Genomic DNA, 41,099 nt, shown 5'->3' on the forward strand with positions numbered 1-41,099 from the left:
TGCCGTGTTCGATCCCGTACGCCGCGGCAATGCCCACGGGCGTCGCGATTGCCGTTGCAAGGAACGATGCGGCGAGTGTCGTTCGAGCAGCCGCCAGCCAATCCGGGTTGCCGAAGAATGCCTCGTACCAGCGCAACGATAGCGCGGGTGGCGGAAAGGTCATGAAGCGCGTATCGGAGAACGACAGGGGTACGACGATGATCACCGGAATCATCAGGAATGCGAGGATCAGCACGACCAACGTAATCAGGAGTCCGCGCGTGAATGGATTCGGCTTCACTTTGCCCCCAGGGTCTTGTCGAGCGGAATGAGGCGGCTCGTCGCATAAAAGATCGCGAACACGCAAAGCAACAGCACGACGCTCACCGAGCTTGCCGCGCCCCAACTGTTATAAATTTCGACGTTTCGGCTCACGACCATCGACACCATGATCGACTTGCCGCCCCCCATCAGTTCGGGCGTGATGTAAAAACCGAGGCAGAGCACGAAGACGAGCGTCGCACCCGCAAGCACCCCGCCCATGGACAACGGCAGGAATACGCGCAGGAATGCATGGATGGGCGAAGCACCGAGGCTTGCGGCGGCGTGCGACAAGTTCGTCGGAATTTTCTGCATCGCCGAATAGAGCGGCAGCACCATGAACGGCAACAGGATATGAACCATCGCGACGATCGTGCCGAACTGGTTATAGGCCAGCTGGACCGGATGATCGATCAGGCCCGATGCAACCAACGCCTTGCTGACGAGGCCGGTGCGCTGCAGCAGCACGAGCCACGCATAGGTACGCACCAGCACGCTCGTCCAGAACGGCAGGATGACCATCCCGAGGATCAGTGCAGCCAGCTTGGGGCGCACCGACGCCGCAAGATACGCGACGGGATAGCCGAGCAGCAACGTCACACCTGTGACGATTGCGCTTAGTTTGAAGGTGAGCAGGAATGTATCGAGGTACGTGCCGCTGAAAATGCGCCGGTAGTTCGCGAACGTCAAGCCGCCGTCCTGGTGAATCGACTGCCACGACAGCCATGCGAGCGGCACGACGAGCAAAATCACGACAACTGCCAGTGCGGGCATCATCAAGCACAGCATCGCACGGTCCTCGCGACGTTGATAGCGCCGCGCCAAATCTGTTGTATCGGACGGCCGCGTCACTTCATACTCCGGGACGATCCCTCTGGCAGTCGTCATCATACCCCCACCGTATCGAGAAACTGATACCACGCCGCGACGAGCCGGACGCCCGGCGCGCGCAATGAATGGAACGGGACCGGCCGCAGTCCGTCTTGCGCGAGCAACGCAAGATCCGGCGTTTCGCCGACGGCGAGCGCGGCCGCATGTTGGCCGACGAGACTTGCCATCGCAATGCCCGCGCCGTTGTAGCCGAGGCAGAACACAGTGGTGTCGTCGCCGCGGCCGACGTGCGGTAGCGCATTGAACGTCATGCCGACGTAGCCTGACCAGCGAAACTCGACAGGCACGTCGACGAGATCGGGAAATAGCGCAATCATCGCGCGGCGCAGCGCTTCGAAGCCGCTATCCTGCCCTTCCTTGCCAAAGGCGTCGCGGCCGCCGAACAGCATGCGGCCGTCGGCTCGGCGAAACCATTTCATCATCCGGCGCGTTTCGGTATAGCTGCGCCGCCTTTTCATCAGTGTCGCGTCGAGGTCTGCCGGCAAGCGCTGCGTCGCGATCATCGCGCTGCGAAACGGAACGAGTTCGCGCTGATACGGCGCCGTAGCGCGCGTAATGCCTGAATAGGCGTTCGTCGCAACGATCAACTGCTTGGCGCGCACCGTGGCTGCCGGCGTGCGCAGCACGACGCCCGGAACACCCCACGTACGCTCGATCGCGACGACGGGCGTCGATTCGTGAATTGGAATGCCGCGCGCGATCAAGCCACGCGCCATGCCGAGCACGTATTCGAGCGGCAGGATCGTGCCGGCATCTTCGCTCAGCACCCCGCCGACGAAATTCTTCGACCCCGTCTCCTCCTCGGTCTCGCCGCGCGTGAGCACTTTCATCGTTCGATCGCCGAGCGCAGTGCGCACCCAGTCCGCCTCCGCGGCGCATGAGGCGAGTGCCCGCTCGGTATGGGCACAGCGTAGGCTACCGGTGCGTTCGAATTCGGCGCGTGCGATGGCAAACTCGTCGATAAAAGATTCCACCGCGCGTACGCCATCGTGGGCCAGCCGATGCATCCGCTTCGCGACGTCCAGGCCATGGCGCGCGGCGATATCCGGAAACGACACCCTGAACTTCGACGATACGACACCGCCGTTCCGGCCGCTCGCCCCCCAGCCGACCGGGTTGGCATCGAGCACGATGCACGACACACCGCGTTTGCTCAATGCGCACGCGGCCGCCAGCCCGGAATAACCCGCGCCGATGACGGCGACCTCGGCCTGGACATCGCACGCGAGTGCCCCACCGCCGACTGGCGAATCGAGCGAACCGGCGCGTGCGGCGAGGTGGCGCCAAAGCGACTCGGGCTGCGGCGACGTTGACACGAGCGGCGCCAGCATGGTCAGGCCGCGGCGAGTTCGGCCTCGACCGCATCCGCAAGCGCGGCGAGCGTCGAGTAGCAGAACGTCGGTGCAGTCACCTTTCCGGGCGCCGGCGTCGCGCCGAAGCCCTCCTGACCGCGGCGACGCTCGATCCAGCAGGTGGCATACCCCAGTTCCGTCGCGATGCCGATATCGTGATACTGGCTTTGAGCCGTGTGCAGGATTTCGCGGAACTTGAAGCCGAAGGCCGCCTGGCGTCCGCGGTTGTACGCGAAGAATTGCGGATCGGGCTTGGCGGTGCCGGTTTCGTCGCAGCAGACCGTATCGTCGAACGGATCTCCAAGCGTATGCGCATAGGCCGACAGTGCGACGCGATCGGCATTCGTCATCGCTACCAGCCGAAAGTGCTTGCGCAGTCGCCGGAGCGCCTCGACCGAATCGGGGAACGCCGGCCAGTCGAGCACGTCTCGCTGGAACGCGGCGGCCGATTGCTCGTCGTCGGGCAACCCCAGTTCCTTGGCGAGCGACAGATAAACGTTCGCCATCGCGCAGCTCGAGCGCCCCGGGAATGCAGCACGACCGCGCATGTACGGCTCGAAGATCTGGTCGTCGGTAAGATCTTTCGCGGCGGGGCCGCCGAGGCGGCGCACCGACGTAAGCACGCCGCGCTCGAAGTCAATAAGTGTGCCGACCACATCGAATGTCAGCACCTTGAAATCGGTAAGCTTCATGGATTCATCCCTCGATTGCGTTACGGTTGGGTGTGAAAAAGTCGAACTCGAGTTTGTTTACGCTGGTACGACGATCGTGTCGCGGGGCGACAGTGCGACAGAAATCGAGGCGCCCGGTACAGGCACGCGCTGCCGGGCCTCGTGATTGCCCGGCTGACGCAGGCTGACTGTCGTGCCATCGGCGAGCTGCGCGAACACGCGCAAGCTCTCGCCCTGGTACAGCACCTCGGTCACGCGGGCAGTGAGCCGATTGGCATCGGACGGAGCGTTACCGGCATCGATCATGAGCTTCTCCGTCTGCACGGCGAGCAGCAAGCTCGCGGCATTCGGTAACGGGTAGGCCGTGCGGAGCACCGCATCGCCGAGCGAGACGGCGTCGGCGCCCACGCGCACCACCGGCAACAGCGTTGCCTCGCCGATAAAACTCGCGACGAATGCGTTGCAGGGCCGATCGTAGAGCTGCTCCGGCGCATCGATTTGCACGAGCCGGCCGTCTTTCAAAACGGCAACCCGGTCGCTCATCGTCAGCGCCTCGCGCTGATCGTGCGTGACATAGATGATGGTCGCGCCAAGCCGGCGGTGCAGCCTACGCAATTCGATTTGCATCGTTTCGCGCAACTGCTTGTCGAGCGCGGAAAGCGGCTCGTCCATGAGAATGAGCTGCGGCTCGAACACCATCGCCCGCGCGAGCGCGACGCGCTGTCGCTGACCGCCCGAGAGCTCGCTGATCCTGCGGTGCTCGTAGCCGCGCAGTTCGACCATCGCGAGCGCGTCGGCCACCTTTGCGGCCCAGCCGGACTTCGGTTCACGCCGGGCCCGCAGCGGGAATGCCACGTTCTCGCCAACACTCATATGAGGAAAGAGCGCGTAACTCTGGAACACCATCCCGATGTTGCGTTTGTGCGGCGGCGCAAATGTAATGTCACGCTCGCCGACCCAGACGCTGCCCGAGCTGGGCTGCACGAATCCGCCGAGAATCCCGAGCAACGTCGTCTTGCCGGACCCGGACGGGCCCAGCAGCGACACGAATTCGCCTTCTGCCACATCGAGCGACACGTCGTCGAGCGCCACCACCGGACCATAGCGCTTTGCCGCGGATCGAATCGATACGCCTGCCTTCGCTCGTGCATCCATCGTTGTCTCCTGCTCGTATCGCTGTGTGATGTCAAAAATATAGGCGTCGGCTTTTTTGGCGGCAATTCACAAATTGTTGGATTGGGCATAACATCAGGTCATGCCTAGCCTACGCAGGAAACTGCCCAGCGCGAACGCGCTATTCGTCTTCGAGGCCGCCGCACGCTGCGGGAATTTCACGCGCGCGGCGCAGGAGCTGTATGTGAGCCAGCCTGCCGTCAGCCGGATGCTGTCGCGCATGGAAGAACACATCGGCGTGCGCCTGTTCGAGCGCGTGCACGGCGGCATCGAGTTGACCGAGAACGGCCGGATTCTCTATCGGAAGATTTCGGAGGGGCTGAACGGAATCGAAGGCGCGATTCGCGAAATCGAAGCGCGTTCAACCGGCGTAGAGCCCGTTACGCTGTCGGTCTCGACCGCCTTCACGACACACTGGCTGATGCCCAGGATGAGCCGGCTCAATCAGGCTTTTCCGTCGGTCGATCTGCGGTTCCAGTTGATCTCCGGCCGCATCGGCGGGCCGCTCGGCGACGTCGATCTTGGCATGCGCTTCGTACAAGAAGGGGAAATGCGCGAGAACAGCATCCCCGTCATGCCAGAGATATTGCTGCCCGTTTGCAATCCGGCCTACCAGGAGAAAACCCACGCCGACGATTGGCATGTGCACGGCGACACGGTGATCGTGATGGATGACGAAGAACGCGGCTGGCATACGCGCTTCTCGGCGTTCAAGAACGCAACGCGTCATGCAGCCACCGTTTTGAGTTTCAACGATTACGCTATCGTGCTCCAGGCCGCATTGCTCGGCCAGGGACTCGCGCTCGGCTGGGTCAATGTGGTCATGCACTGGCTTGCGCAACGCGCGCTCGTGCCCGGCGAAGACGAGTTGGTTACGACGGATCGGATGTGCTGCCTCGCGTGGGCATCCAGCAGACCGTTGCGGCCGATCGTCGCCGAAGTTCGCGACTGGCTTATCGCGGAAATGCGTGCGGACCTTGCTGCCGTCGATAAGGTGCATCCGGCACTTGGACTCGCTCGAACGGTAGAAAGGGGGCTCGAATCCTGGTATTGACTGGCGCGACGCTCGCTACCTCTACGTTCGCTTCGTCGCGGCTTTCGCGCACGCCGCGAGGGCTACCCCGTCGCGCATCAACCCAAGGAGGCCCCCCGCCATGACCACGCCCTTCAGGCTGAGCGACCACGTCCGCTGGAATTCCAAGGCCGGCTACGTGACCGGCACGATCGTCGCGATCCACACCGCCGACTTCGACTACAACGGCCATCGCCATCGCGCGGCGCCCGACGATCCGCAGTACGAGATCAAGAGCGGCCGGACCGACCGTGTCGCCGCGCATCGCGGCCGCGTGTTCGAACGCATCACCGGCAAGAAACGCGCATGACGCTCCCGCTACGCGGATTACGCGCTGTCGCCCGAATTTCGCGCGGGCCTCGACCGACTGATCGCCCAGGGGCACGAGCAGCGCTGCGCGATCGTGTGTTCGGAAGCCGTGTGGTGGCGCGTCATCGACGCATCGTGTCCGACTACCTGATCGCGCGCGGCGAAACGGTACTGCACATCATGGGGCGCAACCGCGTGGAACCCGCGCGGCGCACGGCCGCCGCCGTGATCCGGGACGACGGCACGATCGTCTACCCGAATGTCGACGACGACCATGACGATACCGTGCCGGTGCGCGGCGCCCCGTCGGACGCGTGACGTCACGCACACGCCTGCGCACCGGCTTCCGGCGGCCGCGATCCTGCATTACCATCGTGCGACCACCACGCCTGCGCTCGTCCCGGCAAGCGGCCCCCGCCACCTTTTTCGTTGCGCACCGATGCTTGCCCTCATCATCCTCGCCGGCCTCTGGGCCGGCCTGCAGAACGCCCTCGCGGGCGGCGGTTCGTTCATCACGCTGCCCGCGCTGATCGTGTCGGGCATGTCGCCGCTCGCGGCCAACATCACGTCGACGGTCGCACTGTTCCCCGGCCAGGTCGCGACGGGCTGGGCGAGCCGGAAAATGGTGAGCGGCGTGGGCAGGCTGCCGTTTCGCGCGCTGTTCGCGATCAGCGTGGCCGGCGGCGCGCTCGGCGGCCTGCTGCTGCTGAAAACGCCGTCGTCGATCTTCTCGCACCTGGTGCCGTGGCTCGTGCTGTTCGCGACGGTCGTGTTCGCGTGGGGCAGTTTCTTTCGCAAACCGGGCGCCGGCGCGCAACATCTCGGCCCCGTCGCGGCCGGGCTCTCGCAGTTCCTGATCGCGATCTACGGCGGCTACTTCGGCGGCGGCATCGGATTCCTGATGATGGCCGCGCTGACGATGGCCGGCCTGCCGCCGCGTCATGCGATGTCGACGAAGAATGCGCTGGCGGGCGTGATGAACGCATCGGCCGTCGTGCTGTTCGTGACGTCGCCCCAACTGCACTGGCGCGCGGCGATCGCGCTCGGCGCCGGCGCGATCGTCGGCGGCCTGCTCGGCGCGTGGGCGCTGCATCGCGTGAACGAACGCGTGCTGCGCATCGCGATCGTCTGCATCGGCGCGCTGCTGACCGTCGGGTTGTTCGTCAAGCCCATCTGACGCACGCACACCGTGGCGGCCGCATCGCGGCAATTGACGTGTCAACCGCAAGACGTCTTTGGCAATCCGATGCCAAACCGGGTTGTGCTACCGACGCTTGTCGCCGTGCCGAGGTCGCCGGCGTTCAACCCGAATTCGCGCTTCCCGTTCTGGTTCGCGGTCCTGACGACGCTCGCGATCGTCGCGGCGTATTGCTCGCGAAGGAGGCAGCCGTCGTTCAGGCCGGCCGCCAGCGCGAAGGGTCGTTGACTGGCGGAAGGTCTACGGCGCACGCATTGCGTTCAGCCGAAGGGCCGCACGCCGATCAGCGGGCCGTGCAGGAACCGTGCGAACACGGCCCACGCGACGAGTCCGACCGCAACGGCCGCGACGTCGCCGGCCAGCGCGCCGGCCGGATAGCGGACACCGTCGCGGCGATCCCGCGCACGCGACACGACAAAATCGACGATCGACCACACGAAGAACGCGCCGAACAGCAGGACCGCATGCACGGTACCGTTCACGAGCAGGTGCGCCACCGCCCAGACCATCACGCCGGCCAGCATCGGATGCCCGACGAGCGTCTTGATCCGGTTGCGCGGCACGTACGAGGCGGCGATCAGCACGAACGCGACCGCGGTCAGCATGCCCGTCAGATGGCGCACGCCGACCGGCGACACCCACAGCAGCGTCGCACCCGCGCGGGCGATCCCGTAGCCCCAGATGATCAGCACGAAGCCGACGATCGACGCGATCGCGTAACCGCCCTTCCAGCCCCTCTCGCCGATCCGCTCGATCGTCGCGGACCGCCAGCCGTCGGCGACGATCCGGATCGAGTGCACACCGAGAAAGATCGCTAAACCGAGAATCAGGACGAGCATCGGCTGTCTCCGTCTGGAATGATGATGGGGGGAAGCGTTCCGCGCGGCGTACGGTGCGCCGTTCGCGGGGGCCGGCCGGCGACGAGGCCGGCGCGGGTCGCGCAAGGCACGGACGCAACCCGCGCCGATCATAAACGCCGGGGCCGCCGTTGTGAAGCATGCAGGACGTGCGGCGCGTCAAGCTCGATGCATTCGTGCGCCGGATCGTGCGGGCAAATTGGTCGCGCAGCGTGCTGGTCGGTCGCGACGGGCACGCCTGACAGCCAGGAAAGCGAAAATCGCGAGGCTGTCGCTTCTCGTGATCGGGACAGCGATCGGGACTACGCCTGCTTGCGCTTCGTCACGGGTTTCGGTGCCGGCGCGGGCGACGATTTCGATGCCGGTTTCGCTTTCTGCGCCGACGCGGGTTTCGATGCTGCGTTCGCCGCCAGCTTCGTTTTCTGCGCGGACGCGGGTTTCGTCGCAGGCTTCGCTGCCGGTTTCGCTGAACGTTTCGGCGCGGCCTTCGATGCCGCTTTCGATGCGGCCGTCGGCCCCGCCCCGGATGCCTTCTTCGACGCCGCCCCCGCCTTGCGCTTCGGCGCCCCGGCCAGCAGCGCCGCGCGATACGCGCCGCGGCACCAGTCGAACAGCGCGCCCGCATCCTCGAGCACGTCGGCCGGCGTTTCGTAATAGCCCTCGAGCGAGACGGTGCGCGTGGGCCGCGCGTACGAGAACGGCCCCATGCCCGCCGCGACGAACGCCGGCCGGTTCACGTCGTCCACACGCAGGAACAGCGACCCGCGCGACATGAAGCCGAACATCACGCCGTCGAGCCGCAAGGCCGCGCCGCTGAAAAAGCGCACAACGGCGACCGTGCCGAGCGGCGCAAGCTGATACGCGATTTCCTCGCCGTGCGCCTTCTCCGCCTGCCAGCTCATGCGGACACCTCGCAGCGCCGCGTCCATGCATCGAGTTCGGCCGCGTCGACACCGACGGCCGCCGCGCTCTCGCGAATCTGCCGCCACGTCGCGCGGTCGACCGGAATGCCGGTGGTGCCGCGCGCGGCGCGGCTCGCTTCTTCAGGTTCGCCAGGCATCCGCACCGGCATATCGCCAGCTTGCGGCGACGCCTTCGCCCACGCGACGAACGCATCAGCTTCGCGCTCGGCATCGGCCGCGTCGAACGCTTTCGGATCGATCAGCACCGACAGCATCCCGTTGACGATCGCGCTCGTCTTCTGCAGCGTATCGCCGTACGTCGTATGCCCGCCCACGAGCGCGCCGCCGAAGATCTCGCACATCGCGGCGAGCGCATATCCCTTGTGCAGCCCGAATGGCAGCAGCGCGCCGAACGGCTGCTCGTGCATCACGGCCGGATCGTCGGTCGGCTCGCCGCGATGGTCGATCAGCGCCCCGGCCGGCACGCGCTTGCGCTGGTTGTACGCGACCCGCGTCTTGCCGTACGCGATCGCGCTCGTCGCGAAATCGAGCAGCAGCGGCGGCTTGCCCGCACGCGGATACGCGGCGCAGAACGGGTTCGTGCCGAAACGCGGATCGGTGCCGTGCAGCGGCGCGACCAGCAGGTCGCCCGGCACGTTGACGAAATGGAACGACACGAGCCCCGAGCGCGCGCACTGTTCGGCCCAGTGCCCGATACGGCCGAGGTGATGGACGTCGCGCAGCCCGATCGCGCAGATGCCCATGCGCCGTGCGCGCTCGATCCCTTCGACCATCGCCTCGAACGCGATCACCTGGCCGAAGCCGCGCCCGCCGTCGATCGTCAGCACCGCGCCGCCGTCGCGGACGATCGACGCGTGCGCGTTCAACTGCAACTGCCCTTCCCGCCACGATGCGACGTAATTCGGGATCATCCCGATCCCGTGCGAATCGTGGCCCGCGAGATTCGCGCCCACCAGATGGTCGGCGACGAGCGCCGCCTCGCGCGAATTGCTGCCGGCCCGTTCCCAGAGTGCCGAGACGAACGCATGCAGCGGTTCGGCGCGCATGCGCAGCGGTTCGGTATCGGGCGTCGGCAGTGCGGTCATCGGCGACACTCCATCCAGTCGGTTCGAGGCGGGCAATCGGTACGTCGAACGCTGCGACGCTCAGCGCGCGGTCGCGATCACGTCGGCCACCGCCGCCGTGAGCTTCTTCGCATACGGCACGTGCAGGAACTCGTTCGGGCCGTGCGCGTTCGACTTCGGCCCGAGCACGCCGCACACCATGAATTGCGCGGCGGGGAAGCCTTCCTGCAGCACGTTCATCAGCGGGATCGTGCCGCCCAGGCCCATGTACGCGCAGTCGGCACCGAAGTGGCGGCGCGACGCGGCGTCGAGCGACGACGCAAGCCACGGCGCGAGATCCGGCGCGCTCCAGCCCGTCGCGGCGCCGGCGTCCGGCTTGAACGTGACCTTCGCGTTGTACGGCGGATCGAGCTCGAGCAACTCCTTCAACTGCTGCACGGCCTGCGCGGCGTCGACGAGCGGCGGCAGCCGCAGCGACAGCTTGAACGCGGTGCGCGGACGCAGCACGTTGCCCGCATCGGCGAGCGCCGGCAGGCCGGCCGCGCCCGTCACCGACAGCGACGGCCGCCACGTGGAATTCAGCAGCGCCTCGCGCGGATCGGTCGTGGTCGGCAGCACGGGCTTGCCGTCCTGGCCGCACGCCCAGGGCAGCCCCTTCCACACCGTGTCGCCGAGAATCGCGGCGGCCGCTTCGGCTTCGCGCACGCGACTCGACGGAATCTCGCAATGGAACACGCCCGGCAGCAGGTTGCCGCTCTTCGCGTCTTCGAGGCGTTCGAACAACTGGCGCATCACGCGGAAGCTCGACGGCGCGATGCCGCCGTACACGCCCGAGTGGATGCCTTCTTCGAGCACCTCGACCTGCAGATCGCCGGACACGAGGCCGCGCAGCGACGTGGTGAGCCACATCTGGTCGTAGTTGCCGGCGCCCGAATCGAGGCACACGACGAGCGATACCTGGCCGAGCCGGTCGCGCAGTGCGTCGACGTAAGGCAGCAGGTCGTAGCTGCCCGACTCTTCGCAAGTCTCGATCAGGCCGACGCAGCGCGGCCGCTCGATGCCCTGCTCGTCGAGCGCGCCGAGCGCCGCGAGGCTCGCGTAGATCGCATAGCCGTCGTCCGCGCCGCCGCGGCCGTACAGCTTGCCGTTCTCGAATTTCGGCGTCCACGGGCCGAGATCCGCGCGCCAGCCGTCGAATTCGGGCTGCTTGTCGAGGTGGCCGTACAGCAGGATCGTGTCGGTGCTGCCCGAACGCGTGGCCGGCGACTCGAAGAAGATCACCGGCGTGCGGCCCGGCAGCCGCACGATTTCGAGCTTCAGGCCCTTCACGGGCTGCCGTTCGGCCCACTGCGCGGCATCGGTGACGACCCGTTCGAGATAACCGCGCTTCGCCCAGTCGGGGTCGAATGCGGGGCTTTTCGCGGGGATGGCGATGTAGTCGGTCAGTGCATGGAGGATTTCATCGTTCCACTTGCGCTCGATGAAGGTAACGAGCTTGTCATGGTCGAGGACGGGGGTAGTGTCGACGGAAGTCATGGTGGGGGTGCCTGGATCGGGCTGACGAAAATCCAGATCATACGCCGATGCTCCTCCGCCGGCGCCCCTCCTGGCCGTTCAGCCAGCCTTCGGAAACGCGTCGCGCAGCCCGGCCGCGCAGGCGAGCGCGTCGCGCAACTGCTGCGGGCCGAGCGCCGCGCACGCGAGCGAACCGAGGCCGCCGGTTTCGCACACGGCAATCGCGAGCGGGCTCGGCGAGCCGACCATCGGGGCCTGGATCAACGGCAAACGGGAAGGCAGCATCGTCATCCGAATCCCTTTCAGTGTGAGCGGCCCTCGCCACATGGGTGGTGTTTTTCATCGTCGCGCACGAGCGGCCGCACCGAGAGCGCCTGCTACGTGCCGCCGCGATCCATCCCGCGCCGGTACGCGGCCGGGCTCGTCGCCGCGACGCGCCGGAAATGCCGGCGCAGCGATTCCTCGGAACCGAACCCGGCACGCGCCGCGACCTGCGCAAGCGGCAACGCGGGCTGTGCTTCGAGCATGTCCTTCGCGACGTTCACGCGTTCGCGGATCAGCCATGCGAGCGGCGACATCCCGGTCGCATCCGCGAACCGACGCTGCAGCGTGCGCGTGCTCATCGCGGCCTGCGCGGCGAGAGACGCGAGCGTGTGCGGCTCGGCCGCATGGGCGCGCATCCAGTCGATCAGCTTCGCGAGCCGGTCGGTGCCGCCCGGTGCAACCGGACGCGGCACGAACTGCGCCTGGCCGCCGTCGCGATGCGGCGGCAGCACGAGGCGCTGCGCGACGCGGTTCGCGATCGCGCCGCCATGATCGCGGCGCACGAGATGCAGCAGCATGTCGAGCCCCGCCGCCGAGCCGGCCGACGTGACGATCTGCCCTTCGTCCACGTACAGCGCATCCGGATTCACGCGCAGCGCCGGATAACGCGCCTGCAGGCGTTCCGCATATCGCCAGTGCGTCGTCACGGTGAGACCGTCGAGCACGCCGGCCGCCGCCAGCACGAACACGCCCGAACAGATCGAGCAAAGCCGCGCGCCGCGCCGGTGGGCGGCCCGCAGCTTCTTCAGCAGCGGCTCGGGCGGCAGCTCGTCCGGATCGCGCCAGCCGGGGATCACGATGGTGTCCGCGCGATTGAGCGTCGCGAGCCGGTAGGGCGCGGCAACGGTGATGCCGCCCGCCGCGCGTACGGGCCCCGGCTCGCTCGCGCATACCGCGAAGCGATACCAGTCGACGCCGAGTTCGGGCCGCTCGAGCGCGAACAGTTCGACCACGCAGCCGAATTCGAACGTGCAGAGACGATCGTAGGCGAGCGCGACGACGAGATGATTGTGCATGGCGCGATGTTACCGGAACTTGTCGATCGCGCCACTGCCGCGAAACCGGCCGAACCGCGATACTACCCTTCATCGCGGCGCATTCCGTGCCCGCTCGACCAGGAGCCCGACCATGTCCTATGTCACCGACGTCCCCGCCGCCGACAGCCGCGCCGCCCTCGCGCATTTCGAGGCCTCGCTGCGCTTCGAGACCGATTGCTGGGACGTGCACGACGCACTCGCGTCCGGCACGCCCGATTTCGTGCTGCTCGACGTGCGCGGCCCTGACCAGTTCGCCGCCGGCCACGTGCCCGGCGCGCGCAACCTGCCGCGCCGCAAGATCATCGAAAGCAAGCTCGCCGGTTACGCGGCCGATACGCTGTTCGTCGTCTACTGCGCGGGGCCGCACTGCAACGGCGCCGCGCGCGCGGCGATCCAGCTCGCGCGTCTCGGCCGACCGGTCAAGCTGATGATCGGCGGCGTGACGGGCTGGCGCGACGAAGGTTTCGCGCTGAGCAACGACGTGCAGCCGGCGGACGCCGAAGCCGCCTGATCGTCACCAAAAGCGCAACAATCAATTGCCTGCACGCGAACGGAAAAAGCGCGACAATCAACCGCATTGCAGTTCGGACGGAGCAGCACCATGCATGATGCAGTCCTGATTCAAGTGGCCGGTTCAGTCGCGGCGATCGCGCTCTATTTCCTGCCGGCCGTCATCGCCGATCGGCGCGGCCGGCACGACAAGCTGACGATCGCGATGTTCAACGCGCTGTTCGCGTGGACGGTCATCGGCTGGCTGATGACGCTGTACTGGGCGTGCCAGCCGAACCCGCGCACCGACGTCGCGCAGACGATCCTCGCGAAGCGCCGCGGCGTCAGCATGCGAACTTTCTCGACCGGCCTCGTCGAACGCGTGCAGCGCCGCGTTGCCGCCCAGGAACGATGGGCGGAAAAACAAGGCTGCCGTTAAGTCCCTCTTTCCCCTTCATCGCATCGCGTCGAACTTCGGGATCCTGACGTTGGTCGACGCACGGTAATCCCACTTCAGTGCATCGCGCGGCGGCCAGCCGTCCGCGCGCAACCACGCCGCGAACGCCCCTGCCGCCACCGCCCGCGCGATCCGCTCGCCGGGACACCCATGCGGCCCCGTGCCGAAGCCGAAATTCGGCCCGGCCGGGCGGCCCGGCATCAGCCGGTGCGGATCGCGATGCACGGCCGGATCGCGATTCGCGGCAGCAAGCACGACGAGGATCGCGTCTCCGGCTTCGACGCTCACGCCTTCGATCGTCGTGCGCGCCGCGACGAAACGGCGCGTGTTCTGCACCGGTGTATCGAAACGCCCGACCTCGGCGACGAATGCGTCGAGCGCGGCCGCGTCCGGCGCCGCGCCGGCTTCGCCGTCCCATGCCACGAGCGCATTGCCGAGCCACGCGGCCGTCGCCTCGCACGTCTGCGACAGCAACCCGACGAGATTCGCGACCAGTGCACCGCTCGCGTGCCAGCCGGACGCGCGGGCCGCCTGCTGCACCGCGTCGACCAGCGTGCCGTCGTGCGCGTGCGACTGCGCGACGCGTTCCGTCATCCGGTCGAGCAGGTGCCGCGCCGCGTCGCTCGCGCGCGCCAGCGCCGCGGCATCCGACAGCGGCGACAGCGCGGCGACGAACGCGACGACCCGCGCCGCGATGTCGTCGAGCTGCGTTTCGTCGAAGCCGAGCAGATCGGCGACCGCGCACACCGGCACTGTCATGCACCACGCGTTCAGCGCATCGGCATCGCCGGCCGCGGGCAACCGCCGCGCGGCAAGCGCGTCGGCGCGAGCGCGCAGCGCATCCGTGTCGATCGGCGCGAACGCCGCGCGCAACGCCTGCTTCGGCACGTCGTGTCGCGACGGGCCATCGTTCATGCGCACCAGCTCGCCGAATAGCGCACCGGCCGTCGTGCCGCGCAACGCGGGCGGCACCGGCGCATCGAGCGGGCGCACGCGGCAGGCCGGATGGCCGAGCACGGCCGTCACGGCCGCCGCGCGGCTCGCGATCCACAGGCCGAGCGTGGCGTCGAACGCAAGCGGCGGCCCGTCGACGAGCGCGGCGTAATAGGGATAGGGATCGCGGTGCGTGACCGCGGCAATCGGATCGGTCGGGTTCATGCGTTCAGTATCGGCGCAGCGCGCCGCCGCATGTTTCGGGGTAGCGTGAAATGTCGTCGCAGGACGCCGCACGTCGCGGCATCGCGGCGGCCGGCCGGCGTCAGGCCGCCGACCGGCAGCGGTGCGACTGCATGCGCAGCCGGACCCGCCCGGCCGAAATCGCACGCGGCTCGGGCACCACCGTGTCGTGATGAAACATTTCCTGCCGGAACTCGCCGTTTTCGTCGAACCACTGGCAGATCAGCCAATCGCCGTCGTCGAACACGACCGGCCCGGCATACGTGACGGTCATGCGCGGCCCGCCCGTTTTCAGCGTCACGACATCGCCCACGCGAAATCTGACGCGGTGATTTTCTCGGATCGTCATCGCTCTCTCAGCTTTTTATATATTGAATATATTGATATTCCCGGCAACGCACTCGCCGGTCATTGGAACGTGCCGCAGATTATCAATCAAAAAATCATCCGGCAACTCCCGCGCACTGAAACGTTCTGAACGGGAACCTGCAACAATGCGCGGCATCGTCGCGCATGACGGCCCGCCGAGTCTCGGATTCGGCGTGGTTTGCACGCCGACGGCAGTCGATCGGGCGGAATGCGGAGAATAAACGACGATTTTCGCGTCAGTATCGACGATTAATACGGAGGCGAAACCGATTGATTATTGTCAATCAATGCTTAAATGGAAACGATTCCGGATTTTATTGGGGCTCATTCGTCGAACAAAATCGGCGAATTATCCGGCGCCGCGAACCAGCGGTTGATATCGCGGCCCGGCACGGCGGCCCGGGTAAACGTGAACGTGCCGTCGCGTCTCATCTCCGTCGCCGCGCGCAGGAATGCGCCTAACGCGGCCCGCGCCAGCGCGCCGCCGACGCTGACACGCTTCACGCCGAGCGCGGCCAGCTCGTCGAGGCTCAGCAACCCGCCCTGCAGCCCCATGACGACATTGACGGGCGCGCCGACCGCCCGGGTCACCGCCGCGATCTCGTCGGCATCGGTGATGCCGGGCGCATACAGCACGTCGGCGCCGGCGTCGCGATAGGCGACGAGCCGCGCGATCGTGTCGTCGAGGTCGCGGCGGCCGTGCAGGTAGTTCTCGCAGCGCGCCGTCAGCGTGAACGGAAACGGCAGCGCGCGCGCCGCGTCGACGGCCGCCGCGATCCGCTCGACCGCCGCGTCGCGCGCATAGATCGGCGTATCGGCGCGGCCGGTCGCATCCTCGATCGAGCCGCCGACCGCGCCCGCCTCGGCCGCCAGCCGGATCGTTTCGGCCACGGTGGCGGGCGCGTCGCCGAAGCCGTTCTCGAGATCGGCGCTGACGGGCAAGCCCCCTGCGGCGACGAGATCGGCGATGTGATCCAGCATCGCGTCGCGATCGATCGCGTTGTCGGGCCGCCCTTTCGAAAACGCGTAGCCGGCGCTCGTCGTGGCGAGCGCTTCGAAGCCGGCCATCGCGAGCAGTCGCGCGGTGCCGGCATCCCACGGGTTCGGGATGATGAATGCGCCGGGGCGCGTGTGCAGCGCACGGAAAGCTTCGGCGTGGCGAGCTTGCTGGTCGGAATGGGACATCGCGAACTCCGGGAAGGGTTTGACGGTGAGCTTACGCCGGCCGTGCACGCGACGTTTCAGCGTTTGCCGAAATGTCGTCGCGCAACCGAAAACACCCGGGCCGGCCGGATGCGGGTCGCCGCGTTCAACGGCCCGCGTCGGTTCACGCCGATACGGGCCGCCCGTCGTCGATGCCGAGCAACACGTCGGTGACGGCCTCGGAGAACCGCATCGCGCGACCGTCGATCAGCACGCCTTCCGGATTCGACGGATCGCGCGCCGCTGGCGGCACGCCGTACGCGAGCAGCACGCGCGCGCACGCTTCCCAGTCGGGATCGCCGACGCCGTCCGGCTCGTTGACGGACGCCCAGGACAGCGTACCGAGCGCGTCGCTGCCGAACCCGTGCAGGTCGCGCCAGCTCGCACCGTGTGCGAGCTGGAACGCCAGCAGCTCGGCATCGCCGCGGAACACCGCGTGATTCAGCGCGCTCGCGTTCCAGTCGCCGCCACGCGCGGCGATCGGCCAGCCCAGTTCGACCATCACCTTCACCGCGTCGCGCGAACCCCACGCGGCGGCGTCCGGCAGCAGCCGCAGCCGGTCGCCGGACAGCGCACCGGGGAGTTCAGGGTGTTTCGCCTGGATGCGCCGCGCGTCGTCGGCATCGGCGCGCGCGCAGGCCGCCATGAACGCGTCTTGCGCATCGAGCGCCTCCTCCGCGCCGGCCGCGCGCAACAGCGCCGCGACGTCGGACAACCCGGCCTGCATCGCCAGCCGGTACGCGCTGACGCCGGCCGCGGTCCGCGCGCCGGGATCGGCGCCGGCCGCCAGCAGCGCGGCGATATGGCGTGCCGGGCAACGCACGGCGATCGCACGCAGCAACGGCGCGCCCCACGTCTTCGTCGGCCCTTCCCCGGCCGGTTCGTTCGGGTCGCCGCCGTGCGCGAGCAGCAGCTCGAGCGCGGCCGCGTCCGGCACGTCGAGGGCGCGCCGCAACGCATTCGTCCCGCCCACCCGTGCGCCGTGCTCGAGCAGCAGACGCGTGCATGCCGGGTTCTCCACCGAGTGATACAGCGATTCGCCGTCGTTCGGATCGGCGCCGGCGTCCAGCAGCATCGCGGTGAGCACCGGATCGCGATTGACGCCGGCGGCGCCATACAGCGCCGACAAGGGTTCGGACTCGTCGGGCTCGGCAAGCGAGGCCGGCGGATACCGGTTGCCGATCCGCTGGTTCGGATCGGCGCCCGCATCGAGCAGATGACGTGCGCACGCACGCAACCTGGCCGCGAACTCGGGAAGCTGCGCGAGCCGCGAATGCGTGACGGCGACGAGCGGCGGCAACTTCAGCGCACCGCCGGCGCGCGCGATCCAGCCGGGATCGGCGGCCAGCGCGGCCTTTACCGCGTCGAGATCGCCCGCCGCGCATGCGACGGTCGGGTCCGCCGACACGAGATCGGGATGATCGAGCAGCAATTGCGCGGCGACGCGCGGCCGGGCCGCGTCGAAGCCGCCGGTCACGTCGGCGCCGTAGACGAGATCGAGCCAGCGCCGAAACAGCCGCGACCGCGGTTGCCGCGCGAGCGCATGCGTGTCGACGAACACGCCGAGATCGGCCCACGAAGCAAAACCGTACTCGCGCGCGATGCAGGACTGCGCGTCGTGCAGGCGAAGCCCGAGCGCGAGCGTTTCGTCATGCGTGCGATGCGCGGCGGCGGGCAGCGATGCGACGAAGCGCGCGACGGCATCGGCGTCGCCCTGCCGGTACAGGCGCAACAATGCCTTGGCCTGCTTTTTCAGATGATCGGGATGGGCGTTCGGAGGCAGCTTTTTCATGCGGATCCTCGTGCACGGATGGCCGAAGGTCCGCAATACCGCCAGCACGAAGGATGGGGAGACTCGATTGGCTGCGACAGGTGGGTTGAACCCTTTCCGCGGACCCGGAAGCGACCTGCATCGCTGCCCGGTATCGTAGGCGACGGCCGACGGCATCGTCAACCGCGCCGCGCGGCGCCGTTCAGCCCGCGAGCTTCTTCGTCAGGAAGATGCGCGTGTGCCCGCGCGGATAATCCGGCAGCTCGCCGAAACGCACATAGCCGCGCTTCTCGTAGAACGGCCGCGCCTGGAAGTCGAACGTGTCGAGCCACGCGCTGTGGCAGCCGCGCGCAACGGCCTCTCGTTCGGCCAGATCCATGATGCGCGTGCCGGCGCCCTGGCCGCGCGCGGCCTCGGGCACCACCAGCAGGTCGACATGCAGCCAGCCGAACGCCGTGCCGCCCCACAGGCCGCCGACCACCGAGCCGGTCGCGTCGGTCGCGATCACGGCCAGCGGCCGGAAATCGACCGGCCCGGCCTGGCTTTCGTTGAAGCGGACGAGCGGCGCGACGATCTGCTTGCGCACGTCCGCGTCGGCCGTGTCGGTCACGGCGTAGGTCAACGTCATCGGTTGCATCGGGTCGTCAATGAATGTGGGCCCAACAAGCTGCATGGATCGCGCGCGTCAAACGACGTACGCGCCCTTCGCGTGCAGTTCCGCCTCGGTCCGCTCGAGCGCCGCGACCGCATCGCCGCCTTCCAGCGCCAGCAACTGCGCGACCAGCGCCTCGGCCATCGCATGCGCGGCCACCAGTGACGGAAAGAACGACGGGCTGTCGTGCGTGAAGATCAGTTGCGCGTCCGCGTGCAGCGCGATCGGCGACACGGCGCTGTCGGTGATCGCGACGATCTTGCTGCCCTGCGCTTTCGCCGCCTGCGCGACACGCATCGCCTCGGCCGAATACGGCGCGAAGCTGACGATCACGGTCACGCTCTGCTTCGCGATCGTCCGCAACTCCATTTCGAGCGAACCGGCGACGCCGTTGAGCAGCGACACGGTCGGACGGAACAGCCGGTAGCCGTAGACGAAACCGAACGCGACCGGATAGCACGAGCGAAACCCCGCCACGTGCACGTGCGATGCCTTGCGGATCAGCTTGGCGGCATCCGCGAGTGCGTGCTCGTTCTGCGCGGCGGTCGCCGACAGGTTGTGCTGCTGCGCGGCGAGCAGATCGTGCGCGAGCGACGCCTTCGCGTCGGGCCGCACCAGCGAGCGCGCGCGCTGCGTGAGCGGCTCGGGACGCGTGCGCACGCGCGCGACGCACAGGTCGCGCAGCTCGTTCCAGCCGGGAAAGCCGAATTGCTGCGCGAGCCGCACGAGCGACGCGGGCTGCACCTGCGCGCGCTGCGCGACCTTGCGCATCGACGACGTGGCGACTTCGTCGGGATGATCGAGCAGGAAGGCCGCGCCCGCCTGGAATTGCGGGCTCAGCTCGGAAAATTGCGCCCGGATCCGGGACGCGAGTTCGTCGAAATTGGCGGCCATCTTGGTGGGAACGGGAACCGGTCGTCCATGGTATCACCGGCCCCGCGCCCACCGGTCAGCGCAGCACTTCGACGTGATCGGCGTCGACCTTCACGCGGCCCGACCATTTGCGCTCGAATTCGCCGGTCAGCTTCACTTCGTTCCGATCGCTGACGGGCTGGCCTGCCGCCCACAACTTGTGGTCGATCTCGACGCGGATCGTGCCGGTGGCGTCGGCGAACTCGTAATCCTCGCCGCCGACGTGCTTGACGATACGCCCCTGCAACTGCACGTGCTGGTCGTCCCGGCCGTTGGCGAGCAGTTCCTTCACGGTCGTCGTGGTCAGCGCGGACGGCCCCGTGTATTGCGCGTGGACGGCGGCAGGCAGCGCAACGAGCGCAACCGCCAGGATTCTGGCCAGGTATTTCATGATCTCGGTCCTCTTCTTCGGTGTGGCGCCGCGCTCCGTTGAACGCGACGGCGCCAGATTACGGACCGTAAGCTTAAGCAAACCTGAACGGCATGCCGACGTGACACGGTGCCTCATCGGACGAGTACGAAAGCGGGCCGCGTACCGCAGCCTTTAAGCTTCGCCTAAGACGCGTGCGCTTATCATGAGTACCCCGGGCGCCGCGGCGCCCCCGTTGGAGAGACACGAAAGCCATGCGCGTACTGCTCGTCGAGGACGATCCGCTGATCGGCAGCGGGCTCGAACAGGGCCTCAAACAGGAAGGCTTCGCGGTCGACTGGGTGAAGGACGGCGACGCCGCGACGCTCGCGCTGCGTGCGACCGGCTACGGGCTGCTGCTGCTCGATCTCGGGCTGCCGAACCGCGACGGTTTGTCGGTACTCGCCGCGCTGCGCCGCCGCGACGAAAACCTCCCCGCGATCATCATCACCGCGCGCGACGGCGTGCCCGACCGCATCGTGGGCCTCGACAGCGGCGCGGACGATTATCTCGTCAAGCCGTTCGAGCTCGACGAACTGCTCGCCCGCATCCGCGCGGTCACCCGCCGCCATGCGGGCCGCGCGCAGACGACGCTCGCGATCGGCCCGCTGCGGCTCGATCCCGTCAAGCATCTCGTCTGGCTCGACGACGACGAAGTGCCGCTGTCGCCGAAGGAATTCGTGCTGCTGCACGAGCTGATGCGCGAACCGGGCGCGGTGATTTCGCGCGAACAGTTCGAGGAACGGCTGTACAGCTGGGGCGAGGAAATCGAGAGCAACGCGGTGCAGGTGCATATCCACAACCTGCGTAAAAAGCTCGGCCACGACATGATCCGCACGGTGCGCGGCGTCGGCTACCGGATCGGGGACGGCACGTGACGCGCATGCAACGCGCGGCCGCGCGCTGGCGCACCGCGTCGCTGCGGCGGCGCCTGCTGACGTGGCTGCTGCCGGCCGCCTGCGTGATCGGCCTGGTCGCGAGCGCCGGCACCTACTGGGGCGCACTGCGCGAACTCGACGACCTGCTCGACGACCAGATGCGCAGCATGTCGAAACAGATCGTCGTCGGCCCGAACGGCGAGCTGTCGTTCAGCAACGACGCCAAGGGTAAGCACGGCTTCGAAGCGAGCGACCCCGATGCGGTGCTGCTGCAGGTGTGGCGCAACGGCACGCTGGTGTATTCGACCGACCGCGATTCGAAACTGCCGCCGCCCGCGCAGCAGGGCATCGCGAGCGTCGACGTCGGCGGCCAGCCGTGGCGCACCTATGTGACCGAGCGCGGCGGCACGACGATCCGGCTCGCGCAGGCGCGGCATGCGCGCTGGGAAGCGATCGCGGGCATCGCCGTCCACCTGCTGTGGCCCGTGTTCTCGATGCTGCCGCTGCTCGCGCTCGCCCTGTGGTTCGGCATCGGCGCGGGGCTGCGGCCGTTGCGGGCGATCGCGTCCGGCCTGAAACGCAGGAATGCGAACAATCTCGAGCCGGTCGACGTCGCGTCGATGCCGAACGAGGTCCGCCCGCTCGCCGAGGCGATCAACGACCTGCTCGCACGCCTCGACCGCTCGTTCACGCTGCAGCGGCACTTCATCGCCGATGCCGCGCACGAGCTGCGCACGCCGATCATGGGGCTGTCGATCCAGTCGCAATTGCTGCGACGCGCTGCGACCGCCGAGGAACGCGAGCACATCCTCGCGCAAATCCAGGCGGGCACGACACGCCTCGGCCACCTCGCCGAACAGTTGCTGACGCTCGCGCGCCTCGAACCCGATGCGCAGGCGGCCGCCGCTGCGTCAGCGCCGGTCGATCTCGCCGCGCTGTGCCGCTCGGTGGTGTCGGACCGCGCGCGCGTCGCCGATGCCCACCGGATCGATCTCGGCGCGCTCGTCGACACTCCCGTGATCGCATCGGGCAACGCCGACATATTGCGCGTGCTGCTGAACAACCTCGTCGACAACGCGATCCGCTACGCGGGCGACGGCGCGCGCGTCGACGTGTCGGCGCGCATCGACGGCGAGACGCCCATGCTCGAAGTCGCCGACGACGGCCCCGGCATTCCGGAGGCCGAACGCACGGACGTGTGGGAACGCTTCTATCGCGGCGAAGGCGCGCAGGCGATCACGTCGTCGGGCAGCGGGCTCGGGTTGTCGATCGTCAAGCGGATCGCCGAACAGCATCGCGCGACCGTCGCGCTCGGCACCACGCGCGGCAGCCGCGGGCTGACCGTCACGGTGCGCTTTCCACGGCCCACCTGATGCGCGTGGCGGGCGGCTTGTCCACAGATTATGTTGGCAAGCTTGTGGACAAGCTTCCATTAACCGCACCAAGCCCTTGATCGGAAAGGGTTTGTCGTGCGTGCGCGGCAAATGCGCCGGACCGCGGCATGCACGCGCTCGCGTCAGTTGTCGTCGTCGATCGGCTCGCCCCTCATACTGAAAACCAGTGCTCCATTACGTAAAGTAGTTGTCAATTTACGACTCGAGCCGGGCATGACCAAATCCGACAAGTTGACCGCCGTCGCGCTGTCCGTATTCCGGTTGAACGGCCTGCTGAACGAATGGGGCAACGCCTTCGCCGGGCCGCACGGCTTGACCAGTGCGCGCTGGCAGGTGCTGGGCGCGATCGCGATGGCGCCGGACGCGCCGAACATTCCGCAGATCGCCGATGCGATGGGCATCACGCGGCAGGCTGTCCTGAAACAGATCAACGTGCTGACCGACGAAGGGCTGGTGCTGTCGCTGCCCAATCCGGCGCACAAGCGCTCGCGGTTGTATGCGCTGACGCCGCGTGGCGAAGCGGCCTATCAGGCCGTGGTCGAGCAGTGGCAGCGGCATGTCCGCGACATCGTCGGCGGCTTCAGTTCCACCGACCTCGACGCCGCGCTTCGCGTGCTGTCGGCGATGTCGGGCGTGCACGGCCACGACGGCCGCGCGTGACCGCCCCCTCACCTCTACCCCGCCCGGAGTGCCCATGCGTCAGTTCAAGCCAATGGATCCGGCCTGTCCGATCCAGCAACAGATCGCGATCGACGCGCAGCCGGTCGTGCTTGTCGACGTGTTTACGCTGGCGGCCGCCGACGAAGCCGACTTTCTCGCCGTCTGGAAGGACGATGCGGCATTCATGAAGCGGCAGCCGGGATTCATCTCGACGCAGCTTCATCGCGCGCTCCGCGACAGCCCGACCTGCCTGAACTACGCGATCCGGGAATCGACGGCCGCGTTTCGCGCGGCCTTCACGCATCCGGAATTCGTCGCGAAGCTGTCGGCCTATCCGTCGTCCGCAGTCGTCAGCCCGCACGTGTTCCAGAAGGTCGGCGTGGCCGGTATCTGCACCGCGCAAGCCGCGTGCGAATCGTGGCAGCGCGTGGCATCCCGCCGAATCGCGAACGCGAACTTCTCCACAGAAAATGTTGGCAAGCTTGTGGATATCCTGCGCACCGCGACGCTAAACCCTTGATCCGATGGATTTTGGCACGCGTGATGCAGACGCGGCGCGCGTCATGGCCATCGCACACACCGCTTCGCCGCACTTCGCATCACGATGCCACGACGCCATGCCGACGTGAGGCCGATGCACGCCCTAACCGCTGCACGCCGGCCTGACTTCGCGCCTCGCCACTTACCCACAGATTGTGTTGGCAAGCATGTGGATAGCCTGCGCATACCGCGATCAAGCGCTTGATCCGAAAGACTTTGTTCGCGCCGCCTCGAAAACGGCACACGGCCGCGCAAGCGCCGGTTGCGTGTCGCCTCGGCGCGCGACGCGCCGCCTGCCACACGGCCTGCCGGGCTTGTCCACAATTTTTGTTGGCAAGCGTGTGGATAGCCTGCGCATACCGCAGCCAAGCGCTTGATCCAAAAGACTTTGTTCGCGCTGCTTCAATCGCGGCACGACGGCGCGAGCCATGCCGGGCGCCGCGGCGCGCGTGCTTGTCCACAATTTTTGTTGGCAAGCATGTGGATATCCTGAGCATGCGTGACCTAAGTCGTTGATCGCACAACGTTTGATCGCGCGGGTCACGACTGCGGCACGGCGCGCCCGCGGATCTCGCCACGCGCGCCGTGCCGCGCGGCTCAACCGAACGTCTGCGCGACGACGCGCGCGACCGACGCGATCACGTCGTCCTTCGCCCGCGCATCGGCGCGAGCCTGCGTGTAGTACACGGCCAGCACGATCGGCGCGCGCGACGTCGGCCAGATGACGCCCACGTCGTTCGTGGTCCCGTAGTCGCCGGTGCCGGTCTTGTCGCCGACCGTCCACCCGGCCGGCACGCCCGCACGAATCCGCTTGTCGCCGACCTTGTTGCCGTGCAGCCACGCGACGAGCTGCGCACGCTGCGCGGCGGGCAATGCGTCGCCGAGGGTCAACACGCGCAGGCTGGCCGCCATCGCGGCAGGCGTCGTCGTGTCGCGCAGGTCGCCCGGCAGCGCGGTGTTCAGTTCGGTCTCCCATCGATCGAGCCGGAACGTGTCGTCGCCGATCGAGCGCGCGTAGGCAGTCACCGCCGGCGGGCCGCCGATCAGCTTCATCAACAGGTTCGCGGCCGAGTTGTCGCTGTACTGGATCGTGGCCTCGCACAGCGCGGCGACCGTCATGCCCGTGCCGACATGCCTCTCCGACACCGGCGAATAGTTGACGAGGTCGGCCTTCGTATACGTCACGCGCTGTTGCAGCAAACCCGGCCGCTCGACGCTCCGCGCGAGTACCGCCGCGCTCAGCATCGCCTTGAAGGTGCTGCAGAACGGGAAGCGCTCGCCCGCGCGATGCTCGATGACCCGGCCGCTCGCCGTGTCGATCGCACACACGCCGAGGCGGCCACCCGCGTCGCGTTCGAGGTCGGCAAGCGTCGCCGCCGCCGCGGCGGGCGCGATGGCGTCCGCGGCAGCCGCCGCTGCCGCCGTGGCGTCGTCCGGCGCGGCGGCCTGTCGCGACGCGCACGCGGTGACGGTGAAAACGAGCGGCGCCGTCGCGGCGGCCAGCAACAGGGTTCGACGTTTCGATGAATAGGTCATGTCGGTTGTCTCGTGATGGAATGGCGGCGCAACGTTGTCGACGTGCTGAAAACGGCCAGCCGCCGAGACAGCACTATCGAGACTTTACGGTTGCCCGACAAGCAACGATAATTGAGCGCTGACAAAAGAAATTCTTATGACTAAGCTCCGCCCTCATCTTCCGCTCAATGCGTTGCGCGCGTTCGAATCGTCGGCGCGCCACCTGAACTTCACGCGCGCCGGCCTCGAGCTGAGCGTGACCCAGGCCGCCGTCAGCCAGCAGGTGCGCTCGCTCGAGGAGCGGCTCGGCTGCGCGCTGTTTACGCGACTGCCGCGCGGCCTCGGGCTGACCGACGAGGGCCGCGCATTGCTGCCGGTGCTGAGCGACGCGTTCAGCCGCATCGAGACGGTGCTCAAGCAGTTCGACGGCGGCCGTTTCCACGAGGTGTTGACGCTCGGCGTCGTCGGCACCTTTGCCCTAGGCTGGCTAATGCCGCGGCTGAAGCAGTTCGGCGACACGCACCCGTTCGTCGAGCTGCGGCTGCGGACCAACAACAACGTCGTCGATCTCGCCGCCGAGGGCCTCGATTTCGCGATCCGCTTCGGTGAAGGCAACTGGCCCGCAACACGCAACGAGCGGCTGCTCGATGCGCCGCTCACCGCGCTGTGCACGCCGGACATTGCACGGCGCATCGCGCGGCCGGTCGATCTCGCGAACGAAACGCTGCTGCGCTCGTACCGCACCGACGAGTGGCTCGGCTGGTTCGACGCCGCGCAGCTCGAACCGTGGGCCGTCAACGGGCCCGTGTTCGATTCGTCGCGGCTGATGGTCGAGGCCGCGATGCAGGGGGCGGGCGTCGCGCTCGCACCCGCGTGCATGTTCGCGCGCGAACTGCAGCTGGGCCAGCTCGCGCGGCCGCTCGACATCGACGTGCGCGCGGGCGGCTACTGGCTCACGTCGCTGAAATCGAAACCGCTGACGCCCGCGATGACGCTCTTTCGCGACTGGATCCTCGTGGAAGCGGCCGGCGCGGCGGCGGCCGGGTAACGCGGCCTCGCTTGTCCACAGAAAGTGTTGGCAAGGATGTGGATATCCTGGGTACCCGGAGCCTAAGCCCTTGATCCCGCACGCATTAGCGTGCCGGTGCACGCGGCGGGCAGCCCCGGCGCACGGGCCTCGCGCACGCATTGCCCGCCGATCGGATCGTCAACCATGGCGACGCAATCGATTGCAAGTTGTCCACAGATTTTGTTGGCAAGCCTGTGGATATCCGTCAGATCGGACGCGTAACATCTTGATACACAAGGGGATTCGATTCACGGACCTTGACCGGTCAATGGTGTGGCACCGGAACGGTTGCCGAACCGCACGCCGTGCACGTGCGACGCGCCCGGCCCAAGGCCGGGCGGTTCTCCACAGATTGTGTTGGCAAGCTTGTGGATATCCTGCGTATCGGGCACCTAACTGATTGAGCGCACGGGGTTTTGTGCCGCGTCCGCCGAATCGGGCAGCGCGTGCGCCGCCCTTGCATCAGTGACGGTCGAGGCCGCCGCGCAATTCGCTCGCCTTGTCGCGCAGCGCTTCGTAGCCCGAACGCGCATGCTCGGGCAGATCGGGATCGCCGATCAGCGCGCCGAGCGTTTCGATCAGGCTGAACAGGATGCCCTTCGCCGCGCCGACCGCGATGCTCTGCGATTCGATCGACTTGTGCAGGTGGTCGACCGCCGCTTCGAGATTCTCGAGCTTGTGCTCGCCGTCGTCGGGCCGGTTGTCGGTCGTCATCGTCTACCTCCGCCATCGTTCAAGGGTCATGTCACGATTCTATGCCGCCGCGCGCGAACGTGGCGCGACATCGCGCAACGTTCGCGCGGCCCCGCGCTACAGCACCGCGACCACCTGCACGCGGCCCGGCTGCTCCGCCGCCGCGATGACCTGGCCGTCGACCCGGCGGAACGTCAGCGACACGGTTTCGTCGCCGACGCGCAGCGCATCGATCCGCAGCCAGTCGACGCCTTCCGGCAAGGCCGGGCGCTCGACGCGCACCTCGCGGCGCGACGCGTCGATGCTCACGCCGAGGCACGCCTGCAGCATCATGAACGGCGCGCCGGCCGCCCACGCCTGCGGCAGGCAGGCCACCGGATACGCGGTCGGCGGTTCGCCGCGCCGGCGCGGGAACCCGCAGAACAGCTCCGGCAGGCGCATCTCGAAGCTCACCGCCGCCTCGAACAGCGCACGCAGCAGATTCACCGCGGCCGTCTTGTCGCCGTAGCGCGCCAGGCCGCGCGCGATCAGCGCATTGTCGTGCGGCCACACCGAACCGTTGTGATAGGCCATCGGGTTGAAGCGCGGCTGGCCGGCCGCCAGCGTGCGGATGCCCCAGCCCGTCTGGAACAGCGCCGAGCCGAGCACGCCGGCAACCGCCGCGCCGCGCTCGGCGTCGGGCAGCCCGAACGCCAGCAGGTGGCCCGCGTTCGATGCGAACACACGGCACAGCTCGCCATGACCGTCGAGCGCGATCCCGTAGAAATCGCCTTCCGGCATCCAGAACAGCGCATCGACCTGCTCGCGCAGCGTCTTCGCGCGCAACGCGTAGCGCGTCGCATCGGCCGCATGGCCGCGCCGGCGCGAGCACGCCGACATCGCGTCGAGCGCCGCGCACGCATAGGCCTGCACTTCGACGAGCGCGATCGGCCCGTCGGGGAAACGGCCATCCGCGTGGAACACCGAATCGTGGCTGTCCTTCCAGCCCTGGTTCGCGAGGCCGCGCTCCGACGTGCGCTGGTAATCGAGCAGCCCGTACGGGTTGCGGTCGCACTTGTCGATCACCCATTGCGCGGCGCGCTCGAGCGCGGGCCATAGCTCGTCGATCAGCGCATCGTCGCCGGTGCGTTCGGCATAGGCGCCCGCGAGCACGATGAACAGCGGAGTCGTATCGACGCCGCCGTAGTACAGCGCGAACGGCACCTCGCCCGTCGCGGCCATCTCGCTGCGGCGGAACTCGTGCATGATCTTGCCGGGCTCCGCGTCGCGGAACGCGGAGGTCTCGCGCGCCTGATGCTCGGCGAGAAAACGCAGCACGCCGCGCGCGAGCGACGGCTGCAGCCACAGCATCTGCAGCGACGTGATGATCGCGTCGCGCCCGAACGGCGTCGAGAACCACGGAATGCCCGCATACGGATACGGCCCCGTGTCGAGCTGCGTCGTGAGCAGCCCGAGGTCCGCGAGCGAACGATCGAGCCAGGCGTCGAACAGCGGATTGCCGGTGTTCACGCGCGCCATCGATTCGCGCCGTGCGCGCATCTCGCGATGCACGCCGACGAGCGCGGTGCGCAGCGCGACGCGGCCGCATCCGGGCCCTTCGGCCTCCGCGGGCCCGAGCGTCGCATCGACGGTCAGGTAGATCGACACGCACGCCTGCGCGGCGATCGTCAGCGTGTAGTCGGCGCGATCGACCGACAGCGCGTCGGGCGCCGGCGAGAAATGCACGGTCACGTTGCGCTCCACGCTGTCGAGACCGTCGTAGCGCAGCCGCACCGCGCCCGCGTCGACGCGCGGCGCACCCACCGTGCCGCGCTTCGGCCGCCGCGTGCCGCGCACTTCGAACATGTCCTTGAAATCGGCCGCGAACGACAGCGACAGCGGCACCTCGGCTTCGCTCGCGCCGTAGTTCGTCAGCGTCAGCGCTTCGTACAGCACGTCGCCCGCGAGCACGCGCATGCGCTCGATATGGATCACGCCCTCGGGCGTCTCCTTGCCGCCGAGCGGCGGCAGCGGGCGGTTCGTCAGGTGCGCGGTGAACGACGCGTTGTCGGCGCTCGTCGCGCCCGACAGCAGCGACGGCGCACGGCCGCCGAACGTCAGGCGCCAGGTCGACAGCACGCGCATGTCGTCGACGAACAGGCCGTCGTCATGCCCGCCGATGTCGCCGAGCGCGTCGCTGACCACGAACGCGTCGCCGGATTTCAGTACGTACTGGTTGTTGCGCGCGAGGACCTGCGGATCGGCTTCGGGCGCGATGAAGGCGGGACCCGACGCGGGGGTCGCGGCAATCGGCGCGACTTGCGGCGCCTGCGTCGTCGTGGCTTCGGCGTGATTCGGCATCGATGCTCCTGTGTCGAGGCGCAACGCGCGGCGCGCGTCGCGTGTTTCGCACAGGATAGGCCAGAACGGCGAACGTGCGCAGCGACGAAACGGCCGCGGCGCGAGACGACGTTGCTTCGTCGCCTCGCGCCGCGTACGGCCACGTCAGTTGCCGGTCAGAATTTCCACAGGATGTTGCCGAGGATCGCGTTGTCGCGCACGCCGCTGCCGTATTGGCCGCTGTACGTGAGGCCGAGCGTCAGGCGCTTCGTGAGGTTCGCGTCGATGCCGGCTTCGAGCACCGCGCTGTCGCGAGCAATCGGCACGCCCGACACCTGGAACGACGTGCCGCCGTTCGCGAACGTGAACGCCGACGACGGCCGCACGTTGCCGAACGCATGCCGCCAGCCGACCGTCCCGCGCGCGGTGAACGTGCCGCTCGCGATCGAGCCGAGCTGCGACGCCGCACGCAAGCCGAGCGTCGAGAAGCCGACGTGGGTCGTCTCGCCGCCGGCGCGCAGCGCGGCCGCGCCGCCGGTTTCCGTATAGCCGTCGGTATGCAGGTTCACGTACGCGAGGCCCGCGAACGGTTCGATCGCGACTGGCCCGACCGGCAGCGCGTAGCCGACTTCGCCGAACACCTGCGCCGAATTCGCGTCGTAGCCGGCCGAATCGTGATCGGAGAAGCCCGCGAAGCCCGGATAACGGTCGCTGTTGATCCGATACCACGTGTACGACGCGCCGCCGCGCACGCCGAGCGCGCCATACTGTGCGCCGCCGTACAGCGACACGTAGTAGCTGTTCACCGCTGCCGACGAACTCTGGTCGTTGTCGAGCGAGCTGTGCGTGACGCCCGCGGCCAGACCCGCGCGCCACTTGTCGTTGAGCGCCATGTCGGCGCCGGCGATGAAGCCCGTCATGCTGCGGTTGATCGACGACGCGTTGCCGTCGCCCGCGAGCCGGCTGCGGCCGCCGAACGCCTGCCCCCAGACGACCGGCTGGTAGGGCGTCCCGCCGTAGCACCCGGCGCGCGAACCGATCCGGCGCTCCGGCGGCAACGTCGGATCGACCGCGCCGGCCGTGTTGTCGCCGCACAGCGCGGCGCCGCCCGACGACAGGGCCGCGAGCGGGCCCGATCCGGGCGCGAGGCCCTGACGGACGCGATCTGTCACCGCGTCGCGCACATAGCGGCTGTCGAGCAGCAGCATGCTTTTCAGGCTCGCCTGCAATTCGCTGCCGAGCAGCCCGTACGCGCGGCGTGCGGTCGGCGCGTCGGTCGTCAGCACCGTGTCGTACAGCGGATTGCCGCTGCCGAGTGCAGCCACCGCGGTCGCGACCGAGCGCTGGTTCGGGGTCGTCGCGACGTCGGGCAGCGACGTGCCGTTCTGCGCCAGTTGCAGATACACGTGACCCGGATCGTAGCGGAGGGTCGGCGTCAGGAACGCGTAGTTCGCGCTCACCTGGGTGAACGCGCCCTGCACACCCGACGACGCGCTCAGGATCGTGTATGTCGTGCCCGGCTGATAGGTGCTCTGGTTCGCGAGCACCTGCACGGTGCCGCCGTTCAGCGTCGCCGTGCCGCTGGCCGCGAGGCTGCCGCTTTGCTGCGGCGTAGCGGCGACCTGGAACGTCGAACCCGGCTGGAACGTGACGTTGCCGCCCACGTTGAGCGCCGCGCCCGGTTGCGTGGCGGCCGCCGTCGCGCCGCCCTGCACCACGAGGCCGCCGATCGTGCCGGTGCCGGTCACCGTCGCGCCGCTCTGCACGGTGACGGTCGACTGGCCGAGCGAACCGTTGACGGCGAGCGTACCCGCGCCGACCGTGGTCGGACCGCTCAGCGTGCTCGTGCCGGTCAGCGTCAGTTGCCCGCTGCCGGCCTGGGTCAGCGAGCCGGTGCCGGACAGCACGCTCGCGATCGTCACGTTGCCCGATTGATTGACCACCAGCGCACCGTTGTCGACGACGTCGCCGGCCACGCTGCCCGACGTGCCGCCGTTGCCGAGTTGCAGCGTGCCGCCCGCCGCGATCGTGGTGCCGCCCGTGTACGTGTTGCTACCGGTCAGCACCTGCGTGCCGCTCGTCACCGTCACGCCGCCCGAGCCGCCGATCGTGCCGCCGAACGTGCTGCTGCCGCTGCCGTTCAGCGCCAGCGCGTTCGCACCGAGAGTCACGTTCGTGCCGGCCGCACCCGACAGCCCGCCGATCGTTTGCGCGCCGGTCGCACCGCTCACGTCGAACGTCGCACCCGTGCCCGCGAGATTCACCGCGCCGGTCGATGCGAGGCTGCCGCCCGCGCCGATCGCCAAAGTCCCCGCGTTGATCGTCGTGCCGCCCGTATAGGTGTTCGCGCCGGTCAGCGTCGTGGTCGCCGCACCGTCTTTCACGAGGCTGCCCGCGCCGGAAATCGCCCCGCCGAGCGCGAGGCTGTTGCTGCCCCCCAGCGTCAGCGCGGCGCCCGTGCCGAGATCGACCGCGTTGCCGACCGACAACGCGGCATTCGTATCGAGCGTCGCCGCGCCCCCGACGGTCAGCGCGCCGGAACCGAGCGCCCCGCCATTGCCGAGCACGAGGCTCCCGCTATTGAGGTTCGTGCCGCCGGTGTAGACATTTGCGCCGGTCAGCGTCTGCGTGCCGGTGCCCGCCAGCGTCAGACTGCCCGTGCCGCCGATCACCCCGCCGAACGTGCCGCTGGCCGTGCCGCCCAGCGTCAGTGCGTTGCCTCCCAGGTTGACGTTCGTTCCCACGCCGCCCGACAGCGCGCCGAGCGTTTGCGCGCCTGTCGCGCCGCTCAGGTCCAGCGCCGCGCCCGCACCGGCAAGGTTCATCGTGCCGGTCGAGGCCAGGCTGCCGCCCGCGCCGATCGCCAAAGTCCCCGCGTTGATCGTCGTGCCGCCCGTATAGGTGTTCGCGCCGGTCAGCGTGGTGGTCGCCGCACCGTCCTTCACGAGGCTGCCCGCGCCGGAAATCGCCCCGCCCAGCGTGAGGCTGTTGCTGCCCGCCAGCGTCAGCGCGGCGCCCGTGCCGAGATCGACCGCATTGCCGACCGACAACGCGGTATTCGTATCGAGCGTCGCCGCGCCCCCGACGGTCAGCGCGCCGGAACCGAGCGCCCCGCCGTTGCCGAGCACGAGGCTGCCGCTATTGAGGTTCGTGCCGCCGGTGTAGACATTTGCGCCGGTCAGCGTCTGCGTGCCGCCCCCCGCCAGCGTCAGGCTCCCGGTGCCGCCGATCGTGCCGCTGAACGTGCCGCTGGCCGTCCCGCCCAGCGTCAGCGCGTTGGCGCCGAGGCTCACGCTCGTGCCCACGCCGCCCGACAGCGCGCCGATCGACTGCGCGCTGCCCGCGCTGATGTCGAACGCGGCGCCCGGGTTGACCAGGTTCACCGTACCCGTGGACGACAGGCTGCCGCCCGCGCCGAGCGCGAGCGTGCCGGCATTGATCGTCGTGCCGCCGGTGTACGTGTTCGCGCCGGTCAGCGTCGTGGTCGCGGCGCCGTCCTTCACGAGGCTGCCCACGCCGGAAATCGCGCCTCCGAGCGTGAGGCTGTTGCTGCCGCCCAGGGTGAGTGCGGCGCCCGTGCCGAGGGTGATCGCATTGCCGACCGACAGGCTCGTGGTCGTATCGAGCGTCGCCGCGCCGCCGACACTCAGCGCCCCGGTGCCCAGCGCCCCGTTGTCGCCGAGCACGAGGCTGCCCGCGTTCAGCGCCGTGCCGCCCGCATAGGTATTCGCGCCGGACAGCGTCAGCGCCGCGGCGCCGTTCTTCACGAGACCGCCGCCACCCGCGACCACGCCGCCCATGCCGAGATCGGTGCTGCCGCCGAGCGTCAGCGTCGTGCCCGTCGCGATGTTGACGCCGTTCGCGAGCGACACGTTGGCAGTCGCATCGAGCGTCGACGAACCGTTGACATTCACCGCGCCGAGGCCGAGCGACGTATTGCTGCCGACGACGAGGTTGCCGCCGTTCAGGTTCGTGCCGCCCGTGTACGTGTTCGTGCCGGTCAGCGATTGCGTGCCGCTGCCCGACAGCGTCACGCTGCCGGACCCGCCGATCGTGCCGGCATAGGTCGCATTGCCACTGCCGTCGAGCGTCAGCGAATTGGCGCCGAGGTCCACGTTCGTGCCGGCCGCGCCGGCCAGCGCGCCGATCGTCCGAGCGCCCGACGCAGCGCTCAGGTCGAACGTTGCGCCCGCACCGGTCAGATTGACCGTGCCGGTCGCGGACAGGCTGCCGGCCCCGCTCAGCGCGAGCGTGCCGCTGTTGATGGTCGTGTCGCCCGTATACGTGTTCACGCTGCTCAGCGTCGTGGTTGCCGCGCCGTCCTTCGTGAGGCCGCCGCTTCCGCTGATCGTGCCGGTCAGGCCGAGATCGTTGCTGCCGCCGAGCGTCAGCGTCGAGCCGGTCGCGAGATTGACCGTGTTGGCGAGCGTCACGTTCGTGTTCGCGTCGAGCGACGCCGACGCGTTGACGTTCAGCGCGCCGGTGCCGAGCGCCGAATTGTTGCCGACCACCAGGCCGCCGGCATTCAGGTTCGTGTCGCCCGTGTAGCTGTTCGCGCCGGACAGCGTCAGCGTGCCGCCGTCGTTCTTCGTCAGCGCACCGCCACCCGACACCGCGCCGGACAGCGTCAGCCCGGTCGCGCCCTGCACCGTCAGGCCGCCCGCGCCAAGCGACACGTTGTTGGACACGTCGAGCCCTGCCGTGCCGGCCTGCAACGCACCGCCGTTGCCCGTGACGGTACCGGTGCCGAGCGACGCGTTGTCGTTGATGATCGCCACGCCGCCCATCAGCGTCGCATCCTGCGCGGTGGACGCGCCGTTGATCGTCCAGTTGCCGCTCGTGACGTCGAGGTGATTGAAGTTGATGTAGTTGTTGACCGCGATCGTGCCGTTCGCCGCGACGCCCTGCTGCAGGTTGAGCGTATTGTTGCCGCCCGCGCCGCCGTCGACGACGCCGGTTGCCGCCACGCCGAGCGTGACCGGGCCGACCGTGATGTTGAACGCGACGCCGGTGCCGCCGGCCGTGTTGACCGCCGAGCCCGTCACGGCATTGAACGTATTCGTGCTGTTCGCCCCCATCGACACGCTGCCGTTGATCGTGCCCGAGTTGGTGAACGTATTGCCCTGCCCCGGTGTGCCGCTCGAACCCAGCGACACGCGACCGGTGATCGTTCCGCTGTTCGTCATGTTGACCGTGCCGCCGCCGTAGGCGGCGACCACCGGCGCATCGGCGCCAGTCAGCGTCGCACCGACCAGTGCGGAGGAGCCGATCGTACCCGTGTTCGAAATGGTCGACGTGCCGCCCGTGCCGTTTTGAACCGCCAGCGCCATGCCCGTCACGCCGCTGATCGCGACGCCGGTCGTGCCCTTCATCGTGCCGTTGTTGGTCACGGTCGTGGTGCTCGCCGCCGCGTTCCCGACCACCGCACCGCTCGACAGCACGCCGAGCCCCGAGCCGAGCACCGACGGGTCGATCGTGCCGTTGTTGGTCAGCGTGACGTTACTGCCGGTCAACGACATCGCCGTGCCGCCGACGCCCAGCAGCACGCCGACGCTTGCACCGGGATTGACCGTCGCGTTCACGTTGTTGGCGCTGTTCGAATAACTGGGCGCCAGCGGATTCGCGACGCCGGAACAGGTCACCGTGGTGCCCGCCGTGCTGCAGACCGCATAGGCGGGGACAATGCCCGCGCCCGACAGCGCCAGAAACACGCCGGTGGGCAACAACAGTCGCGGAAACGGCTCAATCGCTTTTCTCTGACGGACAGGGTTCATGCTTTCCCTCTTTATTGATTTCGGATTTGGTATTGGTATTGCGGCCGCAGCGAACGGCACGCAGCAGAAAATCGCGGATAAAAGCGTCCTCCCCGGCAATCGCGATGCGCTGTCGGTTTATTCGTGATGATTTTTTGATCGGCCCGGGAATGCAGCTGCGAAACTAGTCGAATGACATGTTGGCGGCCCCTGGTTTATGCAGCGACTTTCTGGTTGATTTGATTACTACCCGCTTTCGTCAGACTAGGCTATATCAAACCCAAACCGTTTTCCAGTCGATATTTTCCCATCGGATCAATGGCCGACGATTATGTACTTTTTTTACTTTCTGACAGATACGCAGCAATGACACGCGACACGCTCTCCGCCGGCTTTCCTTGATTTTTCGCAAAGAAAACGGCCGCACCGCATCGGTGGAAACACCGATATATCGCCCTGATTCAATACACGCGGATTTTGCGGCGCAATATTTTTACCGCGATGAATGATCCATTCAGATAATCCACATCCACTTAATTAATCGATCGGATCCGGATTATGGAACTGTCGGCGAAATTGTTTTGATTTTTCGACTCGCAAGAAATCTGAAACGCGAATCGTTATTATTTATTTGGTGCCGATGAAATTCGCGCGGCCGGCGCGAGACGACAGGAAACCGGAGAAAACAACGAAACCGCCCGCACCGGAAGCGCACGCTTGCGGGCCGCCCCCGTCACGAAAACAGGCGCATCAGATAAAGCATCGGCCGAAACGAAACCGGCCGCGCCTCGGGATTCACCCACAACCGCACCGCATACACCGCGTAGGCCGGCACCTCGCGCCAGCTCGAATAGACATCGCGCCACTGGAAGCGGCGCGGATACGCGGCGGAGATGTTCGACGGCGCAATGCCGACGCGCTCGAACGCGAGGCGCGCCCGCGCGAGGTGGTAATACTGGCTGACAATCAGCACGCGCGACAGGCGATGCGCGCGCAGGTAGGCCAGCGTGTGCTGCGCGGTCGCGAGCGTGTTGTCGCCCTGGTCGTCGACGGCGATCCGGTCCGCCGGCACGCCGCGCGCCACGAGGTAGTCGCGCATGGCCGTCGCCTCGTTCAGCCCTGGGCCGTCGATCGCGCCGCTGACCAGAAACGCCGGGCACTGCCCCGCGCGGTAACAACGCACGCCGACATCGAGCCGGGCCGCGAGCACGGGCTTCGGCGCGCCGGTTTCGTCGAGCGCGTTGCCGAAGATCACGGCGACGTCCGCCGGGGCGCTCGGCATCCGCATGCCATGGACAACGATCGCGGCCGCCGCCGCGGCCCAGGCGCACGCGACGACGGCCAGCACGCGGCCGGCCCGGGCCGCGAAGCCCCGTTTGGTTCGATGTTTCAAGGTATTCGGTCTCTCAGGTGTCGTCGGGCGCGTCGGCCGGCCCGGCCCCGAACGGGCGCGTCACGCTAGCACGGCGCGCCCGCGCCTGTCCATGCGACGGACCGATGCCGGCCAGGCGGGCCGGCCCACCGAGAGATCGAAAGAATGTGAAGGCGTGCGCCGGGCCGCGGCCGGCAGCGCCGCCCGGCTCAATCGGCCGGGCACATCGCGAGCCGGCCCATCGCCTCGCCGGCGCCGCGCACCGCGCAGGTGGCCGGCTCGTCGGCGATCCGCGCGACCAGCCCGGTCTCGTCGTACAGCAGCCGTTCGAGGTCGGCGAGCAATGCGCCGCCGCCGGTGAGCACCACGCCGCGATTCGCGATGTCGGTCACGAGTTCGGCCGGCGCGTTTTCCAGCACCGACTTCACCGCGCCGATCACCTGCTTGAGCGGCGCGGCCAGCGCGTCCGCGACGTCGTGGTTGGACAGTTCGACCGAGCGCGGCAGGCCGTCGCCGATGCTGCGGCCGACGGCGCGCGTCGACGTGCGCGGCACCGCGCTGGTGGCCGAGCCGATCGTCTTCTTCACGTGCTCGGCCGTCTGTTCGCCGAGCAGCACGCCGTACAGGTTGCGGACGTGGTTGACGATCGCCGCGTCGAACTGGCTGCCGCCGACGCGAATCGCCTCCCGGTACACGATGCCGCCGAGCGCGATGACCGCGACTTCGGTCGTGCCGCCGCCGATGTCGACGACCATCGAGCCGACCGGCTCGGTCACCGGCAAACCCGCGCCGAGCGCGGCCGCCAGCGATTCCTCGATCAGTTCGACCTCCGATACGCCGGCCGCGAACGCGGCCTCGCGGATCGCGCGGCGCTCGACGGCCGTCGCATCGGACGGCACGCACAACGTGACCTCGACCCGGCGGCTGAAGCGCGAACGGGTGCGCGACATGTCGATGAAGCTGCGGATCATCTGCTCGGCCGCGTGCGCGTCCGCGATCACGCCGTGCCGCATCGGCCGCACGGCTTCGAGATGCCCCGGCTCGCGGCCCAGCAGCGCCTTGGCGAGCTCGCCGACGGCCTCGAGCGTCGGCCGCGCGTCGCTCGCGCCGCCCTTGCGGAAGCACACGACCGACGGCTGGTTCAGCACCACGCCGCGTTCGTGCGTATAGATCCGCGTACTCGCCGTTCCCGGGTCGATCGCAACGGGTTGCGCAAACAACTTTCCGAACAGCGGTGTCGACATATCAAACCTTTGTGAGGGAACGGGCCGGGACAGCCGCGCCGCACATTTTGCCGCGCGTCCATACCGCCCCATCACGAGCTTAGCGGCAAATCGTTCCGATACTTTAGGCAATTCCGATGATTTTTTCGCGACGGAAACGCCGCATGTGGCGTTTCGGGCACGTCCGGCCCTGCAACGGCCGCTCGCGTCGGGCCTGTAAAACACGGTAATCTCTCGGTCTTGCCTGCTCCCGGCAGGCCTCAGACGCACGCTTACGCCAGGTATGTTCACCATGACAGCGACCGTTTCCTTCCGCTGGGCGCCGGTGCGCCCGCTCTGCACGACGCTCGTTGCCTTCTGGTGCTGCACGGTCGCCGCGCAACCGCTGCCGGCCGCCGAACCCGCCGCCCAGACCGTCGCCGCAGCCGCCAACGCGCCGGCGGCTCGCGCGCCCACCGCACCCGCTGCGGCGGCGCACACCTGCACGGCCGACGGCGGCCCGGCCGGCCGCCCGTCGATCGGCCTCGTGCTGTCCGGCGGCGGCGCGCGCGGCTACGCACACCTCGGTGTCCTGAAAGTGCTGGAGGACAACCGGATTCCGATCGACTGCATCGCGGGCACCAGCATGGGCGCCGTGGTCGGCGGCCTGTACGCGAGCGGGATGGCGGCAGACGAGATGCAGAAGCGGCTGTCGGAGGTCAACCTGGCGGATATCGCGTTCGACGTGACGGACCGCGCGGACCTGCCGCAAACCAGCCGCGAAGACGAACGCCTGTACATCAACGGGCTGACGCTCGGCTTCGGCAAGAAAGGCGTCAAGGCGCCGGTCGGCCTCGTCCAGGGCAACCGGCTGCAGGCGCTGCTCGCGAACTGGACGGCCGCCGTGCCGACCAACCAGCCGTTCGACCAGTTGCCGATCCCGTACCGCGCGGTCGCGACCGACCTGCAGACGGGCCAGATGGTCGTGCTCGACCACGGCTCGCTGCCGCTCGCGATTCGCGCGAGCATGGCGATGCCGGGCCTGTTCGCGCCGGCCGAGATCAACGGGCGCGCACTCGTGGACGGCGGGCTCGTCAGCAACCTGCCCGTCGACACCGCGCGGCAGATGGGCGCGAACGTCGTGATCGCCGTCGACATCGGCTCGCCACTGCGCCCGCTCGACGCGCTCGCATCGCCGGCCGACGTGATGCAGCAGATGGTCGGCATCCTGATCCGCCAGAACGTGACCGCGCAACGCAAGCAGCTCGACGCGCGGGACGTGCTGCTCACGCCGGACCTCGGCGCGCTCGCGTTCACCGATTTCCAGAACGCGAAGCAGGCGATCGCCGCCGGCGAGATCGCCGCGACCGCGGCGCTGCCGAAGCTGCGGCGGTTCGCGCTCACGCCGGAACAGTACGCGGCCTACCGGTCCGCGCACGCGCAGCCGCTGCCGCCGCCGATCCGGATCACGCGCATCGACATCAAGACCAGCGGCGGCGTGCCGAAGCGCGTCGTCAGCAACGCGCTGCACGTGAAACCCGGCGACATCTACGATCCAAAGACCGTCAGCCAGGATCTGCTCGGGCTCACGACGGGCGGCAACTTCGAGAGCGTCACGCAGCAGATCGTGAGCCGCGGCGACGACAACGTGCTCGAGATCGATGCGCGCGAGAAGTACTGGGGACCCAACTTCCTGCTGTTCGGGCTCGGCATGTCGAGCAGTTCGACCGACGAGGGCGGCTTCCGCCTGCACGTCGGCTACCGGCGGCCGTGGCTCACGGAGTCGGGGCTGGAATTCCGCGCGGACACGACGATCGGCAGCGACCTGCAGTCGGCGCGCGTCGAATTGCGCCAGCCGCTGTCGATGGCCTACGGCGTGTACCTCTCGCCATACGCGGAATACCAGCGCCGCTACGCGAACCTGTACGACGACTCCGGCGACGTGAAGATCACGCAATACCTGATGCAGACGGCGCGCGCCGGGATCGACCTCGGCCTGCCGATCGCGCGGCTCGGCGATTTCCGGGTCGGCCTCGGTTACGTGACCGGGCACGGCTCGCCGACCTACAACCTGCCGTTCGACGACGGCAGCGGCCAGGCGCTGCTGTGGCCGAGCTTCACGTCCCAGGCACTGATCGCGCGGGCGCGGCTCGTCATCGATCAGCTCGACGATCCGATGTTCCCGCGCAAGGGATATTTCGGCGAACTGCGGGTCGAACGCTCGCTGGTGTCGCGCAACGGCGGCTCGGCGCAGGAATTCGCCGACGGGATCAGCAACGCGCCTTATACCGAGATCTACGGCAAGGCGATGATCGCGCAACAGTTCGGCCGGCACAGCGTCAGCGCGACGATCGAAGGCGGCAAGAGCATCGGCGGCACCAACCTGATCAACGCGTTCAACTTCACGCTCGGCGGCTTCCAGCATCTGTCCGCCTATGCGGCCGATCAGCTGAACGGCAACGAGCTCGCGTACGGACAGATCACGTACATGAACCAGTTGATGACGTTCAACGCGTCGCCGATCAAGGCGCTGTCGGTGGGCGCCAGCGCGGAAGTCGGCAACGTGTGGTCGAGCGGCCAGAAGATCGGCGGCGGCGCGCTCAAGCAGAGCTACACGTTCTTCACGAGCCTGTCGACCGCGTTCGGGCCCGTCTATATCGGCGTGGCGCTCGCGCCCAGCGGCCGACGCAACTTCTATCTGCAGCTCGGCCGCACCTACTGAGCATGCGCGGATGCCGCTTCGGCGGCATCCGTGCGGCCATGGTCGCCGTGGGCGTTCCGTTCAGAAATCGGCAGCCATCGCGATCGCCTGCGCTTGCGCCCGCTCGATGCTTTCGTGCGCCCTCGCATTCCACGTGTGTTCAACGGTCAGGTTTCTGACCTCGTTCACGCCGATGAGCTTCAACCAGAATTCGATGTAATCGGCCTGATGCCCGAACCCGGCCCGGCCGGCTCGCCCCGCGCCGGTTTCCTCGCCCTGCCCGCGCACGTGGATCACCAGTGCCCGGGGAATCTCGAGCAACGGGCCGTAGGACGCGCCGTCGAACGTGAAGAGCATGTTCCGCTGGCTGACGAGATCGATCAGCTGCTTGAGCTTGTACGGATAGCCGAAATTCCACATCGGCACGCCGACGACGATCCGGTCCGCCACCTGAAACCGCTTCGCGAGCGACTGGATGCGTCGCCAGACCGACTGCTCGGCGGCATTCATCGGTTCGTTCGCGACGCCTTTGTACTTTGCGCCGATCGCATGGCCATCGAACTCCGGCAGGTTTTCCTCCCAGACATTCAGCGTATCGACGTCGATCGGCGTACCCGCGTTGCGGTACGCGTCGACAAACGCATTGGCGACAGCGATCGACGCCGACCTGGCGCCGCGCGGGGAAGACACGATATTCAGTAATCGCATGATGCGTGACCCGACAAGACATACATGAACGATGGACGGCATGCGCGGCCGCCCGGCTTCGCTGCTGCGTCGCAGGCCGGCTGCTTGCGATGGCGCCGGCCAACCTGCCCGAATAGTTGCAATTGCAATCGTAATGCACAACGCCGCGGTCGTGCAACGAATCTTCAGACG

At 68.0% G+C, this 41,099-nt stretch carries 35 protein-coding genes and 3 pseudogenes; 13 read left to right on the forward strand and 25 right to left on the reverse strand.

All coding sequences use genetic code 11. From position 1 onward, the window contains the following. The 5 genes from AC3IFE_RS34785 to AC3IFE_RS34805 all read right to left on the reverse strand — a co-directional run. Positions 1-280 (reverse strand): ABC transporter permease (locus AC3IFE_RS34785; RefSeq protein ID WP_489194997.1); only part of this gene is annotated, 280 nt, incomplete at its 3' end. Next, positions 277-1,191 carry an ABC transporter permease gene (locus AC3IFE_RS34790; protein WP_489194999.1) on the reverse strand — a complete coding sequence of 305 codons (915 nt, stop codon included), beginning with the start codon at positions 1,189-1,191 and terminating at the stop codon, positions 277-279. The genes AC3IFE_RS34785 and AC3IFE_RS34790, both read right to left, overlap by 4 nt. Further along, positions 1,188-2,522: an NAD(P)/FAD-dependent oxidoreductase gene (locus AC3IFE_RS34795; protein ID WP_489195001.1), complete on the reverse strand. Its 1,335-nt coding sequence runs from the start codon at positions 2,520-2,522 to the stop codon at positions 1,188-1,190. The genes AC3IFE_RS34790 and AC3IFE_RS34795 overlap by 4 nt, the downstream gene beginning before the upstream one ends. Positions 2,523-2,524: 2 nt before the next feature. Beyond that, positions 2,525-3,235, reverse strand: coding sequence for an HAD-IA family hydrolase (locus tag AC3IFE_RS34800; protein ID WP_089470268.1), 711 nt, complete (start codon positions 3,233-3,235; stop codon positions 2,525-2,527). 57 nt (positions 3,236-3,292) lie between these two features. Continuing rightward, positions 3,293-4,369 carry an ABC transporter ATP-binding protein gene (locus AC3IFE_RS34805; protein WP_489195003.1) on the reverse strand — a complete coding sequence of 359 codons (1,077 nt, stop codon included), beginning with the start codon at positions 4,367-4,369 and terminating at the stop codon, positions 3,293-3,295. 100 nt (positions 4,370-4,469) lie between these two features. Here AC3IFE_RS34805 and AC3IFE_RS34810 point away from each other — a divergent pair, with 100 nt between their 5' ends. From AC3IFE_RS34810 to AC3IFE_RS34825, 4 genes and pseudogenes are all read left to right on the forward strand, one after another. Continuing rightward, complete coding sequence (locus AC3IFE_RS34810) at positions 4,470-5,441, forward strand: LysR family transcriptional regulator (RefSeq protein WP_489195005.1); 972 nt, start codon at positions 4,470-4,472, stop codon at positions 5,439-5,441. A 100-nt stretch (positions 5,442-5,541) separates the two neighbouring features. After that, the gene (locus AC3IFE_RS34815) at positions 5,542-5,769 is read left to right on the forward strand and encodes a hypervirulence associated TUDOR domain-containing protein (RefSeq protein ID WP_489195007.1); all 228 of its coding nucleotides are present in this window, start codon (positions 5,542-5,544) and stop codon (positions 5,767-5,769) included. A 6-nt stretch (positions 5,770-5,775) separates the two neighbouring features. Next, positions 5,776-6,086: pseudogene (locus AC3IFE_RS34820) on the forward strand (DUF488 family protein); the annotation flags it as partial. 121 nt (positions 6,087-6,207) lie between these two features. Then, on the forward strand, positions 6,208-6,945 hold the full coding sequence (locus AC3IFE_RS34825) for a sulfite exporter TauE/SafE family protein (RefSeq protein ID WP_089470272.1): 738 nt from the start codon (positions 6,208-6,210) through the stop codon (positions 6,943-6,945). A 281-nt stretch (positions 6,946-7,226) separates the two neighbouring features. On the opposite strand, the gene AC3IFE_RS34830 is transcribed toward AC3IFE_RS34825, so the two are convergent. The 6 genes and pseudogenes from AC3IFE_RS34830 to ftrA all read right to left on the reverse strand — a co-directional run bounded on the left by AC3IFE_RS34830 (position 7,227) and on the right by ftrA (position 12,665). Beyond that, positions 7,227-7,805, reverse strand: a complete 579-nt coding sequence (locus AC3IFE_RS34830; RefSeq protein WP_089470273.1) for an NnrU family protein — start codon at positions 7,803-7,805, stop codon at positions 7,227-7,229. A gap of 320 nt (positions 7,806-8,125) precedes the next feature. Next, positions 8,126-8,725 (reverse strand): TfoX/Sxy family protein, encoded by a 600-nt coding sequence (locus AC3IFE_RS34835; RefSeq protein ID WP_089470622.1) that lies wholly within the window; start codon positions 8,723-8,725, stop codon positions 8,126-8,128. After that, the gene (locus AC3IFE_RS34840) at positions 8,722-9,831 is read right to left on the reverse strand and encodes a malate/lactate/ureidoglycolate dehydrogenase (protein ID WP_301738217.1); all 1,110 of its coding nucleotides are present in this window, start codon (positions 9,829-9,831) and stop codon (positions 8,722-8,724) included. The genes AC3IFE_RS34835 and AC3IFE_RS34840 overlap by 4 nt, the downstream gene beginning before the upstream one ends. Before the next feature lie 60 nt (positions 9,832-9,891). Beyond that, complete coding sequence (locus AC3IFE_RS34845) at positions 9,892-11,346, reverse strand: M20 family metallopeptidase (protein WP_301738218.1); 1,455 nt, start codon at positions 11,344-11,346, stop codon at positions 9,892-9,894. A gap of 90 nt (positions 11,347-11,436) precedes the next feature. After that, positions 11,437-11,616: pseudogene (locus AC3IFE_RS34850) on the reverse strand (2-nitropropane dioxygenase); the annotation flags it as partial. 86 nt (positions 11,617-11,702) lie between these two features. Continuing rightward, positions 11,703-12,665, reverse strand: coding sequence for a transcriptional regulator FtrA (ftrA, locus tag AC3IFE_RS34855; protein ID WP_489195011.1), 963 nt, complete (start codon positions 12,663-12,665; stop codon positions 11,703-11,705). A gap of 112 nt (positions 12,666-12,777) precedes the next feature. Between ftrA and AC3IFE_RS34860 the strand changes: the two genes are divergently transcribed. Next, on the forward strand, positions 12,778-13,197 hold the full coding sequence (locus tag AC3IFE_RS34860) for a rhodanese-like domain-containing protein (RefSeq protein WP_301738220.1): 420 nt from the start codon (positions 12,778-12,780) through the stop codon (positions 13,195-13,197). 90 nt (positions 13,198-13,287) lie between these two features. Then, positions 13,288-13,614: a superinfection immunity protein gene (locus tag AC3IFE_RS34865; RefSeq protein WP_089470279.1), complete on the forward strand. Its 327-nt coding sequence runs from the start codon at positions 13,288-13,290 to the stop codon at positions 13,612-13,614. A gap of 15 nt (positions 13,615-13,629) precedes the next feature. On the opposite strand, the gene AC3IFE_RS34870 is transcribed toward AC3IFE_RS34865, so the two are convergent. From AC3IFE_RS34870 to AC3IFE_RS34900, 7 genes are all read right to left on the reverse strand, one after another. After that, a complete protein-coding gene (locus AC3IFE_RS34870) occupies positions 13,630-14,790 on the reverse strand; it encodes a cytochrome P450 (RefSeq protein WP_489195014.1) in 1,161 nt (386 codons plus the stop codon). Positions 14,791-14,890: 100 nt separating this feature from the next. Next, on the reverse strand, positions 14,891-15,157 hold the full coding sequence (locus AC3IFE_RS34875; protein WP_489195016.1) for a YodC family protein: 267 nt from the start codon (positions 15,155-15,157) through the stop codon (positions 14,891-14,893). A gap of 344 nt (positions 15,158-15,501) precedes the next feature. Beyond that, on the reverse strand, positions 15,502-16,362 hold the full coding sequence (locus tag AC3IFE_RS34880) for an isocitrate lyase/PEP mutase family protein (RefSeq protein ID WP_489195018.1): 861 nt from the start codon (positions 16,360-16,362) through the stop codon (positions 15,502-15,504). A gap of 142 nt (positions 16,363-16,504) precedes the next feature. Continuing rightward, the gene (locus tag AC3IFE_RS34885) at positions 16,505-18,172 is read right to left on the reverse strand and encodes an ankyrin repeat domain-containing protein (RefSeq protein ID WP_489195020.1); all 1,668 of its coding nucleotides are present in this window, start codon (positions 18,170-18,172) and stop codon (positions 16,505-16,507) included. A gap of 181 nt (positions 18,173-18,353) precedes the next feature. Continuing rightward, positions 18,354-18,779, reverse strand: a complete 426-nt coding sequence (locus AC3IFE_RS34890; protein WP_489195022.1) for a GNAT family N-acetyltransferase — start codon at positions 18,777-18,779, stop codon at positions 18,354-18,356. 57 nt (positions 18,780-18,836) lie between these two features. Next, positions 18,837-19,697, reverse strand: a complete 861-nt coding sequence (locus AC3IFE_RS34895) for a MurR/RpiR family transcriptional regulator (protein ID WP_489195024.1) — start codon at positions 19,695-19,697, stop codon at positions 18,837-18,839. A gap of 55 nt (positions 19,698-19,752) precedes the next feature. Beyond that, positions 19,753-20,106: a YgiW/YdeI family stress tolerance OB fold protein gene (locus AC3IFE_RS34900; protein WP_089470284.1), complete on the reverse strand. Its 354-nt coding sequence runs from the start codon at positions 20,104-20,106 to the stop codon at positions 19,753-19,755. A 233-nt stretch (positions 20,107-20,339) separates the two neighbouring features. Here AC3IFE_RS34900 and AC3IFE_RS34905 point away from each other — a divergent pair, with 233 nt between their 5' ends. From AC3IFE_RS34905 to AC3IFE_RS34920, 4 genes and pseudogenes are all read left to right on the forward strand, one after another. Further along, a complete protein-coding gene (locus AC3IFE_RS34905) occupies positions 20,340-21,002 on the forward strand; it encodes a response regulator (RefSeq protein ID WP_489195026.1) in 663 nt (220 codons plus the stop codon). Positions 21,003-21,007: 5 nt separating this feature from the next. Further along, positions 21,008-22,375 carry an ATP-binding protein gene (locus AC3IFE_RS34910; protein ID WP_489195028.1) on the forward strand — a complete coding sequence of 456 codons (1,368 nt, stop codon included), beginning with the start codon at positions 21,008-21,010 and terminating at the stop codon, positions 22,373-22,375. A gap of 234 nt (positions 22,376-22,609) precedes the next feature. Next, positions 22,610-23,056 (forward strand): MarR family winged helix-turn-helix transcriptional regulator, encoded by a 447-nt coding sequence (locus AC3IFE_RS34915; protein WP_489195030.1) that lies wholly within the window; start codon positions 22,610-22,612, stop codon positions 23,054-23,056. A 34-nt stretch (positions 23,057-23,090) separates the two neighbouring features. Next, a pseudogene (locus AC3IFE_RS34920) lies at positions 23,091-23,456 on the forward strand (antibiotic biosynthesis monooxygenase family protein); the annotation flags it as partial. Between the two features lie 737 nt (positions 23,457-24,193). Here AC3IFE_RS34920 and blaPEN-bcc read toward each other — a convergent pair. Continuing rightward, entirely contained in the window at positions 24,194-25,132 is a 939-nt protein-coding gene (gene blaPEN-bcc / locus AC3IFE_RS34925; RefSeq protein WP_489195032.1) for a PEN family class A beta-lactamase, Bcc-type, read from the reverse strand. Between the two features lie 136 nt (positions 25,133-25,268). On the opposite strand from blaPEN-bcc, the gene penR reads away from it, so the two are divergent. Continuing rightward, positions 25,269-26,159 (forward strand): beta-lactamase transcriptional regulator PenR, encoded by an 891-nt coding sequence (gene penR / locus AC3IFE_RS34930; protein WP_301738232.1) that lies wholly within the window; start codon positions 25,269-25,271, stop codon positions 26,157-26,159. A 483-nt stretch (positions 26,160-26,642) separates the two neighbouring features. Here penR and AC3IFE_RS34935 read toward each other — a convergent pair whose 3' ends face one another. From AC3IFE_RS34935 to AC3IFE_RS34945, 3 genes are all read right to left on the reverse strand, one after another. After that, positions 26,643-26,894: a hypothetical protein gene (locus AC3IFE_RS34935; RefSeq protein ID WP_006482135.1), complete on the reverse strand. Its 252-nt coding sequence runs from the start codon at positions 26,892-26,894 to the stop codon at positions 26,643-26,645. A 96-nt stretch (positions 26,895-26,990) separates the two neighbouring features. Continuing rightward, entirely contained in the window at positions 26,991-29,213 is a 2,223-nt protein-coding gene (locus AC3IFE_RS34940) for an amylo-alpha-1,6-glucosidase (RefSeq protein WP_489195035.1), read from the reverse strand. A gap of 155 nt (positions 29,214-29,368) precedes the next feature. Then, complete coding sequence (locus tag AC3IFE_RS34945) at positions 29,369-34,966, reverse strand: autotransporter domain-containing protein (protein WP_489195037.1); 5,598 nt, start codon at positions 34,964-34,966, stop codon at positions 29,369-29,371. Between AC3IFE_RS34945 and AC3IFE_RS34950 the strand changes: the two genes are divergently transcribed. After that, positions 34,965-35,093 (forward strand): hypothetical protein, encoded by a 129-nt coding sequence (locus tag AC3IFE_RS34950; RefSeq protein WP_256979760.1) that lies wholly within the window; start codon positions 34,965-34,967, stop codon positions 35,091-35,093. The genes AC3IFE_RS34945 and AC3IFE_RS34950 overlap by 2 nt on opposite strands. Before the next feature lie 585 nt (positions 35,094-35,678). On the opposite strand, the gene AC3IFE_RS34955 is transcribed toward AC3IFE_RS34950, so the two are convergent. Further along, on the reverse strand, positions 35,679-36,338 hold the full coding sequence (locus AC3IFE_RS34955; protein WP_089470292.1) for a YdcF family protein: 660 nt from the start codon (positions 36,336-36,338) through the stop codon (positions 35,679-35,681). A gap of 188 nt (positions 36,339-36,526) precedes the next feature. Next, positions 36,527-37,561: a rod shape-determining protein gene (locus tag AC3IFE_RS34960; protein ID WP_301738236.1), complete on the reverse strand. Its 1,035-nt coding sequence runs from the start codon at positions 37,559-37,561 to the stop codon at positions 36,527-36,529. A 271-nt stretch (positions 37,562-37,832) separates the two neighbouring features. Between AC3IFE_RS34960 and AC3IFE_RS34965 the strand changes: the two genes are divergently transcribed. Next, positions 37,833-40,241 carry a patatin-like phospholipase family protein gene (locus tag AC3IFE_RS34965; protein WP_301738237.1) on the forward strand — a complete coding sequence of 803 codons (2,409 nt, stop codon included), beginning with the start codon at positions 37,833-37,835 and terminating at the stop codon, positions 40,239-40,241. A gap of 60 nt (positions 40,242-40,301) precedes the next feature. Here AC3IFE_RS34965 and AC3IFE_RS34970 read toward each other — a convergent pair whose 3' ends face one another. Continuing rightward, positions 40,302-40,928, reverse strand: coding sequence for an FMN-dependent NADH-azoreductase (locus tag AC3IFE_RS34970; protein WP_489195091.1), 627 nt, complete (start codon positions 40,926-40,928; stop codon positions 40,302-40,304). Positions 40,929-41,099: the final 171 nt, after the last annotated feature.

The sequence above is a fragment of the Burkholderia sp. APQ4-4ca genome (assembly GCF_057837105.1).

Excerpts from the sequence above, each read along its gene's own strand:
- AC3IFE_RS34935 (WP_006482135.1), bottom strand. The coding sequence starts at position 26,894 with ATGACGACCGACAACCGGCCCGACGACGGCGAGCACAAGCTCGAGAAT.
- AC3IFE_RS34790 (WP_489194999.1), bottom strand. The coding sequence starts at position 1,191 with ATGATGACGACTGCCAGAGGGATCGTCCCGGAGTATGAAGTGACGCGG.
- AC3IFE_RS34870 (WP_489195014.1), bottom strand. The coding sequence starts at position 14,790 with ATGAACCCGACCGATCCGATTGCCGCGGTCACGCACCGCGATCCCTAT.
- AC3IFE_RS34890 (WP_489195022.1), bottom strand. The coding sequence starts at position 18,779 with ATGACGTTGACCTACGCCGTGACCGACACGGCCGACGCGGACGTGCGC.
- penR (WP_301738232.1), top strand. The coding sequence starts at position 25,269 with ATGACTAAGCTCCGCCCTCATCTTCCGCTCAATGCGTTGCGCGCGTTC.
- AC3IFE_RS34950 (WP_256979760.1), top strand. The coding sequence starts at position 34,965 with ATGCTTTCCCTCTTTATTGATTTCGGATTTGGTATTGGTATTGCGGCC.
- AC3IFE_RS34840 (WP_301738217.1), bottom strand. The coding sequence starts at position 9,831 with ATGACCGCACTGCCGACGCCCGATACCGAACCGCTGCGCATGCGCGCC.
- AC3IFE_RS34970 (WP_489195091.1), bottom strand. The coding sequence starts at position 40,928 with ATGCGATTACTGAATATCGTGTCTTCCCCGCGCGGCGCCAGGTCGGCG.
- AC3IFE_RS34895 (WP_489195024.1), bottom strand. The coding sequence starts at position 19,697 with ATGGCCGCCAATTTCGACGAACTCGCGTCCCGGATCCGGGCGCAATTT.
- AC3IFE_RS34910 (WP_489195028.1), top strand. The coding sequence starts at position 21,008 with ATGCAACGCGCGGCCGCGCGCTGGCGCACCGCGTCGCTGCGGCGGCGC.
- AC3IFE_RS34900 (WP_089470284.1), bottom strand. The coding sequence starts at position 20,106 with ATGAAATACCTGGCCAGAATCCTGGCGGTTGCGCTCGTTGCGCTGCCT.
- AC3IFE_RS34835 (WP_089470622.1), bottom strand. The coding sequence starts at position 8,725 with ATGAGCTGGCAGGCGGAGAAGGCGCACGGCGAGGAAATCGCGTATCAG.
- AC3IFE_RS34875 (WP_489195016.1), bottom strand. The coding sequence starts at position 15,157 with ATGACGATCCGAGAAAATCACCGCGTCAGATTTCGCGTGGGCGATGTC.
- AC3IFE_RS34905 (WP_489195026.1), top strand. The coding sequence starts at position 20,340 with ATGCGCGTACTGCTCGTCGAGGACGATCCGCTGATCGGCAGCGGGCTC.
- AC3IFE_RS34810 (WP_489195005.1), top strand. The coding sequence starts at position 4,470 with ATGCCTAGCCTACGCAGGAAACTGCCCAGCGCGAACGCGCTATTCGTC.
- AC3IFE_RS34945 (WP_489195037.1), bottom strand. The coding sequence starts at position 34,966 with ATGAACCCTGTCCGTCAGAGAAAAGCGATTGAGCCGTTTCCGCGACTG.
- AC3IFE_RS34825 (WP_089470272.1), top strand. The coding sequence starts at position 6,208 with ATGCTTGCCCTCATCATCCTCGCCGGCCTCTGGGCCGGCCTGCAGAAC.
- blaPEN-bcc (WP_489195032.1), bottom strand. The coding sequence starts at position 25,132 with ATGACCTATTCATCGAAACGTCGAACCCTGTTGCTGGCCGCCGCGACG.
- AC3IFE_RS34830 (WP_089470273.1), bottom strand. The coding sequence starts at position 7,805 with ATGCTCGTCCTGATTCTCGGTTTAGCGATCTTTCTCGGTGTGCACTCG.
- AC3IFE_RS34795 (WP_489195001.1), bottom strand. The coding sequence starts at position 2,522 with ATGCTGGCGCCGCTCGTGTCAACGTCGCCGCAGCCCGAGTCGCTTTGG.
- AC3IFE_RS34815 (WP_489195007.1), top strand. The coding sequence starts at position 5,542 with ATGACCACGCCCTTCAGGCTGAGCGACCACGTCCGCTGGAATTCCAAG.
- AC3IFE_RS34845 (WP_301738218.1), bottom strand. The coding sequence starts at position 11,346 with ATGACTTCCGTCGACACTACCCCCGTCCTCGACCATGACAAGCTCGTT.
- AC3IFE_RS34860 (WP_301738220.1), top strand. The coding sequence starts at position 12,778 with ATGTCCTATGTCACCGACGTCCCCGCCGCCGACAGCCGCGCCGCCCTC.
- AC3IFE_RS34865 (WP_089470279.1), top strand. The coding sequence starts at position 13,288 with ATGCATGATGCAGTCCTGATTCAAGTGGCCGGTTCAGTCGCGGCGATC.
- AC3IFE_RS34915 (WP_489195030.1), top strand. The coding sequence starts at position 22,610 with ATGACCAAATCCGACAAGTTGACCGCCGTCGCGCTGTCCGTATTCCGG.
- AC3IFE_RS34800 (WP_089470268.1), bottom strand. The coding sequence starts at position 3,235 with ATGAAGCTTACCGATTTCAAGGTGCTGACATTCGATGTGGTCGGCACA.
- AC3IFE_RS34805 (WP_489195003.1), bottom strand. The coding sequence starts at position 4,369 with ATGGATGCACGAGCGAAGGCAGGCGTATCGATTCGATCCGCGGCAAAG.
- AC3IFE_RS34960 (WP_301738236.1), bottom strand. The coding sequence starts at position 37,561 with ATGTCGACACCGCTGTTCGGAAAGTTGTTTGCGCAACCCGTTGCGATC.
- AC3IFE_RS34885 (WP_489195020.1), bottom strand. The coding sequence starts at position 18,172 with ATGAAAAAGCTGCCTCCGAACGCCCATCCCGATCATCTGAAAAAGCAG.
- AC3IFE_RS34940 (WP_489195035.1), bottom strand. The coding sequence starts at position 29,213 with ATGCCGAATCACGCCGAAGCCACGACGACGCAGGCGCCGCAAGTCGCG.
- AC3IFE_RS34880 (WP_489195018.1), bottom strand. The coding sequence starts at position 16,362 with ATGTCCCATTCCGACCAGCAAGCTCGCCACGCCGAAGCTTTCCGTGCG.
- AC3IFE_RS34965 (WP_301738237.1), top strand. The coding sequence starts at position 37,833 with ATGACAGCGACCGTTTCCTTCCGCTGGGCGCCGGTGCGCCCGCTCTGC.
- ftrA (WP_489195011.1), bottom strand. The coding sequence starts at position 12,665 with ATGCACAATCATCTCGTCGTCGCGCTCGCCTACGATCGTCTCTGCACG.